Origin of the sequence: Sinorhizobium mexicanum (genome assembly GCF_013488225.1) — a bacterium.
Taxonomy (GTDB): Bacteria; Pseudomonadota; Alphaproteobacteria; order Rhizobiales; family Rhizobiaceae; genus Sinorhizobium; species Sinorhizobium mexicanum.
The window spans coordinates 371,473-426,741 of the sequence record NZ_CP041238.1; the positions used below are offsets into that span (position 1 = coordinate 371,473).

Annotated in this window: 56 protein-coding genes (2 of these 56 cut by a window edge); 25 read left to right on the top strand and 31 right to left on the bottom strand. The window is 62.6% G+C overall.

Annotation, left to right across the window (positions count from 1 at the left end):
- From efp to mbfA, 3 genes are all read left to right on the top strand, one after another.
- On the top strand, positions 1-150 hold the end of the coding sequence (gene efp, locus FKV68_RS01700; protein WP_180939836.1) for an elongation factor P. The gene continues 420 nt to the left of window position 1, outside the view; only the last 150 of its 570 coding nucleotides appear in the window; the start codon falls outside the window, past its left edge; the stop codon is at positions 148-150.
- Between the two features lie 312 nt (positions 151-462).
- Positions 463-1,704 (top strand): SAM-dependent methyltransferase, encoded by a 1,242-nt coding sequence (locus FKV68_RS01705; protein WP_180939837.1) that lies wholly within the window; start codon positions 463-465, stop codon positions 1,702-1,704.
- 224 nt (positions 1,705-1,928) lie between these two features.
- Positions 1,929-2,912, top strand: coding sequence for an iron exporter MbfA (mbfA, locus tag FKV68_RS01710; protein ID WP_180939838.1), 984 nt, complete (start codon positions 1,929-1,931; stop codon positions 2,910-2,912).
- Positions 2,913-3,012: 100 nt separating this feature from the next.
- Here mbfA and FKV68_RS01715 read toward each other — a convergent pair whose 3' ends face one another.
- Entirely contained in the window at positions 3,013-3,633 is a 621-nt protein-coding gene (locus FKV68_RS01715) for a transglutaminase-like cysteine peptidase (RefSeq protein WP_180939839.1), read from the bottom strand.
- 265 nt (positions 3,634-3,898) lie between these two features.
- Complete coding sequence (locus FKV68_RS01720; RefSeq protein WP_180939840.1) at positions 3,899-4,708, bottom strand: alpha/beta hydrolase; 810 nt, start codon at positions 4,706-4,708, stop codon at positions 3,899-3,901.
- A gap of 220 nt (positions 4,709-4,928) precedes the next feature.
- Here FKV68_RS01720 and infC point away from each other — a divergent pair, with 220 nt between their 5' ends.
- From infC to pheT, 9 genes are all read left to right on the top strand, one after another.
- A complete protein-coding gene (infC, locus tag FKV68_RS01725) occupies positions 4,929-5,465 on the top strand; it encodes a translation initiation factor IF-3 (RefSeq protein ID WP_180941375.1) in 537 nt (178 codons plus the stop codon).
- Between the two features lie 173 nt (positions 5,466-5,638).
- The gene (locus FKV68_RS01730; protein WP_245181862.1) at positions 5,639-6,190 is read left to right on the top strand and encodes a hypothetical protein; all 552 of its coding nucleotides are present in this window, start codon (positions 5,639-5,641) and stop codon (positions 6,188-6,190) included.
- Between the two features lie 220 nt (positions 6,191-6,410).
- Positions 6,411-6,941 (top strand): PepSY domain-containing protein, encoded by a 531-nt coding sequence (locus FKV68_RS01735; protein ID WP_180939841.1) that lies wholly within the window; start codon positions 6,411-6,413, stop codon positions 6,939-6,941.
- Positions 6,942-6,948: 7 nt separating this feature from the next.
- Complete coding sequence (locus FKV68_RS01740) at positions 6,949-7,614, top strand: response regulator transcription factor (protein ID WP_180939842.1); 666 nt, start codon at positions 6,949-6,951, stop codon at positions 7,612-7,614.
- Complete coding sequence (locus FKV68_RS01745; RefSeq protein ID WP_180939843.1) at positions 7,611-9,035, top strand: sensor histidine kinase; 1,425 nt, start codon at positions 7,611-7,613, stop codon at positions 9,033-9,035. Before FKV68_RS01740 ends, FKV68_RS01745 begins: the two co-directional genes overlap by 4 nt.
- Before the next feature lie 104 nt (positions 9,036-9,139).
- Complete coding sequence (gene rpmI, locus FKV68_RS01750; protein ID WP_012710090.1) at positions 9,140-9,343, top strand: 50S ribosomal protein L35; 204 nt, start codon at positions 9,140-9,142, stop codon at positions 9,341-9,343.
- Positions 9,344-9,382: 39 nt separating this feature from the next.
- Positions 9,383-9,787, top strand: a complete 405-nt coding sequence (rplT, locus tag FKV68_RS01755; protein WP_012710091.1) for a 50S ribosomal protein L20 — start codon at positions 9,383-9,385, stop codon at positions 9,785-9,787.
- A 302-nt stretch (positions 9,788-10,089) separates the two neighbouring features.
- Positions 10,090-11,172 carry a phenylalanine--tRNA ligase subunit alpha gene (pheS, locus tag FKV68_RS01760; protein ID WP_180939844.1) on the top strand — a complete coding sequence of 361 codons (1,083 nt, stop codon included), beginning with the start codon at positions 10,090-10,092 and terminating at the stop codon, positions 11,170-11,172.
- Between the two features lie 35 nt (positions 11,173-11,207).
- Positions 11,208-13,634, top strand: a complete 2,427-nt coding sequence (gene pheT, locus FKV68_RS01765; RefSeq protein ID WP_180939845.1) for a phenylalanine--tRNA ligase subunit beta — start codon at positions 11,208-11,210, stop codon at positions 13,632-13,634.
- A gap of 70 nt (positions 13,635-13,704) precedes the next feature.
- Here pheT and FKV68_RS01770 read toward each other — a convergent pair whose 3' ends face one another.
- On the bottom strand, positions 13,705-14,064 hold the full coding sequence (locus FKV68_RS01770) for a nuclear transport factor 2 family protein (protein WP_180939846.1): 360 nt from the start codon (positions 14,062-14,064) through the stop codon (positions 13,705-13,707).
- Positions 14,065-14,279: 215 nt separating this feature from the next.
- Positions 14,280-15,275 (bottom strand): aldo/keto reductase, encoded by a 996-nt coding sequence (locus FKV68_RS01775; protein WP_180939847.1) that lies wholly within the window; start codon positions 15,273-15,275, stop codon positions 14,280-14,282.
- A gap of 182 nt (positions 15,276-15,457) precedes the next feature.
- On the opposite strand from FKV68_RS01775, the gene FKV68_RS01780 reads away from it, so the two are divergent.
- Positions 15,458-16,348, top strand: coding sequence for a LysR family transcriptional regulator (locus tag FKV68_RS01780; RefSeq protein WP_180939848.1), 891 nt, complete (start codon positions 15,458-15,460; stop codon positions 16,346-16,348).
- Positions 16,349-16,475: 127 nt separating this feature from the next.
- Here FKV68_RS01780 and FKV68_RS01785 read toward each other — a convergent pair whose 3' ends face one another.
- Entirely contained in the window at positions 16,476-16,967 is a 492-nt protein-coding gene (locus FKV68_RS01785) for a YciE/YciF ferroxidase family protein (RefSeq protein ID WP_180939849.1), read from the bottom strand.
- A 210-nt stretch (positions 16,968-17,177) separates the two neighbouring features.
- Here FKV68_RS01785 and FKV68_RS01790 point away from each other — a divergent pair, with 210 nt between their 5' ends.
- Positions 17,178-17,948 (top strand): SDR family oxidoreductase, encoded by a 771-nt coding sequence (locus tag FKV68_RS01790; RefSeq protein WP_180939850.1) that lies wholly within the window; start codon positions 17,178-17,180, stop codon positions 17,946-17,948.
- A 135-nt stretch (positions 17,949-18,083) separates the two neighbouring features.
- Positions 18,084-18,713, top strand: coding sequence for a hypothetical protein (locus FKV68_RS01795; RefSeq protein ID WP_180939851.1), 630 nt, complete (start codon positions 18,084-18,086; stop codon positions 18,711-18,713).
- 71 nt (positions 18,714-18,784) lie between these two features.
- Here the strand turns inward: FKV68_RS01795 and FKV68_RS01800 are convergent, their stop codons facing one another.
- Positions 18,785-19,735, bottom strand: a complete 951-nt coding sequence (locus FKV68_RS01800; RefSeq protein WP_180939852.1) for an aldo/keto reductase — start codon at positions 19,733-19,735, stop codon at positions 18,785-18,787.
- A 278-nt stretch (positions 19,736-20,013) separates the two neighbouring features.
- Between FKV68_RS01800 and FKV68_RS01805 the strand changes: the two genes are divergently transcribed.
- Positions 20,014-21,000, top strand: coding sequence for a Gfo/Idh/MocA family protein (locus FKV68_RS01805; RefSeq protein WP_180939853.1), 987 nt, complete (start codon positions 20,014-20,016; stop codon positions 20,998-21,000).
- 156 nt (positions 21,001-21,156) lie between these two features.
- On the top strand, positions 21,157-21,936 hold the full coding sequence (locus FKV68_RS01810; RefSeq protein WP_180939854.1) for a helix-turn-helix domain-containing protein: 780 nt from the start codon (positions 21,157-21,159) through the stop codon (positions 21,934-21,936).
- 43 nt (positions 21,937-21,979) lie between these two features.
- Here the strand turns inward: FKV68_RS01810 and FKV68_RS01815 are convergent, their stop codons facing one another.
- From FKV68_RS01815 to FKV68_RS01825, 3 genes are read right to left on the bottom strand one after another with little or no spacing between them, the layout of a single operon-like run.
- Positions 21,980-22,345 (bottom strand): DMT family transporter, encoded by a 366-nt coding sequence (locus FKV68_RS01815; protein WP_245181861.1) that lies wholly within the window; start codon positions 22,343-22,345, stop codon positions 21,980-21,982.
- Positions 22,346-22,355: 10 nt separating this feature from the next.
- Entirely contained in the window at positions 22,356-23,051 is a 696-nt protein-coding gene (locus tag FKV68_RS01820; RefSeq protein ID WP_180939855.1) for a class I SAM-dependent methyltransferase, read from the bottom strand.
- Between the two features lie 56 nt (positions 23,052-23,107).
- The gene (locus FKV68_RS01825; protein WP_180939856.1) at positions 23,108-24,106 is read right to left on the bottom strand and encodes a glycosyltransferase; all 999 of its coding nucleotides are present in this window, start codon (positions 24,104-24,106) and stop codon (positions 23,108-23,110) included.
- Between the two features lie 262 nt (positions 24,107-24,368).
- Here FKV68_RS01825 and FKV68_RS01830 point away from each other — a divergent pair, with 262 nt between their 5' ends.
- Entirely contained in the window at positions 24,369-26,222 is a 1,854-nt protein-coding gene (locus FKV68_RS01830; RefSeq protein ID WP_180939857.1) for a hypothetical protein, read from the top strand.
- 78 nt (positions 26,223-26,300) lie between these two features.
- On the top strand, positions 26,301-27,899 hold the full coding sequence (gene xseA / locus FKV68_RS01835; protein ID WP_180939858.1) for an exodeoxyribonuclease VII large subunit: 1,599 nt from the start codon (positions 26,301-26,303) through the stop codon (positions 27,897-27,899).
- Between the two features lie 70 nt (positions 27,900-27,969).
- On the opposite strand, the gene FKV68_RS01840 is transcribed toward xseA, so the two are convergent.
- Positions 27,970-28,467 carry a MarR family winged helix-turn-helix transcriptional regulator gene (locus FKV68_RS01840; RefSeq protein ID WP_180939859.1) on the bottom strand — a complete coding sequence of 166 codons (498 nt, stop codon included), beginning with the start codon at positions 28,465-28,467 and terminating at the stop codon, positions 27,970-27,972.
- A gap of 135 nt (positions 28,468-28,602) precedes the next feature.
- On the opposite strand from FKV68_RS01840, the gene FKV68_RS01845 reads away from it, so the two are divergent.
- Positions 28,603-29,478, top strand: coding sequence for an EamA family transporter (locus tag FKV68_RS01845; protein ID WP_180939860.1), 876 nt, complete (start codon positions 28,603-28,605; stop codon positions 29,476-29,478).
- A gap of 107 nt (positions 29,479-29,585) precedes the next feature.
- On the opposite strand, the gene FKV68_RS01850 is transcribed toward FKV68_RS01845, so the two are convergent.
- Together FKV68_RS01850 and FKV68_RS01855 are read right to left on the bottom strand one after the other, a co-directional pair.
- A complete protein-coding gene (locus tag FKV68_RS01850) occupies positions 29,586-30,842 on the bottom strand; it encodes an aminopeptidase (RefSeq protein WP_180939861.1) in 1,257 nt (418 codons plus the stop codon).
- A 186-nt stretch (positions 30,843-31,028) separates the two neighbouring features.
- Positions 31,029-31,715 (bottom strand): glutathione S-transferase family protein, encoded by a 687-nt coding sequence (locus tag FKV68_RS01855; RefSeq protein ID WP_180939862.1) that lies wholly within the window; start codon positions 31,713-31,715, stop codon positions 31,029-31,031.
- 87 nt (positions 31,716-31,802) lie between these two features.
- On the opposite strand from FKV68_RS01855, the gene FKV68_RS01860 reads away from it, so the two are divergent.
- Entirely contained in the window at positions 31,803-32,255 is a 453-nt protein-coding gene (locus FKV68_RS01860; RefSeq protein WP_180939863.1) for a MarR family winged helix-turn-helix transcriptional regulator, read from the top strand.
- 10 nt (positions 32,256-32,265) lie between these two features.
- Here FKV68_RS01860 and ybaK read toward each other — a convergent pair whose 3' ends face one another.
- From ybaK to tatA, 4 genes are all read right to left on the bottom strand, one after another.
- A complete protein-coding gene (gene ybaK, locus FKV68_RS01865; RefSeq protein WP_180939864.1) occupies positions 32,266-32,739 on the bottom strand; it encodes a Cys-tRNA(Pro) deacylase in 474 nt (157 codons plus the stop codon).
- Positions 32,740-32,749: 10 nt separating this feature from the next.
- Entirely contained in the window at positions 32,750-33,100 is a 351-nt protein-coding gene (locus FKV68_RS01870; protein ID WP_180939865.1) for an ArsC family reductase, read from the bottom strand.
- Positions 33,101-33,181: 81 nt separating this feature from the next.
- On the bottom strand, positions 33,182-33,817 hold the full coding sequence (locus tag FKV68_RS01875; protein ID WP_180939866.1) for a YitT family protein: 636 nt from the start codon (positions 33,815-33,817) through the stop codon (positions 33,182-33,184).
- 13 nt (positions 33,818-33,830) lie between these two features.
- Positions 33,831-35,000 (bottom strand): tyrosine aminotransferase, encoded by a 1,170-nt coding sequence (gene tatA, locus FKV68_RS01880; protein ID WP_180939867.1) that lies wholly within the window; start codon positions 34,998-35,000, stop codon positions 33,831-33,833.
- A gap of 221 nt (positions 35,001-35,221) precedes the next feature.
- On the opposite strand from tatA, the gene FKV68_RS01885 reads away from it, so the two are divergent.
- The gene (locus FKV68_RS01885; protein ID WP_180939868.1) at positions 35,222-35,692 is read left to right on the top strand and encodes an Lrp/AsnC family transcriptional regulator; all 471 of its coding nucleotides are present in this window, start codon (positions 35,222-35,224) and stop codon (positions 35,690-35,692) included.
- Between the two features lie 138 nt (positions 35,693-35,830).
- Here the strand turns inward: FKV68_RS01885 and FKV68_RS01890 are convergent, their stop codons facing one another.
- The 3 genes from FKV68_RS01890 to FKV68_RS01900 form a co-directional block, all read right to left on the bottom strand.
- The gene (locus tag FKV68_RS01890; RefSeq protein WP_180939869.1) at positions 35,831-36,892 is read right to left on the bottom strand and encodes a M14 family metallopeptidase; all 1,062 of its coding nucleotides are present in this window, start codon (positions 36,890-36,892) and stop codon (positions 35,831-35,833) included.
- Between the two features lie 126 nt (positions 36,893-37,018).
- Positions 37,019-37,588 carry a 2'-5' RNA ligase family protein gene (locus FKV68_RS01895; RefSeq protein WP_180939870.1) on the bottom strand — a complete coding sequence of 190 codons (570 nt, stop codon included), beginning with the start codon at positions 37,586-37,588 and terminating at the stop codon, positions 37,019-37,021.
- 517 nt (positions 37,589-38,105) lie between these two features.
- Positions 38,106-38,999: an NAD(P)/FAD-dependent oxidoreductase gene (locus tag FKV68_RS01900; RefSeq protein WP_180939871.1), complete on the bottom strand. Its 894-nt coding sequence runs from the start codon at positions 38,997-38,999 to the stop codon at positions 38,106-38,108.
- Here FKV68_RS01900 and FKV68_RS01905 point away from each other — a divergent pair.
- On the top strand, positions 38,998-39,195 hold the full coding sequence (locus FKV68_RS01905) for a hypothetical protein (protein WP_180941591.1): 198 nt from the start codon (positions 38,998-39,000) through the stop codon (positions 39,193-39,195). The two genes, FKV68_RS01900 and FKV68_RS01905, sit on opposite strands and share 2 nt — an antisense overlap.
- A gap of 84 nt (positions 39,196-39,279) precedes the next feature.
- Positions 39,280-39,930, top strand: a complete 651-nt coding sequence (locus FKV68_RS01910; RefSeq protein ID WP_180939872.1) for a TetR/AcrR family transcriptional regulator — start codon at positions 39,280-39,282, stop codon at positions 39,928-39,930.
- Between the two features lie 650 nt (positions 39,931-40,580).
- Here the strand turns inward: FKV68_RS01910 and guaA are convergent.
- The 3 genes from guaA to FKV68_RS01925 all read right to left on the bottom strand — a co-directional run bounded on the left by guaA (position 40,581) and on the right by FKV68_RS01925 (position 43,255).
- Positions 40,581-42,143, bottom strand: a complete 1,563-nt coding sequence (guaA, locus tag FKV68_RS01915) for a glutamine-hydrolyzing GMP synthase (RefSeq protein ID WP_180939873.1) — start codon at positions 42,141-42,143, stop codon at positions 40,581-40,583.
- 90 nt (positions 42,144-42,233) lie between these two features.
- A complete protein-coding gene (locus FKV68_RS01920) occupies positions 42,234-42,872 on the bottom strand; it encodes a 5'-methylthioadenosine/S-adenosylhomocysteine nucleosidase (RefSeq protein ID WP_180939874.1) in 639 nt (212 codons plus the stop codon).
- Positions 42,869-43,255 (bottom strand): PaaI family thioesterase, encoded by a 387-nt coding sequence (locus FKV68_RS01925; protein WP_425347634.1) that lies wholly within the window; start codon positions 43,253-43,255, stop codon positions 42,869-42,871. The genes FKV68_RS01920 and FKV68_RS01925 overlap by 4 nt, the downstream gene beginning before the upstream one ends.
- A 284-nt stretch (positions 43,256-43,539) precedes the next feature.
- On the opposite strand from FKV68_RS01925, the gene FKV68_RS01930 reads away from it, so the two are divergent.
- Complete coding sequence (locus tag FKV68_RS01930; protein ID WP_180939875.1) at positions 43,540-44,094, top strand: GNAT family N-acetyltransferase; 555 nt, start codon at positions 43,540-43,542, stop codon at positions 44,092-44,094.
- 13 nt (positions 44,095-44,107) lie between these two features.
- Here the strand turns inward: FKV68_RS01930 and FKV68_RS01935 are convergent, their stop codons facing one another.
- From FKV68_RS01935 to queG, 9 genes are all read right to left on the bottom strand, one after another.
- Positions 44,108-45,190: a DUF1513 domain-containing protein gene (locus tag FKV68_RS01935; RefSeq protein ID WP_180939876.1), complete on the bottom strand. Its 1,083-nt coding sequence runs from the start codon at positions 45,188-45,190 to the stop codon at positions 44,108-44,110.
- 78 nt (positions 45,191-45,268) lie between these two features.
- Positions 45,269-46,258 (bottom strand): magnesium transporter CorA family protein, encoded by a 990-nt coding sequence (locus FKV68_RS01940; RefSeq protein ID WP_180939877.1) that lies wholly within the window; start codon positions 46,256-46,258, stop codon positions 45,269-45,271.
- Between the two features lie 232 nt (positions 46,259-46,490).
- Positions 46,491-47,618 carry an imelysin family protein gene (locus tag FKV68_RS01945; protein WP_180939878.1) on the bottom strand — a complete coding sequence of 376 codons (1,128 nt, stop codon included), beginning with the start codon at positions 47,616-47,618 and terminating at the stop codon, positions 46,491-46,493.
- Positions 47,618-49,174 (bottom strand): di-heme oxidoreductase family protein, encoded by a 1,557-nt coding sequence (locus tag FKV68_RS01950; RefSeq protein ID WP_425347632.1) that lies wholly within the window; start codon positions 49,172-49,174, stop codon positions 47,618-47,620. Before FKV68_RS01950 ends, FKV68_RS01945 begins: the two co-directional genes overlap by 1 nt.
- 176 nt (positions 49,175-49,350) lie before the next feature.
- Positions 49,351-50,631, bottom strand: coding sequence for an imelysin family protein (locus FKV68_RS01955; RefSeq protein WP_180939880.1), 1,281 nt, complete (start codon positions 50,629-50,631; stop codon positions 49,351-49,353).
- A gap of 365 nt (positions 50,632-50,996) precedes the next feature.
- Positions 50,997-52,286: an RsmB/NOP family class I SAM-dependent RNA methyltransferase gene (locus tag FKV68_RS01960; RefSeq protein ID WP_180939881.1), complete on the bottom strand. Its 1,290-nt coding sequence runs from the start codon at positions 52,284-52,286 to the stop codon at positions 50,997-50,999.
- Positions 52,287-52,518: 232 nt separating this feature from the next.
- Entirely contained in the window at positions 52,519-52,893 is a 375-nt protein-coding gene (locus FKV68_RS01965) for a septal ring lytic transglycosylase RlpA family protein (RefSeq protein WP_180939882.1), read from the bottom strand.
- 463 nt (positions 52,894-53,356) lie between these two features.
- Positions 53,357-54,232, bottom strand: a complete 876-nt coding sequence (locus FKV68_RS01970; RefSeq protein WP_180939883.1) for an SDR family oxidoreductase — start codon at positions 54,230-54,232, stop codon at positions 53,357-53,359.
- Positions 54,220-55,269: the 3' portion of a tRNA epoxyqueuosine(34) reductase QueG gene (gene queG / locus FKV68_RS01975; RefSeq protein WP_180939884.1), read on the bottom strand. 123 nt of this gene lie beyond the right edge of the window; 1,050 of the gene's 1,173 nt are visible here — the last part of the coding sequence; its start codon lies beyond the right edge, outside the window; its stop codon occupies positions 54,220-54,222. The genes FKV68_RS01970 and queG overlap by 13 nt, the downstream gene beginning before the upstream one ends.

Consider the following 55,269-nt stretch of genomic DNA (forward strand, 5'->3'; position numbering starts at 1 on the left):
GTGGTCAAGGGCCAGACGGCTTCCTCCTCCTACAAGCCGGCCCTGCTTTCGAACGGCGTTCGCACGTCGGTGCCGCCGCACATCCAGGCCGGCACCCGCGTCGTCATCGCGACGGAAGACGGCTCCTACGTCGAGCGCGCCAAGGACTGAGTTGCGCTCAGGGGCATGCAGCCCGTCCGTGCTTTGCCCCTCTCCTCGGGTTTAACCCGAGGACTATCCGTCTCCCCGTAAAGACGGGGAGAGGCGACTTGAGACGGTGCCGCGAGTCTCCTTCGCCCCGCGTGCGGAGGTGGCCGGCAGGCCGGATGAGGGGGCCGCGAGCAGCAATTCGTGCGATCGCTGGGGTGGCAGGTGAGCACCTGCTGCCCTTTTTATTGCCGACCGGAACCACATACGAAAATCAGGGGAGCAATTTCCGAGCCGGGTGCTAGGATGCCGCCGTTTTCGAGAGAGAGGCATTGCATGTTCCCACTGTCGCATATGATGAAGTCCTTCATTCGCAAGGGTCGCCTGACGGTGATCGATGCCGATGGCAAGCGCCACGTCTTCTCCGGCGAGCCCGGGCCACACGTGACGATGCGGCTGACGGACAAGCGGCTTTATCGCAGCCTCGTCTTCAACGCCGAGCTTGCCGCCGGCGAGGCCTATATGGATGGCACCATGCGCTTCGAGGAAGGCTCGACGCTTCGAGACTTCCTTACGCTGTTCTCGATCAACCGGCTCTCGCTCGGTTCCTATCCGATCCAGAAGGTGTTGCGCGCGATCAAGATGCGCTTCCGCAAGCGCCAGCAGGCAAACCCGAAGGGGAAGGCGCAGCAGAACGTCGCGCATCACTACGACCTAGGCAACGATTTCTACAAGCTCTTCCTCGACCAGAACATGCTCTATTCCTGCGCCTATTTCCGCGCGCCCGACGAGACGCTGGAGGTGGCGCAGCGCAACAAGTTGAGGCTGCTCGCCGCGAAGCTCTGCCTGAAGCCGGGGATGCGGGTGCTCGATATCGGCTGCGGCTGGGGCGACCTGGCGCTCTACCTGGCGGCGCTCGAGAATGTCGAGGTTCTGGGAGTGACGCTTTCGAAGGAGCAGCAGGCGCTCGCTTCCGAGCGGGCCCGCAAGGCAGGCATGGCCGATCGCGTGCGTTTCGAACTGAAGGATTACCGCGATGTCCAGGGCCCCTTCGACCGCATCGTCTCGGTCGGGATGTTCGAGCATGTCGGCGTTCACCACTACGACGAGTTCTTCAAGAAGCTGAATGCTCTAATGCCGGATGACGGGCTCGCCGTGCTGCACTCGATCGGGCACATGAGCCCGCCCGGAATGGCGAGCTCGTGGCTACGCAAGTACATCTTCCCCGGCGCCTATTCGCCGGCACTGTCGGAAGTCTTCTCGGTCGTCGAGCAGAACAGCCTGTGGGTGACCGATCTCGAATTCCTGCGGGTGCACTATGCCACGACGCTGGCGCACTGGGGCAAGCGCTTCGAGGAGAACCGCGACAAGGTGATCGCGATGTATGACGAGCGTTTCGCCAGGATGTGGGAGTTCTACCTGATCAGCGCGGAGATGATGTTCCGCACCGGCAGCCAGCTCGTCTTCCACATGCAGTTGTCGCGCTCGCGCGACGCCGCCCCGATCGTGCGCGACTACATCACCGACCAGCAGCGCGTTTATATCGAGCAGGAAAAGGCGCTCAGCCTCTCGATCTGAGCCATCGCTTTCCCCTCAACTTCCGCTTTACCCTAGCCCTCTCCCCCGCTTGCGGGGAGAGGGATTTGAGTGTGCGCCGCCCGTTTCCTTCTCCCCGCGTGCGGGGAGAAAGTCGCGGCAGAGGGTTGAGGGGCGGCGCGCTGGCTATTGCCGCAAACGCGCAGTCTTGACGCCCGTCGCGACACTCCTTACTTTTAGAATCATTCTAAAGAAGGTTCCTGCCGATGTTTTTTCGCCTTTTCTCCCGTTTCAAGCGCCCGTTTCTTTCTTTAAGCGAGCAGGAAATCCTCGCGCTGGCGATCTCCTCGGAGGAGGACGACGGCCGCATCTATCTCGCCTATGCGGATGCGCTGCGTGAAAAATATCCGCATTCCGCCAGGGTCTTCGAGGATATGGCGGAAGAGGAAAGCCATCATCGCCAGGCGCTGATCGACCTGCATGTCGCGCGTTTCGGCAATCGCATCCCGCTTATCCGGCGCGAGCACGTGCGCGACTTTCCGGAGCGCAAACCCGATTGGCTGATCGCCGAGATGCCGATCGAAAAAGCGCGCGAAGAAGCGGAAGCGATGGAGGAGGCGGCCCACCGCTTCTATGTTGAAGCGGCCGCGCGAACGCAGGATGCGGCGACGCGCAAGTTGCTCGGCGACCTCGCGATTGCCGAAAAGTCGCATGAATCGCTCGCTCGCCGGCTAGGCGAGAAACACACGCCCGAAGATGTGCGCGCCGAGGAAGAGCAGACGTCGCGCCGGCAGTTCATCCTCACTTACGTGCAGCCGGGTCTTGCCGGCCTGATGGACGGATCGGTCTCGACGCTGGCGCCGATCTTTGCCGCCGCCTTCGCAACCCAGGACACGTGGCAGACCTTTCTCGTCGGCCTTTCGGCCTCGGTCGGCGCCGGCATTTCGATGGGTTTCACCGAGGCCGCGCATGATGACGGCAAGCTTTCCGGGCGCGGCTCGCCGATCAAGCGTGGACTTGCCTCCGGCATCATGACAGCGCTCGGGGGGCTCGGCCACGCGCTGCCCTATCTGATCCCGCACTTCTGGACAGCGACGGTGACGGCGGCCGCAATCGTCTTCTTCGAACTTTGGGCGATCGCCTTCATCCAGAACCGCTATATGGAAACGCCATTCCTCAGGGCAGCCTTCCAGGTCGTGCTCGGTGGCAGTCTGGTGCTCGCCGCGGGAGTCCTGATCGGCAACGCCTGACGCATGTCGCCCAAAAGTGCGCAGCGGTTCTGGGACAACGACATGGAAAAAAAAGGGCCGTGCAAGCCGGCCCTTTTTGATTGGATTTTTTCTGGCTTGGTCAGTTGCCGACTGAACCGACGACGATCTCCCCGCCGTTATCGATGGTCACCCAGCGTCCGCTGTTATAGGACGCCTGGCGCTTGAGATAGCGATAGGGCGTTTGGGTCCAGAGCCTCACCCTGTTTTCGAGGTTGTCGAGGATAAAGTCGCCCTGGGCGGTGCGGACGGTCAGGACCGCATGGCCCTCGCCATCGGGCTTGCGCACGACGGTCATCAGCAACTGGCTGGCGGAAAAGCCTCTCTGCATCAGCCGGCGGCGCTTTTCGAGCGCGAAGTCTTCACAATCTCCGGTAGTGGTCGGGTAAGACCAGACTTCGTCCCTGCCGAAAACCTGCTGGTCGGTCACGGGCGTGATCTCGCGGTTGACCTGCGCATTGACCTGCCGGATGACGGCCCAGCCTCTGTCGGTGACACGTGGCGCGACGGTGGTCTTGGACCGCGCACCGCATTCACCGCGATGCTTCTGGCAAAACTCGTAATGTCCGATCGGCTGGGACGTTACCGAGCCGGTCTGCATCCATGGAGAAGGTCCCGCCTGGGCGGGAATTGCCGTGTTTGCTGAAATGAAAACTGCACAGAAAGCCGCAATGCTAGCCTTAACCCCTGTCCAAGACGCCATACAGATCCCCTGCAACGCGGCGTACCGGCTCTTCCTGTCCGGACCTGTCCGCGCAATCCTGAGTTGACGACAGCTTTTTTAGGATTTCCCCGAATGCTGTTCTAAATCGTTAACAAAGAGTTAATATTGTTAGATCGTTGGAGTCAATCTTCTGATTCGCGGATCGGACTTTATGGTTAAAAACGCCAAGAAACGGCGCCAATAATCCTTGCGCCGCAACGACGTTGCGCGGGGTCAGTCGAAAAGAGGGTTGGCTGTGCGACCGTCAGGCTTGCGTCAGCATCGCGCCGATCGCCTGTTTCAATTTGGCAATATCCTCGTCGCGCGAGAGCCGATGGTCGCCGTCGCGAATGAGGGTCATCACGACATCGTCCGCCGGCATATGCTCCATCAGCTTCAGTGCATGGGTATAGGGCACATCGGGATCGCGCATGCCCTGGAGGATGTGGACCGGGCAGCCCGTTTCGACCGGGCCCGAAAGCACGCGATTGGCGCGACCGTCATCGATCAGGGCGCGGGTGAAGATGTTGGGCTCGGGACTGTATTGCGACGGCTCCTCGAAATAGCCGCGTTCGGCGAGCGAGGTTTTCTCGGCTCTCGTGAGATTGGGTTCGATCAGTTCCGCCGTGAAGTCCGGAGCGGGGGCAATCAGCACGAGTCCTGCGACACGGTGTGTCTCGCCGCGCCGTCTGAGTTCCTGAATAAGCCGCAGGGCGACCCAGCCGCCCATCGAGGAGCCGATGAGGATCAGGCGCGAGGCCGGAGCGGCGTGATCGACGACGGCAAGGCTTTCCTCGATCCAGCGTGAGATCGTGCCGTCCCGGAAGTCGCCGCCGGAGGCGCCGTGGCCGGAATAGTCGAAACGGATGCAGTCGGTTCCGGCCGCGCGGGCATAGTGCTCGACCTCGACGGCCTTGGTGCCGGTCATGTCGGAGCGATAGCCGCCGAGCCACACGAGCGTGGGGCGCCCCGGGCCCGATTCCGTGCGAAAGATCCGCATGGCGATCGAGCGCGCGGCCGCACCGCTGCCCACCTCGATCCGCGTGATTTCAGTTTCGGCTGATGCTGTTGACATCGGATATCCTCTTGAAAGACGACGGCACGCGGCAAGGTCCTTCTAAAACAGATTCGCCTATGCTTCGACAGAGGGTGATTTTCCTTGCGAGCCATGCTATTGACTCTGGCGCCGCAATTCACACATTGCCGTCAGTGACAGTTTCAAGCGCTTCGTTTGAGATCGCGCTGACCGTTCAAGCAGACCAAATATACGCAAATAGCTCGAGGAGAGTACGACCATTCGCAGACCGTTCAAAGCGGACGCCCCGGTTAAAGAGGGGCCGCGCTCAAACAAGGAGATCCGGGTCCCCCGGGTTCAGCTTATCGATGCCGAAGGCCAGAATATCGGCGTCGTTCCGATCGACCAGGCGCTCCGCATGGCGGACGAGGCCGGTCTTGATCTGGTAGAGATCGCACCGAACTCAGAACCGCCGGTGTGCAAGATTCTCGATCTGGGCAAGCTGAAATACGCCAACCAGAAGAAGGCCGCCGAAGCGCGCAAGAAGCAGAAGATCGTCGAGATCAAAGAAATCAAGATGCGTCCGAACATCGACACCCACGATTACGAGGTGAAGATGAAGGCCATGAACCGCTTCTTCGAGGAAGGTGACAAGGTCAAGGTGACGCTGAAGTTCCGCGGTCGCGAAATGGCTCACCAGGAACTCGGCATGAAGCTTCTCTTGCAGGTGAAGGACGACACCCAGGCGATCGCCAAGGTGGAAGCCGAGCCGAAGCTCGAAGGCCGCCAGATGATGATGGTGCTGGCGCCGAAGTGACCGGGACGAGCGCCTGGAACCCAGGTGCTTGCGAAGTACTATCTGAGAAAGCCGCCTTTGGGCGGCTTTTTTTGTGGCCCGCTCGCCTGACAGGATGCTGACAGGACGGCTCAGCAAGCCGTCAGCAGTGGCATGGCATTCTTCCTGCGTCGGTGACGCAAGGAGGATGAGAGATGCAGCTTACGTTCAGGAAATTGTTGATGGCGGCTACGGTCGGTATCGTAGGTGCCGCAGTGGGACCCGTGGTCGCGTCGTTGATTGGTGCAGATCCCGCTCATCGTTTTTCAACTGATGCGGTTGCGAGTGGCAGCGGTTCAGGCCATTCGGGCGGCGGTGGCAGTGGATCCGGCAATAGCGGGTCCGGCAGAAGCGGATCCAGCAACAGCGGTGATGACAGCCGTGGGCGCGGGGGAGGGGACGATGCGCGTGGCCATGGCCAGGACGACGGCAACAACGACCGCCGCGCCGGCAATGATGACGATGATGATCGCAGAAGGAACAGACCGGATCGCCCGGAAGTCGCCTTGAACGTCTCGGAGGACAGGCTTCGCGGTCTCCTCAACGGCTCGCTGGTCGCCGTCGATAATCTAGGACGGGTGCTGGAGGTCGAGGTGGAATTCGAGCACGGCGCTCGTTTCGTGACCGTCAAGCCGCATGGATCCGATGCTCGGCGCAATCCGGGGGCCATCAGTTCCATTTCGATCAGAGCCGCGCGTACGCCGTGATCCCGGTGCCGTCGCCATTCCGGCGCACAAAGGTCCAGGTAGGAGCGATGAGGCGAGTTTCTGTGAACGCGACAGGAGACGGACGGCATGGCGCCGACCGTCACCACGTTCTCCGCCGCTGGCCGCACAGGCCAGGCCAGCGGGCGGGGCTTGACGACGCGCGATCACTGCGAAGTATTGAGCTTCCGCTCTGCGATCCGCGTAGCGGCAACCTTGTCGAGTGGTCGATGTCATGCGGGTGATCCGTCACCTCCTCGTTGCGTCTCTTTGCTGCTGCGTTTTCCTCCGGCTGGCGCCGCACCCGGCGGATTTTGCCGCCCATGCTGCGAGCGGCAGTGGTAGCGGTGGCTCGGGCAGCAGCGGCAGCAACAGCGGCTCAGGCGGCAGTGGCAGTAACAGCGGCTCGGGCAGCAGCGGGTCCAGTAACAGTGGCAGCGGATCCAGCAATAGCGGTTCAGGCAGTAGTGGTCACGGCGGCCATAACGACGACGATGACGATGATGATTCCGACGGCCGCCGCAGTGATCAGGAGCGCGTGCGCGATGCAGTGGCCCGCGGGCGGATCCTGCCGCTCAAGGAGGTGCTGCGCCTGGTCGACGAGGACAAGTACGGCACGGTTATCGGCATCGATTTGCGGCGGTACGGCACGAACGATGTCTACCGCCTGACGACCCGCAACGGAAAGGGAGTTATCCGTGATCTCAGGATCAACGCCCGTACTGGTAAATTGATGAATTTTCTGGGATTTTGAGGGACGCATGCGCATTCTTCTGGCCGAGGACGACCACAACATAGCTGCGCATGTGTCTGCCAGGCTCAGCGCTCACGGCTATGACGTCGAGACACTCGACTCTGGTCCCGAAGTCTGGGAGCGGGGTGAACAGGAGGCCTATGCTGCCATTGTTCTCGACCTTGGCCTCCCGGGAATGGACGGTCTGTCGATCCTCAAGCGCTGGCGCGAGGCAGGCGTGGAGACACCCGTTCTGATCCTGACCGCGCGTGGCTCGTGGATGGAGCGTGTAGACGGTTTTGATGCCGGCGCCGACGACTATTTGCCGAAACCGTTCCGGGCTGAGGAGTTGCTCGCGAGGCTGAAAGCACTTTTGAGGCGTGCAGGACCGCGTCTCAGCGGTATCAAGTCCGCTGGGCGCTTTACGCTTGACGAAGAAAAGCGACGCGTAACCTTCGACGGACGAGTGCTTGAACTCAGTCCGTTCGAATATCGCATGATTGCGCTCTTCATCGAGCGGAAAGGCCAGGTTGTGACGCAACTCGAACTCGCGAGCCATGTTCAAGGACGCGAAGACGACGCCGCCAAGAACGCGGTCGAGGCGATGATCGCCCGGCTTCGCAAGAAGACGGAGAGCGGCGCGATCGAGACGCGTCGCGGTTTCGGCTACATCTTGCCGGATGACCTTCCATGATGCGGTCGTTGCGGCTGCGACTGGCGATCGGGGCGATGATCGCGATCGCGTTCGTACTGCTGATGGCATGGCTTTCTTTGAGCCGGCTCTTCACCGACTACGTGGTTAAGCAGTATCGGGCGGAAATGGCCGCGATCATCGACACGATTGCTGCAGAGGTGGTCGTGTCGGGCGACCGGCTGGTTCTGGAGCGCGACCCGGCGGATCCGCGGTTTCAACTTCCGGCAGGCGGGCGCTACTGGCAGATCTCTCCAACATCGGGCGAACCGCAGCGGTCTCGTTCGCTTTGGGACGTCGTGATCGACACACAGTCCCCGTCGGCGCAACTTTACCAGGGATTCCATGACATCGAGGCGCCTGATGGCTCGCCGATGCTCGTCCATAGCCAAAGTCTCTCGCTCGGTGACGGTCCGGGTGCCGTGCGCTTTACCGTCCATGCCGGCTTTTCCCGAAGGGAGCTCGATGATGCGCTCGGCGCCTTTCATGGCCGCATGCGCTTGATGCTTCTGGCCATGGCTGCCGTGCTGACCGGCGCCGCCTTCCTGCAGGGTGCGATTGGATTGATGCCATTGCGGCGCCTGCGGGAACGGGCAGCTGCTGTGCGTGCAGGCAGGGAACGTGATTTTGGCACCGCCGGCCCGAGCGAAGTGCAGCCGCTGGTCAGTGAGATCAACATGTTGCTTGCCGAGCGTGAGACTGCGCTCGCCCGCGCCCGGGCGCGGGCGAGCGACCTCGCCCACGGCCTGAAGACGCCGTTGACGTTGCTGGCGCAACTCGCGGAGAGTCTTCCGCCGGAAGAGCGCGCTGTCGCGCTGCAGCAGGTGGACGCCGTGCGGCAGCGCGCCGACCGGCAATTGCAGGCCGCCCGCATGGGTGTCGAACGCATGGCAGCGACAACGGTGGCCGATCTCGGCGCGAAAGTCGTCGGTGTACTCCGACCGGTCACGGCCGAAAGAGGCATTGCCTGGGAGATCGATATCGAGCCGACGTTGTCGCTCGATATCGATCCCGCTGATTTTGCCGAGTGCATCGGAAACCTGCTCGACAATGCGAGCAAGTGGGCCCGCTCGCGCGTCCGTCTTGGGGCTCGGCAGGCAAAGGACTGTGTGTCGATCACCGTCGACGACGACGGCCCCGGCATCGCCGGAAAAGACCGTGAACGGGTGCTGAGGCGCGGAGCCAGCCTCCACGGTTCCGGCGTCGACGACCGGTCGGGAACAGGACTGGGTCTTGCGATCAGTGCGGACATTGCCGATGCTTACGGCGCGACGCTCAGTCTCAGCCAGTCTCCACTGGGGGGATTGCGGGCCGCACTGACGTTTCCTCAAAAGTCGCGTCGTCCGAGATCGCTGTCCGCTGCGCCAATGGGCCTGCGTATTTCGCGCCTGCCGGCTTGCGTTTTTCGGGACGTGTGGGTATAAGCCCCCGTCCGAACGGTCCGGCAGGGCATGCCGTGGCCGTTCTTAACGCTGGAAATGGGCCTCGTCTGCCTGTTTCGCACTATTAAGAACAATGGAGTAGCAAAATGCCCAAGATGAAGACGAAATCGTCTGCCAAGAAGCGGTTCAAAGTCACCGCCACCGGCAAGGTTCGTGCTGCCGCCGCTGGCAAGCGTCACGGCATGATCAAACGTACCAATAAGTTCATTCGCGACGCGCGTGGAACCATGGTTCTCGCCGAGCCCGATGGCAAGAAGGTCGTCAAGAACTACCTGCCGAACGGTCTCTAAGACTTTCAGGCATATTGGACACGTTAAGGAGATCATGACATGGCACGTGTAAAACGCGGTGTGACCGCCCACGCCAAGCACAAGAAGACGCTCAAGGCCGCCAAGGGTTTCTACGGCCGCCGCAAGAACACCATTCGCGCCGCCAAGGCAGCGGTGGACCGTTCCAAGCAGTACGCCTACCGCGACCGCAAGGTTAACAAGCGCAACTTCCGCGCTCTCTGGATTCAGCGCATCAACGCTGCTGTCCGTGAATTCGGCCTGACCTACGGCCGCTTCATCGATGGCCTGAACAAAGCTGGTATCGAAGTCGACCGCAAGGTTCTGTCCGACATGGCGATCCATGAGCCGGCAGCATTCGGCGCTCTCGTCGAAGCTTCCAAGAAGGCGCTCGCCTATCTCAAGGAAGCCGGCACGGCAAACGAGTTTGAAAGCGCTGTCCGTTAAGCCAGCGTTTTCCCAAAGCCGTTCTTGAAATTTGTTGGGAAACCCGCGCTGGCAGGGCTGGCGCGGGTTTTTCTATTCGGTGCGTCACTGCATGGTTCCTCAAATCGGAATCGATTTAAGGACAAAATCATGCAGAAACTCAAAGTGCTACAGCGACCTTTGCGCGTCCGATCGGACGCGCGGCGCTGTAGAAGCGCGCCGACGGCAGTGACAGATCTCGTCCACCTCTCGGGCGCGACGCGATCACATTCTTGAAGATTTGAATCGGTAAGAACCGACATTCCCGCATCGAGGCTGCACGGATGAGTGAACTGGAAACATTGGAACGAACATTGCTGGCGGATATCGATGCCGCCGGCGACGAGGGGGCGATCGAGGCGGTGCGCGTCGGTGCACTCGGCAAGAAGGGCTCCATTTCCGAACTCTTGAAGACGCTCGGCACGATGTCGCCGGAGGAGCGTCAGACGCGCGGCGCCCAGATCAATGCGCTGAAGAACACAGTGACGGATGCGATCTCCGCCCGGAAGCTGGCGCTCAAGGATGCCGCAATCGCCGAGCGGCTGGCGCGCGAAACGGTGGACATCAGCCTGCCGGTCCGCTCCTCGCCGGCCGAGCGCGGCCGTATCCATCCGATCAGCCAGATCGTCGACGAGATCACCGCGATCTTCGGCGACATGGGCTTCTCGATTGCCGAAGGGCCGGATATCGAGACGGACTACTACAACTTCACGGCGCTCAACTTCCCCGAAGGTCATCCGGCCCGCGAGATGCACGACACCTTCTTCTTCCAGCCGGACGAGAAGGGCGAGCGCAAGGTGCTGCGCACGCACACCTCGCCGGTGCAAATTCGCACGATGGAAGCGCAGAAGCCGCCGATCCGCATCATCATCCCGGGCAAGACCTACCGGCAGGACTCGGATGCCACCCACTCGCCGATGTTCCACCAGGTCGAGGGCCTGGTGATCGACAGGACGGCGAATGTCGCCAACATGCGCTGGGTGCTCGAAGAATTCTGCAAGACGTTCTTCGAGGTGGATCAGGTGACGATGCGTTTCCGCCCGTCCTTCTTCCCCTTCACCGAGCCGTCCTTCGAGGTCGATATTCAGTGCGACCGTTCCGGGCCGATCGTCAAGTTCGGCGAAGGCACGGACTGGATGGAAATCCTCGGTTGCGGCATGGTCCATCCGAACGTGCTGCGCGCCGGCGGTCTCGATCCGGACGAGTACCAGGGCTTTGCCTGGGGCATGGGCCTCGACCGAATCGCCATGCTGAAATACGGCATGCCGGACCTGCGCGACTTCTTCAACGCCGACGTCCGCTGGATGACGCATTACGGCTTCCGCCCGCTCGACATGCCGACGCTCTTCGGCGGTCTTTCCGCTTGATTACGCGCTGATATTTTTGGGACACAGGTGAAAACATGAAATTCACGCTTTCCTGGCTGAAGGACCATCTGGAAACCGACGCCGCGCTCGAGGAAATCTGCGCCCGCCTGACGATGATCGGGCTGGAAGTGGAGGATGTCGACGACAAGGCGGCGTTCAAGCCCTTCGTCATCGCCAAGGTCGTCTCGGCCGAGCAGCACCCGAATGCCGACAAGCTGAAGGTGCTGATGGTCGACACCGGCAACGGCCAGCCGGTGCAGGTCGTCTGCGGTGCGCCGAACGCACGCAAGGGTCTTGTCGGCGCCTTCGCGGCTCCCGGGACCTATGTGCCCGGCATCGATGTCACGCTCTCGGTCGGCAATATCCGCGGTGTCGAAAGCCGCGGCATGATGTGCTCGGAAAAGGAATTGGAAATCTCCGACGACCACACCGGCATCATCGATCTGCCGGAGGATGCGCCGCTCGGCACGAGCTACGCGGCCTACGCCGGTCTCGACGATCCGGTCATCGAGATCAACCTGACGCCGAACCGGCCGGATTGCACGAGCGTTCACGGCATCGCCCGCGACCTCGCCGCCTCCGGCCTCGGCACGCTGAAGACGCGAGCGGCGCCGTCGTTCGCGGTCGAAGGGGAAACACCGGTCAAGGTGAGACTCGACCTCGGTGAGGACAAGCACCTCTGCCCCGGCTTCGCGCTCCGCCTCGTGTGCGGCGTCAAGAATGGCCCGAGCCCGGCCTGGATGCGCCAGCGGCTGAACGCGATCGGTCTGCAGCCGATCAACGCGCTGGTCGACATCACCAACTACCTGACCTTCGACCAGGGCCGTCCACTGCACGTCTTCGACGCAGCCAAGGTCACCGGCAACCTCACGGTTCGCCGGGCGAAGGAGGGCGAGAGGGTGCTCGCGCTCGATACGCGCGAATACGCTCTGTCGCCCGCCAATGTGGTGATTGCGGACGAGGAAGGCATCGAGTCGATCGGCGGCGTTATGGGCGGCGAGCACTCCGGCTGCGACGAGGCGACCACCGACGTGCTGATCGAATCGGCGCTCTGGGATCCGATGAACATCGCCAAGACAGGCCGCACCCTCGGCATCATCACCGATGCGCGTTATCGTTTTGAGCGCGGCGTCGATCCGGAATACATGGTACCGGGCCTGGAGCGCGCGACCGAACTGGTGCTGGAACTGTGCGGCGGTACGCCTGCCAAGCTGGATGTCGTCGGCTATGAGGGGCATACGCCCAAGGTGGTCGACTTCCCGGTCTCGGAGGTGAAGCGGCTGACGGGGCTCGAGGTCTCGACCGAAGAAAGCGTCTCGATCCTGACCAAGCTCGGCTTCGGCGTCGAAGGCTCCGGCGAGCGCTTCCGCGTCACCGTGCCCTCCTGGCGCCCGGACGTGGATGGCAAGGCGGATCTCGTCGAGGAAGTCATGCGCATTCACGGCGTCGACAACATCGTTGCGGCTCCGCTCGAAAGCCACAATGTCGTCAACGGCAAGATCCTGACGACGCTGCAGATCCGCACGCGCCAGGCCAAGCGCGCGCTCGCAAGTCGCGGCATGCTCGAGGCCGTCACCTGGTCCTTCATCTCGGAGGAGCAGGCGAAGCTCTTCGGTGGCGGCCAACCGGCGCTGAAACTCGCTAACCCGATCGCCGCCGACATGTCGGACATGCGCCCTTCGCTGCTGCCGGGACTACTCACCGCCGCGCAGCGCAATGCCGACAAGGGCTATGGCGACGTCGCGATCTTCGAGGTCTCCGGGACCTATGAGGGGGATGCACCGGAAAACCAGCGCCGTGTCGCCGGTGGCGTCCGCCGCGGTACGGCATCGCTGAACGGCGCCGGCCGGCTCTGGTCGAATGCGGCGAAAGGCGGCGGCAAGCCGGTCGATGTCTTCGACGCCAAGGCCGATGCCATCGCCGTACTCGAGGCTTGCGGTGTGCCGATGGGCAATGTCCAGTTCGAGGCCGGCGGCCCGGGCTGGTATCACCCCGGCCGGTCCGGCACGATCAAGCTCGGTCCGAAGATCGTTCTCGGCAGCTTCGGCGAGTTCCACCCGAAGACGCTCGATGCACTCGACGTGTCGGGCGCGCTTTGCGGTTTCGAGATCTATATCGACGCCATGCCCGAGCCGAAGAAGAAGGCGACGCGCACCAAGCCGGCGCTGGAGCTTTCGCCCTTCCAGGCGGTCAAGCGCGACTTCGCCTTCGTCGTCGACAAGACGGTCGAGGCGGCAGCGATTCTGCGGGCCGCATCCGGCGCGGACCGCAAGCTGGTCACCGGTGTCAACGTCTTCGACGTGTTCGAGGGGGCATCGCTCGGCGAAGGCAAGAAGTCGGTGGCGATCGAGGTGACGATCCAGCCGGTGGAACGCACGCTGACCGACGAGGATTTCGAGGCGCTGACGTCGAAGATCATCGCCAATGTGGCGAAGAGCACCGGCGGCGTGCTTCGCGCCTGATGAAAAGTGAGGGCCGCTGCTGGGCAGCGGCCTTCTCCGTACCGAATGGACCGCTTGTTTGTGAATAGGTCTACGAGTGCACGTGCCAGACCTTGTTGACGATCAGCCACCGTCCGTCGACTTTCAGCAGCGACAGGTAATCCGTATAGCGTGAGCCCGCGAATTCATCGACGACCTTCACGCTCGCCGCGTCGCCGGTGATGTGGATCATCTCCACGTCCATGAGAGGCTGTGTTTCCGGCGGTGCCGAGCCTTCCTTCAGGATCGTCGCGATGAAGGCGTCGCGGGTCAGCCATTCGACGGCGTCGTCATAATTGCCGACGATCGAGGCGTTCGGGTGGAAGGCCTTGCGTAGCGCCGCCTCGTTGGCGAAGGCCATGCCGTCGACGTAGAGGTGGACCACTGCGCTGATCGCCTGCTCTTCGGACATTCCTCATTCCTCCTCTTCGGGGCCGACTGCGCTGGATCACGATGATTTTAGGTCGATTCGAGCTAAAATCATGAACGTGATCGATTCTAATAAGTTAGAGCGGAATGCGGGCGGAAAACCGCACACACTTCTCCTCATCCCGCTCTATAACTAGGGCATCGCAGCCGAATTGCGATGCCCTCCCGCATGCCGGAATGTCCGGAGACGAATGCGTCTTACCGGTTCGTCAGCGCCAGCGACGCCTCGGCGTAGCGCTTGCCGGCAACAAGCGCCGGCGACAGGATCTCGGCGAGTTTGCCGAGTTCGGCGTCGGAAAGCACGATGTCCGCGGCGGCAACATTCTCTTCCAGGTGCCGGATCCTGCGAGCGCCCGGAATCGGCACGATGAAATCGCCCTGGTTGATGACCCAGGCGAGCGCGAGTTGGGCGGTGGTGATGCCTTTTTGCGCCGCCAGCGTTTCGAGCGTCGAGACCAGGGCCGCGTTGGCGCTCAGGTTTTCTGCCTGGAAGCGCGGCAGCGATCGGCGGAAATCGTCGGCGGCGAGATCATCCATCTTGGCGATCGTGCCGGTCAGCATGCCGCGCCCCAGCGGACTGTAGGGAACGAAGCCGATGCCGAGTTCGCGGCAGGTGGAGAGCACCTCCTCTTCCGGGTCGCGCGACCACAGCGAATATTCGCTCTGGACCGCCGCGATCGGGTGGACCGCATGGGCGCGGCGAATGGTGGCGGCACTCGCCTCCGAAAGGCCAAGCGCGCGTACCTTGCCCTCCTTCACGAGCTCCGCCATGGCGCCGACCGTCTCCTCGATCGGCACACTCGGGTCGACGCGGTGCTGGTAATAGAGGTCGATGACATCGGTCCCAAGCCGCTTCAACGAGGCTTCGGCGACGGCTCTAGCGTTTTCCGGCCGCCCGTCGACACCCTTGATCGCCTCGGCCGCCGGTTTGCCGGGCTCGATGCGGAAGCCGAACTTCGTCGCGATCGTCACCCGGTCGCGCCGGTCCTTGAATGCCTTGCCGAGCAGTTTTTCGTTTTCATAGGGGCCATAAACTTCGGCCGTATCGAAGAAGGTTACGCCGAGTTCGACGGCGCGATGGAGCGTGCGGATCGATTCTTGCTCGTCCGCCTCGCCATAGGCGAAGCTCATGCCCATGCAGCCGAGGCCGATGGTCGAGACGGTCAGTTGATTTCCGAGCTTGCGGGTTTTCATGGGAGGTCCTTTCAGGCTGGAACTTGGGGCACCCGGCGGCGCGGGCGACGCGCGCCCAAGAATGGGTTCGCCGGGTAATCTCTTTGTCGATGCCGACGCCCGATGCCGAGGGGAAGATAGGGCGGTCGTTCAAAGCTGAAAATCTCTGTCAATTCTCACGGGTTGTTCTATTATTTCGATCAATGAATCGCACCCAGCTTTCCCAACTCGCCGTCCTGTCCGCCGTCGCTGCGCACGGCAGCTTTCGCGGCGCTGCAAAGGAACTCGGTGTCGCGCCATCCGCCGTCAGCCATGCCGTTGGCAGCCTCGAGGCAAGCCTCGGCGTGCGGCTGCTCGCGCGTACCACGCGCAGCGTCGCGCCGACGGAAGAGGGGCGGCGGCTCCTGGAGCGGTTGCGCCCGGCACTCGACGAAATCGCCCATGCGCTGGAGGCCGCGGCCGAGGCGCGCGAGCGACCCGCCGGGAACCTGCGCATCACCGCCCCCCGCTTTGCCGCCGACCTCATCCTCGCGCCTCGTCTCGGCGCCTTTCTGGATCGCTTTCCCGATATCGTTCTGGAGCTCGCCAACGAAGACGGCTTCACCGACATTGTCGAACAGGGTTACGACGCCGGGATCAGGCTTGGCGAAAGCCTGGAAGCCGACATGATCGCGGTGAAAGTCGGTCCGGACCTGACAAGCGCCGTGGTCGCGGCACCAGCCTATTTCGAACGCCACGGAAGGCCCTCCCACCCGCGCGATCTCGCCGGGCACCGCTGCATCCGCCGGCGCTTTTCGAACGGCACGCTCTATCGTTGGGAATTCGAGAAGGAGGGGGAGGAGATAACGGTCTCGGTGGCCGGTCCTTTGATACTCGGCGAGGACCGGCCGATCATCAAGGCGGCGCTTGGCGGGGCGGGCCTCGCCTACCTCTTCGAAACGCGGGTGGCCGAATACGTCGCGGCGGGCAGACTGGAGCGTGTGCTCGAAGATTGGTGCGCGCCCTATGCCGGCCCCTATCTCTATTATCCCAGCCGTCGCCAGATGCGCCCGGCGCTCAGGGCCTTCATCGATTTCTTCCGGCATGTGGCGTGACGGCGACCGACGCCTACAGAGCCGCGCGTCTTATCAAAGGACGCTGTACACTGTGAATTGCGGCATGTTTTTATCCTAAATCGGCTAGATTTAGGAAACATGCAGTGGCGCCGGCCGCCGCCAACGGTCATGCGGCCTTCTTGTTCGCTTGTGCCAAGGCGAGTTTGGTCAGGTCCTCGTCGGTGACGATCTCTTCCTTGAGCGTGGCATCGAAAAGCGAGACCGCATCCTTCAACCCCATCGTCTTGGCCCAGGACTTCAGGGTGCCGTAGCGCGATATCTCATAATGCTCGACAGCTTGCGCTGCGGAGATGAGGCCGGCGTCAAGCGCCGGTGTGCCCTTGAACTCATCCATGATCTCTTCGCCCTCGGCAATGATACCCTCGATCGCCTCGCAGGTCTTGCCCTGTGCGCGTTTTCCGATCATGTCGAAGACCTGCTGCAGCCGCTCGACATGGGCTTCCGTCTGCTCCCTGTGTTTCTCGAAAGCGGCCTTGAGTTCCGGTGCTTGTGCGCCGCGTGCCATCTTCGGCAAGGCCCTGAGGATCTTTCGCTCGGCGTAGTAGATGTCTTTCAGGGTATCATGGAAGAGGTCGTTCATTGTCTTTTCCTTGGCCATATTCGGCTTCCTTTCGGGTGGGTGGTTTGCGGTAGCGCTCAACGAAACACAGCGGAACCGCATTTGTTCCTGAACCGGCGAATTCGTGGTGTAGATGCGTTTTCCGCGTCGAAATCCGGAAAGACCGGCCTTCTCGCGGCCTCGGGAATCGGGTGGCCGTCCCGCGCCGCATCTGGGATTCCTTTGCCGCTATCGAGAAAGGAACCAGTGATGCCAAGACTTGAAGGAAAAATCGCGATCATAACCGGGGCAAGTTCGGGTATCGGTCGCGCGGCCGCCGTGCTTTTTGCCCGCGAGGGTGCAAAGCTTGTGATCACTGCGCGGCGCGAGCGCGAACTCATCCAGCTTGCGCAGGAAATCGAAGACGAGGGCGGTGAGGCCGCGATGCTCGCCGGGGACATCCGTGACGAAGCCCTGAACGAGGCGCTTGTCGATCTGGCGGTGCGCCGCTTCGGCGGACTGGATATCGCCTTCAACAATGCGGGGACGGTGGGCGCGATGGGCGAACTCCCATCGCTCTCCATCGAGGACTGGCGGAAAACGCTCGACACGAACCTTACGAGCGCTTTCCTTGCAGCCAAGCATCAGATACCTGCGATGGTGGCCCGTGGCGGCGGCTCGCTCGTCTTCACGTCGAGTTTCGTCGGACATACGGCTGGCTTTCCCGGCACCACCGCCTATGCGGCGAGCAAGGCCGGTCTTGTCGGTCTAACGCAGTCGCTGGCGGTCGAATTCGGGGTGCGGGGCGTGCGCGTCAACGCGCTGCTGCCGGGCGGGACCGATACGCCGTCCAACCACGCGAACCTGCCGGGCGCGGCGCCGGAAACGCGGGGTTTCATCGAGGGCCTGCATGCGCTGAAACGGATGGGCCGGCCAGAGGAGATCGCAGAAGCGGCGCTCTATCTCGCGTCCGATTCCGCGAGCTTTGTCACCGCAGCGGCGCTGCTCGTCGATGGCGGCGTCTCGATCAACCGAACCTGATCTTGCAATGATCGAGCGTACTGCATGTTTCCTTAAATCGAATTCGATTTGAGGATAAAAACACAAAGAATTCAAATGGTTACAGCGTCCTTTGCGCATCTCAAAAGACGCGCGGCGCTGCAGGGAGGTCACAGCATGAAGAAACCCGGATCGATGAAATCGCTCGAGGACCTCGGTCGCGTCAGACTCTCGCAAAACTTCTTCCTGCGGGACTTCCTGCACTCCGAGATTGCCGATTTCTATCGCATTCCGAACATTCCGGACGATCCGGATCTCGCCATCGAGGCGGGGAGGAAGCTGTGCGAGGAACTGCTTGAACCGTTGCAGGCGACCTTCGGCCGCCTCCACATCCGCTCCGCCTATCGGAACCGGGCGGTCAACGCCTTCGGCAATGCCAACAAGCTCAATTGCTCCACCAATGCGGCGACAGCGGCGGACCACATATGGGACATGCGCGACGCCGACGGATGCATGGGCGCAACCACCTGCATCGTCATTCCCTGGGTCTGGGATCGGGAGCGTGAGGGCGGCGGCTGGCAGAGCCTTGCCTGGTGGATCCACGACCACCTTCCTTATGCCTCCCTCTGCTTCTTTCCAAAACTGTGGGCCTTCAACATCCAGTGGCACGAGAGGCCGCGCCGCGCCATCCGAAGCTATGCCGAGCCGCGCGGGCTTTTGACGAAGCCGGGCATGGCCAACCACGAGGGCAGCCACGCACAGCACTATGCCGGCTTTCCGCCGCCTGCGAAGACAGCGGATTTGTAACTCGCCCCTCCCGAATCCTGTTCAGTGAGAGCCGGTGGGGAGGGCTTGCGTCGCGCGTCGCCCGCTTCCCGCTATTCGCTCACGTCGTTCAGTCTGCCGATTGCTTCGTCGGAAAGCTTCAGTTCGGCAGACTTCACCAGACTCGCCAGTTGATCGAGATTGGTCGCGCTGGCGATCGGCGCGATCACGCCTTTGCGGGCGATGATCCAGGCAAGTGCGATTTCCGCCTGTTTCGCCCCGGTTTCCTCGGTAATTTCATCCAGGACGCCGAGTATGCGCATGCCGCGCCCGTCGAGGTATTTTTCGACGCCGCCGCCGCGCGCCGAGCCTTCGAGGTCCATGTGCGAGCGGTATTTGCCGGAGAGGAACCCCCTCGCCAGGCTGAAATAGGTGATGACGCCGATTCCCTCGGCGATGCAGAGGTCGCGCAGGGGGCCGTCATAGGACGCCCGGTCGTAGAGATTGTATTCCGGCTGCAGCACGGTGTAGCGTGGCAGTCCCTCCGTCGCCGAGACGTCGAGGGCGTTGCGCAGCTGTGTCGCATCGAGGTTCGATGCGCCGATGGCGCGGATCTTGCCTTGAGCGAGAAGCGCATCATAGGCGGCAAGCGTTTCCTCATAAGGCGTCTCTGGGTCCGGCCAATGCGACAGGTAGAGGTCGATATGGTCGGTCTGCAGACGGCGCAGCGAATCCTCGACCGCCTGCATGATCCAGCGCCGCGAAAGGCCCTTTCGGTCCGGCCCCAGCTCCGACCCGACCTTGGTGACGATGACCGCCTCGTCTCTCGCACGGCCTGACTGCTTCAGCCACTTGCCGATGATCGTTTCGGATTCTCCACCCTTGTTTCCGGGCACCCATGACGAGTAGACGTCTGCTGTATCGACGGCGTTGAAGCCGGCGTCGAAGAAGGCGTCGAGCAAGGCGAAGGATGTCTTATCGTCCGCTGTCCAGCCGAAGACGTTGCCGCCAAAAACGAGCGGCGCAATCGAGAGGCCGCTGCGGCCAAGTCTGCGCTTTTCCATGGTTTCGCTCCACAAGGTTGGATGAAAACAAGTCTGCGATCGGGAGGATTGCGGGCTGAAGATAGGCCACCATTGCGCAGAATGACACCTGCCGACAGACGTTTTTCTGCGCGTCGCAAGTTGCTAGGTACGTACCTCGGAGCTAGAGCGCCGCGCGTTCAAGTGAACGCGCAAAGGAGGCTCTAGAACTTTGAGTCTAGAGCCCCTCTTCTGCTTTCGGTAATTCCACTCGACAGCAGGATGCTCTAGTGTCGGCGCAGCCAAGAAGGAGACTAGCCATGCTGCGTTTCGGAATTCTGTCGACGGCCAAGATCGGCCGCGAACTCGTCGTGCCTGCCATTCAGGATGCGGAAAACTGCGTGGTCTCGGCGATCGCCAGCCGCGATTTCGCCAAGGCGAGAGAGATGGCCGATCGTTTCTCCGTGCCGCATGCGTTTGGATCCTACGAGGAAATGCTGGCATCCGACGCGATCGATGCCGTCTACATTCCGCTGCCGACCTCGCAGCACGTGGATTGGACGATCAAGGCCGCCGATGCCGGCAAGCACGTGCTCTGCGAGAAGCCGATCGCGCTCAAGGCGGAGGAGATCGACGCGCTGATTGCGGCGCGCGACCGCAACAAGGTACTGGTTTCGGAAGCCTTCATGGTGACCTACAGCCCGGTGTGGCGGAAGGTGCGCTCGCTGCTTGCAGAAGGAGCGATCGGCAAGCTCAGGCATGTGCAAGGGGCGTTTACGTATTACAATCGGGATCCCGGTAACATGCGCAACGTCCCCCAACTCGGCGGCGGGGGCCTGCCCGATATCGGCGTCTATCCGACGATCACGACCCGTTTCGTGACCGGCAAGGAGCCGGTTCGCGTTCAGGCCAATACCGATCGCGACCCGGAATTCGGCACGGACATCTATTCGAGCGTGCGGGCCGACTTCGGTGATTTCGAGCTGAGCTTCTACATCTCGACCCAGCTTGCCGCCCGCCAGGTCATGGTCTTCCACGGCGACAAGGGCTACATCGAGGTGAAGTCGCCCTTCAACGCGGACCGCTACGGCCGCGAGGAAGTGGAACTCACCAACCAGAACCACGGTCAGTCGCAGCTCTTCCGCTTCCAGGATGCGCGCCAGTACAAGCTCGAAGCGGAGGCATTCTCGCGTGCGGCAACCGGGCAGCCGGAGGAAGTGGTGACACTCGAGAACTCACGCCTCAATCAGAAGCTCATCGATGCCATCTACCGGGCGAGCGAAAAGGACGGCTGGGAGACGGTCTGAATCCATAGCGTTAGCCGGCGAATGATGGCCCGCCTCGCGCGGGCCATTTGTTGGAAGCGTCTCCTGCAGCGGGTGAACATCAGGCCAGCTACCTCCGAGGTAATGGATTTTGCGCTTCGATCGGACCAAGCTGCCGGCGCAACGGAGGAAAGGCTAATGGAGTTCGGCCGTCACCTGAAGGAATGGCGCGGGCATCGCCGCATGAGCCAGCTCGATCTCGCCGTTGCCGCAGGAATTTCCGCGCGCCATCTTTCGTTCCTGGAAACCGGTCGCTCGAAACCGTCCGAAGGGATGATCCTGCGGCTGGCGTCGGTGCTCGATATTCCGGCCCGGGATCAGGGCTCGCTGTTTACCGCCGCAGGCTACCGGCCGCGGATGACGACGCGTCCCGCTCGTGGGCTCGATGCCATGCCTCCAGCCGTCGCAAGCGCGATCCGGCTGATGCTCGACCGCCATGCTCCCTATCCCGGTCTCGTCTTTGACCATGAATACACCGTGCTGCTTACGACTCCCGCCTTTGCCGCCCTTGCGGAAGCCACGAAGGTTCCCGTCAACCCCGGCCAGAACTTCCTCGACGCCTTCCTCGGATCGGAGAACATCCGCGCGCTCGTCATCAACTGGGAGGCGGCCGCCGCGGACCTGGTCCAACGCGTGCGCATGGAGGCATGGCTGCAGGGGCCACGCAGCCCGCTGCAAAGGCGGTTGGAACGTCTGGTCCTCGATCCGGCGGTCGCCCGGGCAATCGACAACTGTCCCGACACCGACCGGCTGCCGGTGCTGCCCATCGAACTGCGCGTCGGCGCGGCTGAACTGCGCTTCATCACCACGCTTTCGACCTTCGGCTCGACTCAGGACGCGCTCGTCGAAGGCGTGCTGATCGAATCCTTCTTTCCGGCGGACGACGCGACGCGCCGCTTCTTCGAACATCCGGATTGATGTTTGGCCGAAGCGAGGACGGATTTGTCGAGCGCGACGGGATTCAGGAATTTATGACGATCATACCGCCGATGATAAGCGCTGCGCCGGCGGCATAGCGAATGGTGAGCGCTTCGCCGAGAAAAAGGGCCGCGAACAGCGGGACGAAGCAGAACGTCAGCGCCATGAAGGAATAGGCAAGCGTCAGCGGCACGGATCTCAAGGTGAAGATCCAGATGATCGTACCGAGGCCATAGAGCGCGAGCGCGGCAAGAAGCGTTGGATTTGCGACCAGCGCGGTCAGGCCCTGGAAATCGAATCCGCCCGTTCTGGCGCTGGTCAGCTTGAACAGGATCTGCCCGGTCGAAATCAGGATCGGCGTGAAAATCAGTCCGAACCAGACGGCGGGCGCGAGGTTGAAAGCCATCATCCGCGCGGCCTCACGACTTGTCTTCACGATAGAAAATATCGCGCCCGATATCGATGCACTCATGGCGCTCCGGCACCGGATGCATCGCCCGCAGGAAAGAATGCGTGTAGGGGAAGAAATTGAAATGCGGGTTGAAGGTGTAGCGGTATTCCCGTTCGCGCGGCACGACGATGATCACCCGCTGGCGCGCGATACGCCGGAGCTCCGAGATCGCCCGGCGATAGTCGAGAATATGTTCGATCACATGGGTGCAGACGACCGTATCGAACTCCCCATCAGAAAACGGCAGTTCCTCGATCTTGGCGGCGACATACTCGACGCCGTCGATCGCAGCGGCATCGTCAATGGCGAAATCGACGCCGGCGAGCCGCTCAAGGGCCGGATTGGCGCTTCTGATCCGCTTCAAAAGCGCGCCGGTGCCGCAGCCGACGTCGCAGACGCTGCTGCCGCGAATCTCGGCCGTGATCTTGCGGATGCAGGCCTCGGAATTGTCGGTTCCCTCGTGCACGCGCGGATGCTGCCGGTAAAGCTGTTCATACTCCGCGGCCGAGAGGAACGGCGCCCGCTCGCGAAAGCGAGCAAGATGCGAGATATGATCGCCCCAGGCAAGACTCGCCACCCGCTTAAAGAGGCGCGAGTCGCGCAGGATGGGTGGGACAACGTCCTCGATGACGAAGCGTATGCGGTTTGTCGTTTCCCGATTCATCGGCAATGTCCCTCGAGCAATCCGTCCGGAATTGCGTAAGTTCAAAGAGTTAGGTCTCAGGTGGTAGCCTTCCTGCCCTGCCGCTTCGGCAGGGAGACAGGAATTGCCGACGATTTTTCAGCGTCGTGCGGTCTTTGCCGGGCGATCGTCATGTAGTGGATCCGCAACTGCTCCGTTCGGGCGCGCGAGACAGAATCGAGAATGAGGCCGGCGGTGAAAAGCATGATCGCCACCAGCATGAGCGCCATCGAAAAGACCCAGGTCGGCAGGCGCGGTACGAGTCCCGTTGCGAAATATTCGGTGAGAACCGGCACCATGAAGGCGAGGCTTGTGGTGAGGAAGGCGGCGCCGATCAGGCTAAAAAACGCGAATGGCCGCGTCTCCTTCATCAGCATGGCAAACATCCAGAGGATCTTGGTCCCATCCCTGAAGGTCGAGAGCTTAGAATGGGAACCCTCGGGTCGCCGGCCATAGTCGAGCTCAAGTTCGGTGACGGGCAACTTGAGCCGGGATGCATGCACGGACATTTCCGTTTCGATTTCGAATCCGTTGGAGACGGCGGGAAAGCTCTTCACGAAGCGGCGCGAAAACGCCCGGTAGCCGGAGAAGATATCACTGAAATCGGTACCGAAGATCGAACGATAAAGGAGATTGAAGATGCGGTTGCCGAAGGCGTGACCCTGGCGCCCCGCTTCAAACCGGATATGCCTGCGGGTTCCGACGACCATGTCCGCCTGCTCGGTCAGAAGTGTGCGAATGAGGTCTTCGGCGTCCGCAGGAGAGTATGTGCCGTCCCCGTCCGCCATGACATAGATGTCCGCGTCGATGTCGGCGAACATGCGCCGGACGACGTGGCCCTTGCCCTGGCGGCGCTCGCGTACGACCGCGGCGCCGGCGAGCATCGCCTGCAGCGGCGTGCCGTCGATCGAATTGTTGTCGTAGACATAGATGCGCGCGGATGGCAGCGCCGCCCTGAAGTCGCGCACGAGCTGACCGATCGTCGATGCCTCGTTGTAGCAAGGCAGGAGAACGGCGATGTCTAGCTGCTCGGACATGGATGCTGCTCCGGTGGCGGGAACCGGTGCGATCCTACACGCGAGGCGGTTAACAACACGCTATGGCTGTCTGGGGCATCGAGCGCGCGATCGAGAAAACGCCTCAGCCACGGCTTTACGCTTTCTTGATTGGCGCTCGCTAGGATTGCGGCACACTTCAAGCGAAGCCGTACCGTTCTTCGCATCAGGTTGATTGATCACGCAGCGCTTGGATTGCGTCAATCCAAGCGCGGCAATGGTTCCGGCGGCGGTGGACAGTCCGATGGCAGAGACGGTTGGAACATTGATGGCGCCGGATGAGCACGCGGGGGCAAGGCACCTTCCGCTGTGGTCGCGATTGTGGTGGATGGTGTTCGCCTACGGTCTGCCGGTCATTGCCTTTTTCGCCGTCCGGATGCTGCGCGCCGAGGACTATGTCGGCCGCGACAACGACGATACGATGCGACTCGTTCAGGTCCGCGACCTGTTGGCCGGGCAAAGCTGGTTCGACCTGACCCAGATGCGGCTCGGCCTTGACGGCGGCACGTTGATGCACTGGTCGCGTCTCATCGACCTGCCGCTTGCCGCACTCATCTCCCTCTTCGAGCCGATCGCCGGTGCCGAGCGAGCCGAAATGATCGCCTTGGCGACCTGGCCGTTTCTGCTGGTCTTGCCGCTGCTTTCGGTCATGGGGCTGGCGGGCAGGCGGATCGGCGGTCCGCAATGCATGCATTTCTGCCTCGGATTGACTGCGATCTTCGCCGCGACCAGCAACCGCTTTCTCGCGGGCGCGATCGATCACCACAATGTCCAGCTCGTCCTGGTGGCGACAATGGCGGCGATGGTGGTCGACCCGCGATATCGGGCGATCAACTTCGCGATCGCCGGTGCCGCCGCGGCCCTGGCGATCGCCATCGGCGTCGAGACGACACCCTTCGTGGCGGCGATATGCCTCGTCGTCGCTGTCATCTGGGCCTGGGAGGGGCAGGTGTTCGCCCCTGCCGCCGTCGCCTTCGGCGCGGCCCTGGCGACCGCCGTGAGCGCCGCTTTTTTCCTGACTGTATCCCCGCATCTCTATCGCGCAGTTACCTGCGATAGTCTCTCGATCGCATTCTATGCCTTGTCGGCGACGGGCGGCGTCTTGCTTGCCGGTGCGGCGGTCGTCGCAAGCCGCCTTGGCCGCCTCGCGCGGTTTGCGGTTCTCGCCGTCAACGGCGTCGTGATCGCCGGCGTGCTTCTCGCCACCGCCCCGGAGTGCCTGCGAAATCCGCTCTCAGATCTTGATCCGCTCCTGCGCGAGCTGTGGCTGGACCGGGTTATCGAGGCGCGATCTTTCCTGGTCATCGCGGGGCAGGATCCGGGCAGCCTCGGCGGCTTCTATGCCGCAGGCCTCTTTGCCGTCGGGCTTTGCCTTTGGCGTATCTGGCGGGGCGAGCGCACGGGCTTGTTCCTCATCCTGCTGGCCATGATTCTCGTCAATTGGGCCATTGCACTGATGCAGGTTCGCGCGGCTGTGTTCTCCAATCTCTTGTCCGTACTGCCGATCGCACTTCTGCTCGTCGAGCTGAGATCAAAGACGATGCAGGAGAACGGCGGTCCGTTCGCATCCGTCACCTACGTCTTGGCCGTGCTCGTTTCCGTCCCGGCTGTCTGGGCGCTGGCGGGGGAACTGGCGGTTAACGGCGTCAAGGAAGTGGCAGGCGGGGCGGTCAACGGGCAGCAGAGCGCGGATCGCTGCTATACGGCGGCGGCAATGGCGGATCTGCAGAAGATCGAGCCCACCCTTGTTGTCGATCCGTCGAACATGGGCGCTTCGATCCTGCGCTTCACAGCGCATCGCGCCTTGAGCGCCCCTTATCACAGGAATCCGCAAGGCATGCTGGCTGAACTGCGGATCGGATTGGCGGCACCGGATAAGGCGGCGCCGATGCTGAAGGCTCTGGGCGACCCGGTGTTGGCCTTCTGTGCGGACGACCCGCAGACACGAACGATCGCCAGGAGGGAGCCCAAGGGGTTTTATGGCCGTCTCGCCGCCGGAGAAATACCGGATTTCCTCGAACCCTTGCCGGTTACCGCGGGGACGGGCGTGAAACTCTTTCGGCTCAAGGCAAATATTCTACCGCAGGTCGCGGAATGAGCCGCGATTGGCAGAAAAACGGTAGAAAGGCAGCGTGCGGCTGCTGATCTTCGCGGCGCTGTCGGTTACAAAGGGCGCATGAACTCGTTCTTCGATTCTCCTGCGCCGTCCAATCTCGCCGAATATTCGGTCTCGGAGCTTTCCGGCTCGATCAAGCGCACGGTCGAGCAGGCGTTCGACCAGGTTCGCGTGCGCGGCGAGATCTCCGGTTATCGTGGTCCGCACTCGTCGGGCCACGCCTATTTTTCGCTGAAGGATGATCGCGCCCGCATCGACGCGGTGATCTGGAAAAGCGCGTTCTCGCGGCTGAAGTTCCGCCCGGAAGAGGGGATGGAGGTTATCGCGACTGGCAAGGTCACGACCTTCCCCGGCTCGTCCAAATACCAGATCGTCATCGAATCCTTGGAGCCGGCCGGCGCCGGCGCGTTGATGGCGCTGCTTGAGGAACGCAAGCGCAAGCTCGCGGCCGAAGGCCTGTTCGAGGCAGGGCGCAAGCGGCCGCTGCCCTTCATGCCCAAGGTGATCGGCGTGGTGACCTCGCCGACCGGCGCCGTCATCCGCGATATTCTCCACCGGATTGCCGATCGTTTCCCGGTTCATGTCGTCGTCTGGCCGGTGCGTGTGCAGGGCGACGGATCTGGCGAGGAAGTGGCAGCCGCCATTCAAGGCTTCAATGCGTTCGAAATCGGCGGGCCCATTCCGCGGCCGGACGTGCTGATCGTCGCCCGCGGCGGCGGCAGCCTTGAAGACCTCTGGAGCTTCAACGACGAGGCCGTCGTGCGCGCGGCCGCCGCATCCGCTATTCCGCTGATCTCGGCGGTCGGCCACGAGACCGACTGGACCCTGATCGACTATGCCGCCGACCAGCGGGCGCCGACGCCGACTGGTGCGGCCGAAATGGCCGTACCGGTAAAGGCCGACCTCGAGGCGGAGGTGTCGGCGCTGTCGGCGCGGCTGAAGGCGGCCGCCGGGCGACAGATGGAGAACCGCCGGCAGGCGGTGCGCTCGCTTTCGCGGGCTCTGCCTTCGCTCGATCAGCTGCTGGCTCTGCCCCGACGCCGTTTCGATGAGGCGTCGGCCGGCCTTGGCCGCGGCTTGCAAATGAACACCGCCAATAAGCGCCGTGCCTTCGAGCGGATAGGTGCGCATCTCCGCTCGGATCTGCTGACGACGCGGATCAGCGATCGCCGGCGGCGTCTCTCGGAGGCGATGAACCGTGCCGAGTGGATCGTCGAGCGCCAGGTCCATCGCGGCCAGTCGCGCGTCTCCGCCGCCGACGCCTCGCTTCGCGCCCTGCCGTCGCGCCTCATCGGACAGATCCACCGCGCCTCCGATCGCGTCGCGGGCCTTCGCGCCCGGTCTGATGCTGCAATCGCCGGCGAAATGCGCAGGCTCAAGGGTGTGCTCACCGCGCAGGACCGGGTGCTGCAATCGCTGTCTTATCGCAATGTGCTCAAGCGCGGCTTCGCGCTGGTGCGCGATGCGGCGGGCCAGCCGGTGAAACAGGCGGCGACGGTCGCGCCCGGCATGGCGCTTTCGCTGGAGTTTGCGGATGGCAGCGTGTCGGCGGTCGCAGGCGAGGGCGGCGCGCCCCCGTCGCCGCAAGAGCCGAAAAAGCGTCCGTCACGATCGCCGGAGCCTGCCTCCGGGCCGCCCAAGCAGGGCAGCCTGTTTTAAGCAAAGCGTGATGCGACAGCGGATGAGGAAAGCGTGCGCGGCTTTCCGCCCGCCCGCTCCAGAGGTGATTTCACTCGAACGTCGCCAGGAATTTACGGAGCAGCGCGTTGAGCGCATTCCGCTCCTCGGATTCCAGGCCGGCAACCAGGCGCTGCTGGTTGGCGACATGGGCCGTCACCGCCGCGTCGATGCGTTGTCTCCCCTCCGGCGTCAGGGCGATGATCACCCCGCGCCGGTCTTCGGGATTATCGAGACGCTTGACGAGACCGGCCTTCTCGAGCTGGTCGATACGGTTGGTCATCGTGCCGGAGGTGACCATGGTCGCCGCAAGTAATTCGCCGGGCGAAAGCTGAAAAGGGGAACCGGAGCGCCGGAGCGTCGCCAGCACGTCGAAGCTCGCCGATGTGAGCTCATATTTGGCGAAGACCGTTTCCTGTTCGCGGGCGATATGGGCCCTCAGCCGTCCGAGGCGCCCGAGAAGGCCCATCGCCGCAACGTCGAGCTCCGGTCGCTCCCGGCGCCACTGCGCCAGGATCTTGTCCACATGATCCTTGTCTGGCTCTTCCATGTCGATCCGCAACAGCAAGGCAGCGCCGAACCGTTCCGCGCCGTCAAGTCCGCTCTAATCCTCATATATCTTGACGTCAAGATAATTGCCGCTAGAATGTAGATATCTTGACGTAAAGATACTTGAGATGAAGACATGAACACGCGCAACTTCGACATTGGCCTCACGGCCGTAGCACCGGCGATCTGGGGCAGCACCTATCTCGTTACGACGGAATTCCTACCCCCCGGCTATCCGCTCACCGTCGCCATGTTGAGAGCCCTGCCGGCGGGGCTTCTTCTGCTGCTCCTCGTCCGACAGATGCCGAAGGGGATCTGGTGGCTGCGCAGCTTTCTCTTGGGTGCGCTTAACTTCTCGTTCTTCTGGGCGATGCTCTTCGTCTCCGCCTATCGCCTCCCCGGCGGCGTCGCCGCGACCGTCGGCGCCATTCAGCCGCTGATTGTCATCGTCCTGTCGCGGATTGTTCTCGGCTCGCCGATCCGGGCGCTCAGCGTCGGGGCAGGCGTGGCCGGCATCGCAGGCGTGGCGCTGCTCGTGCTGACGCCAAACGCAGCGCTCGATCCGGTAGGCGTTTTCGCCGGTATGGCAGGGGCCGTTTCCATGGCGTTCGGCACGGTGCTCAGCCGTCACTGGGCGCCGCCGGTCTCGCCGCTCACCTTCACCGCCTGGCAATTGACCGCCGGCGGCCTGCTGCTGGTGCCGGTCGCGCTCCTGCTGGAGCCCTCCTTGCCGCCGCTCACCATGGCGAATATCACGGGTTTCGCCTATCTCGGTCTCATCGGTGCCGCCTTCACCTACGTTCTCTGGCTTCGCGGGCTCTCACGTCTGGAGCCGGCGCAGGTCTCGCCGCTCGGTTTCTTAAGCCCCGTCACAGCGATCCTGCTCGGCTGGGGCGTGCTCGATCAGCAGCTCACGCCGGTGCAACTGATCGGCATCGCCGTCGTCTTCGCGAGCGTCTGGATGAGTCAGCAGGCACAAATGCCGCGCCGTGCCGCTCCCATCCGAGCGTAGCAGGCGGGGAGAGGAGACTGGCGCGACGCCGCGAGTCACCTTCGCCCCGCTTGCGGGGAGAAGGTGGCCGGCAGACCGGATGAGGGGCCGCTATCGCGCGGGACCGATCAGGCCCATTCGCCCTTGCGCATGACGGGCACGCGGCTGCCGTCGGCTCGTACGCCGACGATATCGACCTTGTCCGAGCCGATCATCCAGTCGATGTGAATCAGGCTCGAATTGCCGCCCTGCGCCCGGATCTGCTCCTGGCTGAGGTTGGCGCCGTCGAGGAAGCACTTCGAGTAGCATTGGCCGAGCGCGATGTGGCAGGAGGCGTTTTCGTCGAAGAGGGTGTTGTAGAAGAGGATGCCGCTTGCCGAGATCGGCGAGGAATGCGGCACCAGCGCCACTTCGCCGAGCCGGCGCGCGCCCTCGTCGGTATCGAGAACTTTCTTCAGCACTTCCTCGCCGCGCGAGGCCTTGGCCTCGACGATCCGGCCGCCCTCGAAGCGCACCTGAATATCGTCGATCAACGTGCCCTGATGCGACAGCGGCTTCGTACTCGAGACGTGTCCCTCGACGCGCAGCGCATGCGGCGTCGTGAACACTTCTTCGGTCGGGATATTCGGATTGCAGGTAATGCCGTTTTTGGCGGTCGAGGCGCCGCCGTGCCATTCGTGGCCGTCGGCAAGCCCGACAGTCAGGTCGGTGCCCGGGCCGGTGAAATGTAGTGCGGCGAAGCGCTCGCCGTTCAGCCATGCCGAGCGCCTGCCGAGATTGGTGTTGTGCTCCTTCCAGGCGGCGATCGGGTCGTCGACGTCGACGCGGGAGGCTGAGAAAATGGCATTCGCCAGCTTCTCGACGGCGACCGCCTCGGGATCGTCCGGAAACATCTGCTTCGCCCAGGATGGGTTCGGATAGGAGACGATGTTCCAGTTGATGTCAAAATTGGAGATCTTTTCGAGCGCCGGCTTGTAGGCGATTGAGTTGGCCTTGTTGGCGCGCGCGACCTTCGCCGGGTCCTGGGCCGAAAGCATCATCGGGTTGTCGCCGGCAATGGCGAGCCGCGCGGCGCCGCCCGCATAGGCTTTCGCCATGCCATCGTAGAGCCAGTCGCTTGCGCGGTCGAAACTCTCGTCCGGCGCATGGGCGTAGCGGGCGAGCGTTGTCTCCTCATCCGAGTAGAACGTCGTCACCAGACCCGCGCCGGCAATGTAGGCATGCTTTGTGATGAGGCGCACGAGCGGCAGCGCTGCGATCGGTGCGGTCACGACCAGGTCCTGACCCCTCTGCAACTGCAGGCCGACCTTGACTGCGACCTCCGCGAGCTTTTCGAGTTTTACGGGATCGACGGGGTTCCTTGCGGATTGAAGGGGGGCGTTCATAGCGGCTCCTGCTGTCCTCTCGCGCCGTTTCCTGAGGCCAACAGCCGTTGCCGGTGGAAGCGAGCGCATGCCTGACCTACGGTGCCGTCGCCGCTTCGCCCGTCTGGGCGCGCGCGGTCTGGCGGCGCGTCCGTTTTAGCCCGGTTCAGCCGAAAACAGAAGGCTTTTGCGATGTAGCCCCCCGTGTCATGCGGCGGCGCGCCGGGAGCGAAGAAGCGCCGCGTCGTGTTTCGAGAGAAACGCCATCAACCGCTCAGGATAGTCTGCGGTCACCGCGGCTTTCACGCTCGCCCGTGCCGCAAGTGCCTTCCGCCAGACTTTGACGCGCGGCAGGCCGTCGAAGATGCCCATGTCCGAGATCGTGTCGAATAGGTCGAAATAGCGGAAGATCGGCGCGAAGACGGCATCGACCAGGCTGAAATCCGCGCCCGCGAAATAGGGGCCATCGCCGAGCTCTGCTTCGACGGTCGCGAATTTCGTCTTGAGCACGCCGCGCTTGGCTTCGAGCACTTCGGCATCCTGGGTGGTTTCATAGACCCAGAGATCGGAAAGAATCGCCGAGCCGAACTCCATCCAGCCACGATGGCGCGCCCGCGTCAGCGGGTCGGAGGGGTGCAGTTTCGCTCCCGGCTGGGTCTCTTCCAGATATTCGCAGATCACCGTGCTTTCGAAGAGGATCGCTTCGTCGCCGTCCTGAGGAATGCGGAGTAGGGGCACCTTGCCGAGCGGCGAGATTTTCAGGAACCAGTCCGGTTTGTTGGCGAGATCGATATAGACGCGTTCGTACGGCACGCCTTTTTCGGCGAGCGTGATCGCGGCGCGCTGGACGTATGGGCAGAGATGGTGGCTGATCAGGGTCAGTGGCGCGGTCATCGATATTTCTCCCTGCTTTGGGCAATGTAGATGCAAATGCATATATATCGGCTTGCCAAATCCGTCAAGATAGATGTAATTGCATCTATGAAGAATGAAAAATCAGTGGCCTGCGAGCCGACATTGGCGACCACGCGAGCGTGGGTCGCGCTCATGCGAGCGCAACGGCGCGTGCTCGCGGCGATCGAGAAGGATTTCAAGGAGGCAGGCCTGCCTCCGCTTGGCTGGTACGACGTGCTTTGGGAACTGGTGCGCGCCGAAGCTGGCAGGCTTCGGCCGTTCGAGATTGAGGCCCGCACGCTGCTTGCCCAATACAATCTTTCGCGCCTGATCGATCGGCTGGAAAAGGAAGGCCTGGTGCGCCGGGAAGCCTTCGACGAGGACGCTCGAGGCTGCTGGGTCGTCGTGACCGAAGCGGGCCGTCAGATGCGGGCCCGCATGTGGCAAACCTATGCGGGCTCGATCGAAAGGCATGTCGGTGCAAAGCTTGGCGAGGCTGAGGCAGGCAAGCTCGCCGAATTGCTTTCGCGGCTGACCTGAGACGGCCGGATCAGGCTATCAGCGGAGCGGCGATCGCCTTCAGCGCCGCCTGCGCATCCTTCGGCGCGAGCCGCACCTGCAGTCCGCGCTGTCCGCCATTGATATAGACGAGTGTTTCGGCAAGCGCTGCTTCCTCGATCGCGGCCGGAACGATCTTCTTCTGGCCGAAGGGGCTGATGCCGCCGACATGGTAGCCGGTCAGGCGCTCGGCGTCGGCGGGTTTCATCATGCTGGCCGACTTGCCGCCGAAAGCTGCTGCCAGTTTCTTCATGCTGACTTCGCGGTCGGAAGGCACGATGCAGCAGACCGGCTTGCCATCCACCTCGGCCATCAGCGTCTTCAGCACGCGGGAAGGATCCTCTCCAAGCGCCTCGGCCGCCTGCAGGCCGACGCGCTCGGCGCCGGGATCGTAGTCATAGCTGTGCACCGTGAAGGAAACGCCGGCCTTTGCGAGCGTCTGCGTGGCCCGGGTCGTCTTGGACATGGCTCGCCTCTTACGCGCCGAACCGGGCTTCGTAGAGCTCCGGCTTGAAGCCGATCATGAGCTTGCCGTCCGCATCGAGTACCGGGCGCTTGATCATCGACGGCTGCTTGAGCATGAGTTCGATCGCCTTGTCGGCCGTCATGTCCTGCTTGTCCGCCTCCGGCAGATTGCGGAAGGTCGTGCCCGAGCGATTGAGCACGGTTTCCCAGCCGAATTCGTCGCACCAGCGCTGAAGATGCGCGCGGTCAATTCCTTCTGCCTTGTAGTCATGGAACTGGTAGGCAACGCCGCGGCCTTCGAGCCAGCTGCGTGCCTTCTTCATCGTGTCGCAGTTCCTGATGCCGTAGATCGTAACCGTCATGCCGAATCTCTTCCCGTCTCCGCCAATGCGTGCAACACATAGCGGCGCACTGCCCCGGAGAAAAGCCCGGAAGCGGGCGCCTCAGGTTATGCCGACGTAACGCCCGGGCTTGTGGTTGATCGCGAGGATCATGTTGACGACGCAAGCGCCAACGATCGAGAGCAGGAGGTTTGCCGGCGGCAGCACGAAGGAGGCGGCGGCGAGGATCGCCAGATCGACGGCGAGCTGGAAATAGCCGGCGCGGATTGCCCATTTCTCCTGCAGATGGATCGCCAGGATGTTAATGCCGCCGAGGCCGGTGCGGTGCCGGAAGAGAACGAGCAGGCCCATCCCCATCAGCCCGCCGCCGACAACTGCGGCGTAGACCGGATCAATCCGCGTGAACTCCACCCATTGCGCCGTCAGGCGGGAAAACAGCGAGACCAGGCTGACGGCGAGGAAGGTGCGCAACGCGAACGGCCAGCCGAGCCGTCGGACGCCAAGAACGTAAAAGGGCAGGTTCACGAGCGAGAAGACCAGCCAGAAATCCGCGCCGGTTGCGTATTGCAGAAGCAACGCGAGGCCGGCGGTGCTGCCGGTCAAAAGCATCGCCTTGCTATAGATCACTACGCCCAGCGAGACGACGAGCGTGCCGGTGAGGACGGCAAGCGCATCCTCATAGAGCCTGTGGCGCTCGGCGGGCGCCGCGGCAATGCGGGCCTCTCCGTCGACCTTCATCCAGCTGTCTCCGTCAGAGGCCCGTGAAATTGCCGACGACGCCGGCGACTTCCGCCGTCTTCAGCCCGGCGATGTTGATGCGGCCCGATGTCGGCATGTAGATGCCGTGCTCGCTTCTGAGCCGCAGCACCTCTGCTTCCGAGAACGGCAGCATCGAGAACATGCCCTCTTGGCCGGCGATCGCGCCGAGCGCCTGCCAGCGGGTCCTGAGCCCTTCCGCAAGCGCCCGGCGGATGCCGGTCATGCGTAGGCGCATCGCCTCGAGCTCCTCCGCCCAGTCGCGAGCGAGCTCCTTGTCGGCGAGGATCGTGCGCACGACGGCGGCGCCATGATCCGGCGGCATGGAATAGCTGGTGCGGGCGAGCCCGGCGAGGTTGGACCGCACGGTGTCGGCGGAGGTCGGCGACGCGGTGAGCGCGTAGATGGCGCCGGTGCGCTCGCGGTAGAGACCGAAGGATTTCGAGCAGGAAACGGCGACGAGTGCTTCGGGAACGACCCCGATGAGATGCCTCAGGCCTGCAACGTCCTCGTTGAGGCCGCGGCCGAAGCCTTGATAGGCGAGATCGACCAGCGGCAGGAGGCCCCGCTCCGCGACGAGCGCGGCGATTTCCAGCCATTGCGCTTCTGTCAGCGCGCCGCCCGTCGGGTTATGGCAGCTTGCGTGCAGCAGCACCGCGTCACCGGCGGCCGCACCCTCAAGCGCGCTGACGACATTGTCGAAGAGCACCGCCTGCGATGGGATGTCGAAGAAGTCGTAGCTTGCCGTTTCGAGGCCCGCCGCCTTGAAGATGGCCGCATGGTTCGGCCAGCTCGGCAGGCCGAGCCAGATCCGCCGGCCACCGACGCGGTGGATAAGGTCGGCTGCGAGCCTGAGCGCGCCCGAGCCGCCCGGCGTCTGCACGCTCGCGATACGGCTCCGCTCGACGGTGTCGCCGCCGACGAGCGTCCAGAGATGGTCGAGGAACACATGGTCCCCTTCAGGTCCGACATAGGCCTTGGTGTCCTGCGTTTCGAGCAGCCGCTTCTCCGCCGCCTTCACGGCCCGGAAGATCGGCGTATGGCCGGTTTCGTCGCGATAGACGCCGACGCCAAGGTCGACCTTGCCGGGGCGCTCGTCCTTTCGGTAGAGGCCAATCAGGGCCAGCAACGGGTCGTCGGGTTGACGGGCGAGAGCATCGAACATGCCAGGTTCCCTTTGGTGCTAACAATCGAGGAATAGTCGTTTTGGGCAGGCGGAAAGGCAAGCCGCATCCCGCGACTTGTTTGTTCTTTTTGTAAAATAAACCGGACGCAAATTCGACGCTCCATTTGCGAGATGAGCAGATGTGGCTTGCGTATTTTTGCGTGACTTGGTGAAATCCAATCCAAGATTTGCGCATTTTCTGGATCGGGGACGAATTCGCGATGGAGCGCGGAAGAACGGAACTGGATGCGATCGACCGCAGGATCATCCGCCTGCTCGTCGAGGACGCGTCGAGAAGCAACAACGAACTGGCGGAAAAGGTCGGCCTCTCGCCAGCGCCACTGTCGCGGCGGCTGGCGCGACTCTATTCGGCAGGCGTCATCCGCCAGACGGTCGTTGTGGATCCGAGGGCTACCTGCATCGGCTTCCAGGCCTTTGTCGAGGTGACGCTGGAGCGCACTGCCAGCAAGGTTGGGCAGCGTTTCATCGAGCTGGTCTCGCGCATGCCGGAAGTGATCGAATGCCATACGGTTGCCGGCGATTTCGATTTCCTGCTGAAGATCGCCGTGCGCGATGTTGCGGACTACAAGCGCCTGCTCTGGAGCGAGTTCGAGCAGATCGCCGAAATCAAGACGCTCCGCTCGACCATCCTTCTCGACAGTCCGAAGATGCAGGGGGGTGTCGCGCTGTAGGCGGTAAAAGTAGCTCAACGGCCCCTCATCCGCCTGCCGGCACCTTCTCCCCGCAAGCGGGGCGAAGGGACTTGCGGCGCCCGCTTTAGTCCCCTCTCCCCGCCTGCGGGGAGAGGGTTAGGGTGAGGCGCGTTGCCGCTACGCCTCCAGCGTGCCCGGCTTGCGCGCCGCGCTCGAGGGTTCCGCGCAGGCGATCTTCATCAGGTCCGACCGGCGGCGTGCGAAACGCGTCGAGACGCGCGTGACGATCAGCCCGTCCTGCGGCGCCCGGACCTCCACCGAACCGTCCGGCATGCCGGGCTTGGTGAGGATCGTCGCGAGCAGGTCTCCCGCTTTCACGCTTTCGCCGATATCGCGATGGAACAGGACCGCGCCGGCTGCGGGCGCGCGGATCATCTCGACGTTGTCGAGCGGCACGGCTTTGCCGGCGAAGGCCGGAAGGTCGGCGCGCGACCCGGCCACCACGCCGCGGCCGAGCAGAAACTGCCAGACGCCGTCGGCATCCCTCCTTGCGGTTTCCGGGTAGACGTTGCGCGTGCCGCGCAGTTCCACGGTCACGGAGAGCCTGCCGGGCAGGGTCGTCCTCTTCCGGTCCTCGGCCTCGTTTTTCCAGGCGTGGCCAACCGCTTCCTCGAAAGCGGAGCTTGCGCCGTCGGAGAGAAGCACGGCCTTCATATAGAGCGCCGCGGCGAGATCGGCAGCTTCCGGCCAGAAAGCCTCGTCGATATAGGCGTATTGCAGCCCTTCGTCATCGCAATGGAGGTCGAGCACCAGCTCAGCGCCAAGGGCCATATGGAGCAACTGCCGCTTCAGTCGGTCGACCGCCGAGTATCGGTCGAAGTCTTCGAGCAAATCGTCGCGCTCGCCAAGGGAAATCAGCGGGAAATCACGGTTGAAATTGGTGCGCGAGCCGAGATCGAAGCGACCTTGCAATTCGCCGAAGTACGACTGCGCCGAACCGATCGGGTTCGCTTGCGGAACGACGGTGATATCGCCGAGGATCGCGGCGTCGGCATCCGCCCGGCGCAGCTTCTCCAAAAGGAAATGCAGGAGCGCCGTGCCCGGCAGCTCGTTCGCGTGAAGCGCGGCCTGGATATAGGTCCGGGGTGCTTCCGGCTTCGTCCCCTTGAACCGGAAGACCGGCAGTCGCCATTCGACGCCCTGCGTGTCGCCGGCGATGATGATGTCCGAAATTTCCACTTTCTCTCCCCGTCATTTATTCATGAGCGCTTATCGGTGCTCCTGTCTCATTCTGCAAGTCTGTAAGAATGGCTGCGACGCTCAGCGCGCTCGTGACCCGGCATCAGCCTCTCCACGCTCCTCGCGTCAGAGCGAAAGCGGCCAGCGATCGACAATCCTGAATTCTCCCCGCCCTTTGCGCGTGTGGACAAGTGCGAAGCCCCGAACTGTCCATGCGATTGGCCTCGCGAGATCGACATGCGGAGCTTTGCGGTCGCTGTAGAAAAGCGTCATATGCGGAATGACCTCACCCGATATATCCCGCAGGCCCGTGATTTCCCGGATTAACGCGTCGAAGCCCGGAACCGAGCTACCGCAGGTCAATATTCGCGGATACTGGCGAACATGGCCGACGCTGACAATGCGATCGAAACATAGGTGAAACCCGGCGGCTTTCGCGCGTGAACCGAGTTTGGCGGCAAACTCGTCGACTGCTTCCGATAACCCGCGGCCTTCGCGAACCTTGGCAAGCGACACATGCAGCCGGTCACGGTCATAGATCTTTCCGGAAAGTCCATGTTCCTGCTGATCGCCGTGCGCAAGTTCCAACGCCTGTTCGGCTGCCTGCTTCTCCGGAAGAACAGCGAAGTAAAAGACATCGCCAGCTCGTGGCGGGGAGAAAGAGCCCAAGTTCAGAGAAAGCTGGTCCGAAGTCATGCGACGCTCCCGGGTTCAGCATATCTAGAGCGATTTCAGAATGCGTGTAACGGTTTTCCGTCCGGAATTGCGTGGTTTCAAAATGTTAGATCGCTTTGCCGTCCCAATGAAGCAACGACGTGATCTAGTGGCGCTAACCAAATATATGGGAACGCAAAAAGGGCGCGCCAAGACGTGCCCTTCACATATTCGCTTCATGGAAGACAGTGCGAATTCTTACTCCCACTCGATTGTTCTAAATCTAGTTAGACCATTGATATAGCTAGGTTTTTTATGCGTTGCCGCGCAAAAAGCCGACCCATGGGCCGTCAAAATGTACGGTTTTGATTTCAAAGGGAAAAACAGCACGAAAATTTTTTGTGCGGTTTCGGCATCTATCGAAGTCGATCGCCTTTCCGGACCCACTGACCGGCCAAAGACGCCCCTCAGGGGAGAGGGGGGCCCGCGTTCCGTGGCACCGGCCCGCAACCTTCAGAATATGATAGCCCGCGGCAGCCGGAGAAGGGAATCTGTGCTCTCAAACCAGCATCGACTGCTGGGCGAAGATACCCGCCATCGCACCTTGCGATGACGCCGTGGTGACCGAGGGCATGAGGGGATTCGCGAGGTCGCCGGCGGCATAGATGCCGGGCATGCTGGTTTCGCGGCGCTCGTCGACCTTGAGGGCGATGCCGAGCGGCGTATCGACCGTGGCGAGGCCCAGTGATTCATGCAGGCTTGCGGATGGCTTGTTGCGCGGATGCGCGAACAGGATGTCGACCGCGACGTTGGGGCCGGTATCGAGATTGACGGTGGCGCTATGGCCCCCGTGATGGGCGATCTCGGTGATCCGGCCATCGACGACAGGTATGTTGCGGCGCGCCAGATCGGCCCGGATATCGGGCGGAATGTCGTGACCATCTGCGAAGAGCGTCAACGTGTCGGTCCAATCGTGGAACAGCCTTACAGACTGGTGCGACTGCCGGCCGGACCAGACGAGGCCCCAATGCTGGCCGGCGACTTCAAAGCCGTCGCAATAGGGGCAGGGCACGATGGAGGTGCCCCAGCCTTCGGCAAAGCCCGGAACCTCAGGCATCTGGTCGGCTACGCCATAGCTCAGGATCAGGCGGCGCGCCCCAAGGCTTTCGCCATCGGCAGTGAGGACGGAGAAATCGTCGATGGCGCCGGAGATGCTGTCGGCCCGCGTACTGACCAGCCTGATCGTGGGATAGCGCGCTAGCTGCTGCCGCGCCTCAGCCAGGATTTCCAGCGGCGGCTTGTGGTCGTGGCCGAGCAGGCCATGCGAATGGCCAGCGAAGCGGTTGCGCGGCAGGCCGGTATCGAGAACGGTGACCTTGCGGCGGGCACGGCCGAGTTGCAGGGCGCCGGCGAGACCGGCAAAGCTGCCGCCGATGATTATGGCGTCATCCATGGTGATAAGCTCCGTGTTGTGGATGGAGGGGGTCGGGCTGGGCCTGGCACGCAATATCGTCCAGCGATACGCACTCGGGACGGGCAGCGAGCAGGGCTTCGGCATCGACGAGAAAGTCGCCCATCACTGTTTTGGCCGGCCGGACAATGCCGCATTCGATATCGCCGGGCGGCCCGGATTTGGAGGACATGGTTGAAACCTACCCAATGGCTTGTACATTTTAGATACTACGTGGTATCGTAATTCAAGAATTAGGATACTGTCAAGGACTGGAATTGTCGTGAGCGAAAATAGCCAGGGCCGGCGCGGCCGGCCCGCCAACGAGGCGCTTGGCCAAACGATCGTCGACGCCGCGCGCGAACTCTTTGTGGAATTGGGTTTTCAAGCGACGACATTGGACAAGGTCGCCCAGCGAGCGAAGATATCCAAGCTCAGCATCTATCGGCACTTCGAGAACAAGGAGGCGCTGTTCAGCGCGGCCATCGCGGCCGGCTGCCATCAGTTGTTTGCACCACAGACCCTTCTTGAAGGCGTCGACGGTTCGGTCGAAGATCAGCTCACGGCGGTGGGATCATTACTGCTTCGCACGCTGTTGAGCCCGGACGTCCGCAGTGTCGAAGCCATGGTCATGGCCGACAGGACGAATCAAAAGTCGTTAAGCAAGCTCCATTACGAAGCCGGCCCCGCCCATGTCATCGTCCAAATCGAGGCCCTGTTGCGTCAGTTGCACGCGAAGGCGGTTCTGAACGTGCCCGATCCTCTCCGGTCCGCCCGCTTGTTTGCCGCGCTTTTCAAAGGATCCGATCTCCTGATTATCGCACGCTTCGATCAGGCGAGAGCAGAGGACGACAAAGAAATCGAATCCTATTGCCGATCGGCCGTCGCCATGTTCATCGCCGCGCACGGTGGCAACGACCACGCGGGCGGATAAGCATTTGATTGCTCCCGGCAGCTTGGCCGGGACCGTCGTCCAGGCGCTTCGTCATATTGGGCCGGCGCGCGCGGCCGAGCTTGCACAGATCGCGGCACCTCATCTTTCTCCCAACGATAAAAAGACGCTCGCATCTACCGCGATCCAAGCTCCCGCCTGGATGCGGTCGACGCTTCTCTCCATCGCAGATCCGGCAGCAGTCGGGACAACATTTGATCGGTGATGCGACGGTGCCATCCGACGATATGCGATCGGGTCCGGAACATCGATCGGTACCGCAGCCAAAGCTGAAACTATGTATGTCGATAACTAAAGTACCGTCAGCGCGGAAATGTCATGCTACGCGGCGTTTTCGTTATATATTTCAAAGCGTTGAAACACAGAAAAGTACCGTCAAACCCAAAAAACGAATGACGGTACTTTTTAGAATGCTCTGTCGGATACGAAAAACACCGTCAAAAGTACCGTCAGAGTGATCTGCTACAAGCTGCGAGCCGCGCCAGGCGCTCCGATAAACTTAACGATTTCAATGGCTTGATAGATTTGTCAATTCCATTGATAATGTGCCCTGGCTAGCAGTCTGCCCTGCCCGCAAATCATTATATTTTCTGCGAAATACTACGCTAGAGCCGCCTTGATCGCCGTTTCCCTCACTCCCACTCGATCGTGCCCGGCGGCTTCGAGGTCACGTCGTAGACGACGCGGTTGATGCCGCGGACCTCGTTGATGATCCGCGTTGCGGCGCGGCCGAGGAATTCCATGTCGTAGTGGTAGAAGTCGGCGGTCATGCCGTCGACCGAGGTGACGGCGCGGAGCGCGCAGACGAATTCGTAGGTGCGCCCGTCGCCCATGACGCCGACCGTCTGTACCGGCAGGAGCACGGCGAAGGCCTGCCAGATGGCGTCGTAGAGACCCGCCTTGCGGATCTCGTCGAGATAGATTGCGTCGGCCTCGCGCAGGATTTCAAGCTTCTCGCGGGTGATGCCACCGGGGCAGCGGATCGCAAGGCCGGGTCCGGGGAAGGGATGGCGGCCGATGAAGCTGTCGGGTAGGCCGAGCTCGCGGCCGAGCACGCGCACCTCGTCCTTGAAGAGTTCGCGCAGCGGCTCGACCAGTTGCATGTTCATGCGCTCCGGCAGGCCGCCGACATTGTGGTGCGACTTGATCGTCACCGACGGGCCGCCAGTGAAGGAAACGCTTTCGATTACGTCCGGATAGAGTGTGCCCTGGGCGAGGAAATCGGCGCCGCCGAGCTTCTTTGCTTCTTCCTCGAAGACCTCGATGAAGAGGCGGCCGATGATCTTGCGCTTGGTCTCCGGATCGCTGACGCCCTCCAGTTCGCCGATGAAGCGGTCGGAGGCATCGACGTGGAGAAGGTGGAGGTTGTAGTGCTCCTGGAACATGGCGACGACGTTCACCGCCTCGTCCTTGCGCATCAGGCCGTGGTCGACAAGGATGCAGGTGAGTTGATCGCCGACGGCTTCGTGGATGAGAAGGGCCGCGACGGAGGAATCGACGCCTCCGGAAAGCGCACAGATCACCTTCTTGTCGCCGACCTGTTCACGGATCGCCTCGACCGCCTTGGCGCGATAGGCGGACATCGTCCAGTCGCTCTCGATGCCGGCGATCTTGTGCACGAAGTTTGCGATCAGCTTGGCACCGTCCGGCGTGTGGACCACCTCCGGATGGAACTGCACCGCATAATATTTGCGCTTCTCGTCGGCGATGAAGGCGAAGGGCGCGTTCGACGAGGTCGCGACCACCTCGAAACCTTCCGGGATCGCCGTGACGCGGTCGCCGTGCGACATCCAGACCTGATGGCGCGAGCCGACCGACCAGAGACCATCGAAAAGCGCGCATTCCTTCTCGACTTCCAGGAAAGCGCGGCCGAATTCGCGGTGATGGCCGCCTTCCACCTTGCCGCCGAGCTGGGCGCATATGGTTTGCTGGCCATAGCAGATGCCGAAGACCGGCAGACCGCTGTCGAAGATGACCGAAGGCGCACGGGGCGAACCGATCTCAAGCGTCGAGGCCGGGCTGCCGGACAGGATCACCGCCTTCGGCTTCAGGCGGTTGAAGCCTTCCTCGGCCGACTGGAACGGCACGATTTCGCAATAGACGCCGGATTCGCGCACGCGCCGGGCGATGAGCTGGGTCACCTGGCTGCCAAAGTCGATGATGAGGACGGTGTCGGGATGGGCTGTCTCAGTCATGGCGGGCCTTCAAGCTTGATCATGGCGAGCCTTTAATGAAAGCCCGCCTTTGGCGCAACGATTACATTGCACCCCGACAATTTAGGACTTTCAGAGCCTGATTTCACCGTTTCCTATCGCTGCTTCGAGCAGGTCGACCGTCGTCGCCAGCTTCTCGTCGATGACGTGCAGATACTCCGTCCAGTCGTCGACGTGCTTCAACTCCGCCTTGCCGTCCGAAATGCCGCGCAGGCCGATCAGCGGCAGGCCGAAGGACTGGCAAGCGCGCAGGTCCGCGAAGGTTTCCATCTCGACCATGTCGGCGTCGATGCCGTCATAGGCCTTGCCGGAGACGATGTTGGCGCCGGTCGAAAGCCGCGCTTCCTTCACGCCCGGGATGCGCAGCGGCAGTTTGACCACCGCGGGAAGATCGAGGAACGGTGTCGCGCCCTTCTCGAAACCGAGCGCCGACGCGTCCATGTCGCGATAGCCGACCGACGTCGCCTGGTAGACTTCGGTCTGTTCGAGTGTGGCGGATCCCGCCGAGCCGAGCGAAACGACGAGATTGGGCAGGGTGCTGCTGGCGTCGAGCCTGGCGAGCGCCCTCGTCAGTGTAACAGCGGCTTCGATCGGGCCGACGCCGGTCATCAGCGGCGCAATCCGGGCACGCAGGCTCGGCCCGTATTCCGCATCGACGGCCATCACGTAGAGAATTGTCTTGCCCGCCACGGGCTTCAGCTCAAAGCTCATCCCTCGATCCCCTCGCGTCCGCGCACCACCATCATCGTCCCCGTCATCGAGGCGATCAGCTTTGCCGGCCCGTCTGGCCGGATAGCATAGGCACGCCCGTCCGAAACGATGATGGTCGTGCCGGGCTTCGTCACCTCGCCGCGAAACAGGAAGCGGTCACCGCGGCCGGGTGAAAGCAGGTTCACCTTGAACTCGATGGTCAGCAACGACGCGTCGGGGTCGATGACGGAATAGGCGGCATAGGTGCCGGCGGCATCGAGCGCGGCGGAAATGACGCCGGCATGCAGCAGGCCGTGCTGTTGCGTCAGCTTGGGATCGAAGGGCAGTTCGATCTCGACCGTTCCCTGTTCGATGCGCGTCAGTTCCGCGCCGATCGTGTGCATCGCCGCCTGGCGGTCGAAGCTCTCCCGGATACGGGTGCGAAAATCCTGCAGCTCGCTGTCGTCAATCAATGGAAAAAGCCTTTCCGAGGCGGGACCGTCCGCCCGCGTCGGGCCGACAGTGGCATGCGCGCAGAATGAGGACAAGCGCGGGCGGGGCGGAAAATCGACGCGCTGGGAGGCCATCGGCCCGACAGGCGGCATACCAATCACATCGGGGCGAAATATGCGCCAATTGCAGTGCGCGCTTGCTTTCGCGAAACCCGGCTGATCCTTATATGTCTACGATGAGGAACATCAGACGCATTGAAATCCGGCCGGCCGACCCCGACGATGTCCTGATGATGGCATCTGTGCTCGTGGAAACCTGGCGGTCGACGTTTCGGGGCATCATCTCCGACGCGTATCTCGATGCGATGACGGTTGAGGATCAGGCGATCCGGCACGCGCGCCGAATGCGCGCCGCGGGCGTTTTCCATATGGTCGCGGCCGATATGGCCACGAAGACGGTGATCGGCCTGGCGAGCTACGGGCGAGCACGAGGGATGCCGCCGGCCTTCGACCGCGAACTCTATACGCTCTACCTGCTGGAAGAGTTCCAAGGCGCCGGCATCGGCTCCGCGCTCGTACGCTCGGTTGCAAGACATTGCCAGGATGCCGGCGCTTCGTCACTTTTCGCCTGGGTACTGGCGGGCAATCCAAATCGGGTTTTCTATGAACGGCTCGGGGCGCGTGTCGTCGGGCGAGGGCGTGTCAGCGTCGGTCGCGAAAGCTATGATCAGGTCGCCTACCGCTGGGACGATCTCGCAATGCTTTCAGGCGCCGGAAATGCCGCGATGTGACGTGGTGGCTCCTTTACCCTAACCTGACGATATGCTGGTCCCAGGCAACGGCGCTTTTGCGCTTCCCGAAGCGCCCGTCGTAGGAGGAGACGGTGAAGCCTCGCGTGGCGGCAGCGACGCCTGCGGCCTCCGCGACGAACTCTTCATTCAAGACGGCGCCCGTCCGGGCATCCAGCGTGACGGCGACATTGCCCTTAGGCGATGTCAGTCCGACGAGCCCTTCGCGACGATTGACGGCGATCGCGCCGACATAGTTGGCGAGCGCCTCGGTCGTTCGCTCGGGAAGAGTGACGAAGGCAAGGTCCTCGCCGCGCGAGAAGTGGCCGACGAGCGGCGGCAGGTCGTTGCGCGGCCCTTCATATTGGCAGGCGAACCAGATCTTCCCGTCGTTCCCGATGTCCACGTGGCGTATCGATAGCCGGCTAAGATCATTGGGTAGCACATGCTTTTCGATGAGCGCACCCGTGACGGTGTCGACCAGCGTCAGACTCGGCTCCATATGGTCGAGATTGAGCTTGGTGCGGCCGAAGTCCGGATGGGTCTCGATGCCGCCATTGGCGATCGCGAGCGTCCGCCGGTCGGCCGCAAGCGTCATGTCGTGCGGGCCGATGCCGTAGGTCGGAAATTCGCCGATCCGGGCAAATCCCCTCGTGCCGTCGTAAATGCCGATCATGCCGCGATTGTCGGAAAAGTCGTTCTCGGTCGCATAGAGCAGGCGCCCGTCGGCGGAAAAGCAGCCGTGGCCGAAGAAGTGGCGGCCTTCGGCGGCTGTAATCACGACGGGTTCGGCGGCACCATCGGCCGAAAGGATCATCGCGTAGGTGCCCGGCCGGCGGGCAAACGCGACGGCCCGGCGGCTTTTCGGTGAGAAGGCCATGCCGTGCGCCCGCGCCGGCAGCAGCGTCCGGTCGATGATTTCGCCCTCGTCCGTGAGGGTCGCGACGCCATAGCCACCGTCCGGCGCCATGAAGGCCGAGGCGAAGACGGCATCCGCTCTTTCAAGCGCGAAAGCGCCACGCGGAGTAAGCGTCGCCATCCAGCCAGCGCCCGCCATTTTGACGAAGCTGCGTCGATCGATCAGTGTTTTCGCGGTCATGCGCGTCTTGCCATAAACAGAACGATGACGGAGGCGATGCCCGCCGCCGATCTCGATTTGGTTTAGCAGATTATCGTCTCAGAGCCAGCCACGGCGCTTGAAGTAGAGAAAGGGCAACAGCGCCGACAGCACCATCATCGATAGCGCGTAGGGGTAGCCGAGCTGCCATTTCAACTCCGGCATGACGTCGAAATTCATGCCGTAGACCGAGGCGACCAGCGTCGGCGGCAGGAACACGACCGCTGCGACCGAGAAGATCTTGATGATCTGGTTCTGTTCGAGATTGATGAGGCCGAGCGTCGCGTCGAGCAGGAAATTGATCTTGTTCGACAGGAACAGCGCGTGATCGCCGAGCGAGGCTGCGTCGCGCTGGATCAGCTTGATCCGCTGCCGGCTCTCCTTGGCTGCCTTGCGCTGAGTGTTTCCCTCGGTCGCAACGTGGTAGGCGACGAGCCTGCCGACGCTGACCAGACTTTCACGGATGACCGTCAAGAGGTCGCCTTTTTGGCCGATCTGCTCGATCAGCGATTGCAGGTCGCGCGTTTTCTTGGTGGCGCTGGCGTTCGACTTGCGGAAGACCTCGCGCGAGATCGCGTCGACCTCGTTGCCGGCGCGTTCCAGAGCATCCGCCGTGCGGTCGATCATCGCCTCGAGCAACCCGAGCATCACCAGTTCGCCGGTGTCGCACGCAGCTCCGTTCGGCTTCTGGATCCGGTTGACATAGACCTGGAACGGCTTCGGATCGGCATGACGCACCGTGACGAGACATGTTCCCTTGAGAATGAACGTCACCGGCACTTTTGCCGGATAGTCACTGTCGAGTTTGGCCGCGGCCGTCATCGTCATGAACTCCGCGCCGTCCTCCTGATAGAGGCGGTCGGAAAGCTCGATTTCCTGCATCTCGTCGCGTGTCGGGATGGCGATCGCCAACTTGTCTTCGACCAGCCGCGTTTCCTCGGCGGAAGGATTGAAGAGGTCGAACCAGATCACCGGCTCGGGCGAAGCCAGGCTGTTGAGAATATCGAAAAGCGCGAGATGGTTGTTCTGGCTTTTGTAGATGCGCAGCATTTGGGGCTCCATGGGGCGAGTCATCCGACCGCCTGAAGCCCTGATCAATCAGGACCGGACGGCCGTGAGCGTGGAGGCTCGACTTCGACTGTCGGGGTTCATTCCGGTTGATCCTTGGTAGGTGAAACATGCCCGCGAAAGGGGGACACAAATTGCGCTTTGCGCCCAAAAGAGCGCCTTGTCAACCGCCGGGCGGCGGCGCCCCTTCACGTTGCCGTGTCAATGTGCCATGTCAATCGCCGTCGGCAAAGGAAAAGCCGGCGCCAAGGCCGATGGCGCCGCCGAATTCGCGGTTGAACCGATCGAGGAGGTCGGCAGTGTTGAGCGTGATGAAGTCGAGTGTGGCGCGCTGGTTCTCGTCCGCAAGCGCCGCATCGATCGGTCCCTCGATGCGGTCGGCCGCGCGGATCAGCGCCTTGAAAAGGAAATTGATCGAGCCGGCGATCGAGCGGCTGTCGGCTGGCAGCAGGCTTTCCATGCCGGCCGTATTGAAGAGCTTCTGCAGAGCCCGCAGATTCGCGGAAACGGATGGCATCGTATTGACCGAGCGCCAGTAGATGGCGAGCCGTGGATGTCCCTTGTCGGACTTTCCGTCGTCCGTGCCGGCGTAGAACGGCCGCAGCCGCTGGTCCTTAATCATCTCGACGCTATGGACGAGGATGCCGAGGAGTTCGGTTGCGGCCTCCTTGCTGTCGCGGAAGAACGGATTGTCGGGACCCGGCTTCCTCCAGGCGGCCTGGATTCCGTCCGGCCTTTCCCATTCGGCGAGGATCTCGCCGGCGATCGCCTTCAGGTTCTCCGATATCGCGACGCCGTAGCGGCAGCGAAAGGCACCGTCCTTCCCCGCAAGCGCTTCTGCCCCGGTGCCGTAGAGTACGTATTCGAGCGCACCGAGGCCCTGGACAGCGACGCTTTTCGTCTTCAGGCTCTCCGCGTGTGTCGCGCGTTCGTCTTCCTTGGCGAGAATCGCCTGCACCTGCTTCAAACCGGTGCTCTTGCGGTCGGGATAAAAGAGGAAGCGCTCGAAGCGGTTCTGTTCGAGGGCCGGGCCGAGACGGATGATCTCGATCGCCGACCAGCTCTGCACGACGCCGGAAAAGGCCGAGCGGGCGGCTTCGAGCGCCGCTGCCGAAGGCGCCTCGCAAAGCGCGGCGCTCGTTTCCGCAAGGCCGACCGTCGCCTCCGCGAGGCCCCGATAGCCGGGAATAATGAAGCCGTCCACGGCTTTTGCCATGACGCCCGGCACGGCGGCCTCGTCGACGACACGCGGCGAGAGTGCTCCACCTTCTTGCGCGGCCATCGGGGTGGCGATGGCGGCGAAGAGGATGGCGGCCAGGGTAAGGGGAAGGCTCGGGCGCATCAGAGTGACTCCAGGAATGTGATCAGTGCTTTTCGGTCGTCCTTTGGCAAGCCGGCGAAGGCGTTGCGCGCCTTTTCCGCTTCGCCGCCGTGCCAAAGGATGGCCTCGGTAAGATTACGGGCGCGGCCGTCGTGAAGGAAGAAGGTGTGGCCGCTTACGGTTTGTGTCAGTCCGATCCCCCAGAGCGGTGGCGTGCGCCACTCGCGGCCATCGGCGACGCCGACTTGCTGGCTGTCGGCAAGACCCTCGCCCATATCGTGCAGCAGGAAATCCGAATAGGGCCAGATCAACTGGAACGCCTGCTCCTTGTGCGGCGCATCGCGCCGGGTCACGAATTTCGGCGCATGGCACGCGGCGCAGCCGGATTCGTAGAAGAGCTGTTTGCCCCGCAAGGTTTCGGGGAAGCTCGCCTTGCGGCGGGCCGGCACGGCGAGGTTGGAGGCGTAGAAGGTCACGAGGCCAAGCACCGGATCGGGTGCTTCGACAGGGCCGAGCCGTTCCTGAACGCCGGTCGGAAGCGCCAGGCATTCCGTCTGCGCCTCGGTGCAATCACCGTGACTGCGGTCGTTGCCCGGACTGGATAGGCCGATGTCGATGGCGAAAGCATCGGCGGCCTGTCGGCCGAGCGTCGGGCTTTGCGCCTTCCAGCCGAAACGGCCGAGCATCACGGCTCCGGTTTTGGCATCGTGGATCAGTGCAGGCCGCCCGCTGATACCGTCCCCGTCGCGGTCCTCAGGATCTGCGCGCGCGAAAATGTCGGCGTCGTGGATCGCCTCGATCAGTCCGAGACCGATCATCGGCGAAGCGACGCGCGGCGAGAGCGTCGTTCTCGGATCGAGCGGGCCATAGCCGAGGTCCGCGACCGTATAATGCGGCTTCCGCAGGGAAACCGTCTCGCCGTCCGCAAGGCTCACCGGCTCTTCCCTGTAGGCAATCGTTACGCGCCCTTCGGCTGCAAGCCCCGGCACGGCACTGTCCTGAAGCTGCACACCATAGACGGGATCGGGAAAATTGAGAACGGCATGGGAGGCGAGCATTTCCCGTTCGGTGCCGTCATGCGGCGTACGCGCAAGGCGATAGAACATCGATGTTGTGTCCGACGCCCCTTCCGGGGGACGCCCCCGCCCGTCGCGCGGATGACAGCTCTCGCAGGAACGGGCGTTGTAGAGCGGGCCGAGCCCGTCGGAGGCTTGCGTGGAGGAGGGCGACGAGACCCAGAGCTTCTCGAAGAGCGCCTTGCCGAGCTTGAAGTTCTGCTCGGCCTCGAAGGGCAAGTTCGCCGAAAACTGCGAGAAGATTTGCCGGTCGATCGGCGCAATCGTCGTTGCGGCGCCGGCGGAAAGCGCCTCGAACTGTTCCGCCTTGGAGAAATCCGTCGTCGGCCGAGTGACGGTCAGCACGCGCTTGCGGTCCTGCTCGGAGAGGTCTTCGCGTTCGGATTGGCACCCCCCTCTGCCCTGCCGGGCATCTCCCCCACACGGAGGGAGATCGGCAAGGGGCGATGCCCCGCTCAACCCATCATTTTGCGTGTGTGCCGTTGAATTCGACCCCTGCATCTGCGCGCTTACTGGGGGGGTATCAACAGTCGCTTTCCCGTCGGAATCGCCGCCCGTCGCCGCTGCTGTTGCGGTGACGCTGATGAGCGCGGCGAGTGGCAGCGCTAGGAGGCGAGGGATCACATGCATTGGACTTGGGCCGGGCCGCACCCTTTCGGGGCGGCCCGCCTTTCGGCTTATTGGAAGACGGCGCTAGGATTATCCAGGCTGTCGGAACCTTCAAGCTCGATCGTGCCGAGTTCGAGCGACGCGATGGCGCGTTCGACGGTCTTCGCCTGCGCGACCAGGCCGTCGATCGCGGCCTGAACGGTGGCGTTACCCTCGGCATTGCCTTCGCCGATCATCTGGTCGTAAGCCTCGACCGTTTCGGCGCGCTTCGCCATCGCCTGCATCTTTTCGACGGTGGAGGCGAGGTTGCCCTTCAGTTCCTTGTCCAGCGCCGCGTCCTTTGCGGCAACGAGTTCCGAAAGAGAGGGGCCGGTGAGCTTCGTGCCGTCGACGCGGGTATATTCGCCGGTATAGGCGGACTGGATGCCGAGTGCGTCATGGAGATGCGAGTTGTGCGTATTGTCCGAGAAGCAATCGTGCTCTTCTTCCGGGTCATGCAGGAGCAGTCCGAGCTTCATGCGCTCGCCGGCGAGTTCGCCGTAGGAGAGCGAGCCCATGCCGGTGAGGATGGTGGCGAGGCCCGCCTTGGGATCGGCTTCGACGGACTTGGTGGCGGCGCCGTCCGGCGTCCAATTGGCGACCATCTCTTTGAGATCGGAAACGAGCAGGCTGGAGGCTGCCTTCAGATAGGCGGCGCGGCGGTCGCAGTTGCCGTTGGTGCAGGCCTTGGTGTCGAAGTCGGTATGGGAGCGGTTGCCGGCGCCCGCGCCGGTGCCGTTCAGGTCCTGTCCCCAGAGCAGGAATTCGATCGCATGGTAACCGGTCGCGACGTTCGCCTCGATGCCGCCGGCTTCCTGCAGTGTGCCGGAAAGGAACTCCGGCGTGATGTTCGTTGCGTCGACGTCCTTGCCGTCGATCTTGATCGTCTTGTTGGCGATCACGTTGGCAACGAAAAGAGCGTTCTCATCGCTTTCGGTGCCGTAGCTCGTATCGACATAGTCGATCAGGCCCTCGTCGAGCGGCCAGGCATTCACCTTGCCTTCCCATTCGTCGACAATCGTATTGCCGAAACGATAGACCTCGGTCTCCTGATAGGGGTTTCGCGCCTTGAGCCAAGCTTCGCGGGCGGCCTTCAAGGTCTCTTCGCTCGGGCTTGCAATCAGCGCGTCGACCGCCTTCTCGAGTGCTTCGGCCGTCGTCAGCGCGTCTTCGTATTTGGCGTGTGCAACGGCAGCGTAGTGCTTGACGACCTGAGCGGCGTCGGTGGCGGCATTCGCCGGTTGCAAGGCCAGCGCCGACGTTGCGGCCATGAGCGCCAGCGCGGCGGCGCGGATGAAATTCTTGGTCACGACCCTCTCCTTTGCTTCTCCTCCAGCGCCGTGCGTCTTTACGTGACGCACAAAGGTCGCTGCAGCACTTTGCGTTGCTGCATGTTTCTGCCCTTCGATCGGGTCCGTTCGGAAACCTGCAGTGGGCGGCGAGCAAACGTCTCGGAGCCCGCTAAAGCCCACTTCTCATGGACCAAAAGTAAACTTGTGTCAAAGTGTATAGTTTAGAATGTTTTCAAACTTTCCCGGGGCGGCACGCGGACACGTCGGCCGCGATCCGGAACCAAGGCGCATCGCGTTCAAACGGCCTCATGCGGCGCGTTTAGGTCTTCGTTTTCGTGCATGTCGTTGTCCCAAAACCCGTCCACACTTCTGGGCGACATGCGTTAGCTCTTTCGGCCCATAAGGCAGAAAAAGAAGCCGTCGGTTCCGGTCGAAGCTGGCGTCAGAGTGACCGTCTTCATGTCGGCGGACCACGGCTGCGGCTTGTCGGTGCCGAAGAGCGTCGCCCATATGTCGGCGGCCGAGAGAATCTCGAATTCCGGATTGTCCTCGCAGAAACCGTAGACCTGCGACTCGTTCTCCTCGGGAAGCACCGAGCAGGTCACGTAGATCAGATGTCCGCCCGGCCGCACGAACTGGGCGGCGCTAGCAAGTGCCTCTTCCTGCTGCGCCAGCCTTTCCTCCAGGTTCTTCTGCGTGAGCCGCCATTTCGTGTCCGGGCGGCGCCGCCACGTGCCGGTCCCGGTGCAGGGCGCATCCACGAGCACGCGGTCGAAGCGCCCGGTAAGCGGCGCGAGCGATTCCGCCGATTCATGCACCTGCACATTGCGGGTGCCGGCTCGCTTCAGCCGCTCGATGATCGGCGCCAGCCGCTTGCGATCGGTGTCGTAGGCGTGGACCTGGCCCTTGTTGTTCATCGCGGCCGACATGGCGAGCGTCTTGCCGCCGCCGCCGGCGCAGTAGTCGAGAACCTGCTCGCCTTCCTGCGGGAAAACGAGATCGGCGACGATCTGCGAACCTTCGTCCTGAACTTCGAACCAGCCCTTCTGGAACGAGATCTCCGCCGTGACGTTCGGGAGGCGCGAGGCGCCTTCGCCGGCCGGGATGCGCACGCCGTGGCGCGCGATTGTTGCGGGTTCCGCGCCGCTTCGGTCGAGCGCCTTCAAGACCTTGTCACGGCTCGCCTTTAGCGTGTTGGCGCGCAGGTCCAGTGTCGGCCGCCCGGCAAGCGCCTGAGCCTCCTCGAGCCAGTGGTCGGAGAAGTTCTCCTCGAAAGAGGCCTGCGTCCATTCCGGAATATCCGCCTGCACATGCTTGGGCGCGCCTTCGAGCCGATGCTCGGCAAAGGCTTTCATCATTTCCGCCGAGGGAGCCTCGGGCGCGAACTTGTCGTCGGCAAGCTCCGCTGCAAGTGCCGCGGGGGTGAAGCCCCATTGCCGATACATGACCGCGTGGCCAAGCGCGGTCGCGCTGTCGCTGTCCATCAGATAGGCGTGAGAGAGCTTCATCCGCAGCGCGTCGTAGACGATATTGCCGATGGCGGCGCGGTCGCCCGATCCGGCGAAGCGGTGGGAAAGGCCCCAGTCCTTGAGCGCGTCGGCGACGGGCCGCTTCCGTTTTTCTATGTCGTCAAGAACCTCGATGGCCCCTGCGAGCCTTCCGCCCAATCGCATCTTCGATGAACTCCTTTTTCGCCGTGGTAACGGCGAAGACACCGAAGAGCAAGACGGAAGCGGTAGAAATGGCGGAGACCGCCTACTGCACGTTTCCTTAAATCGGAGCCGATCAAGGATAAAAACACGCAGCAACTAAAAGTACTGCAGCGCCCTCTGGTAAAACGTGCGGCGCCGCTGTCTCCATAAGCAAATCCGCCCGGTGCGAAAATCGGGCGGAAGTATCGGCGGATCAGGAATTGATGACCTGGTAACAGATGCTGGCGGTTCCCGAGCGGATCATCCCGATTTGCGAGGCGGCCGCCTTCGAGAGATCGAGCACGCGACCACGAATGAACGGACCGCGATCGTTGATGCGGACGACGACCGTCTTGCCATTGCGCTTGTTGGTAACCGCGACCTTCGTGCCGAATTTGAGGTTGCGGTGGGCAGCGGTGAGGCGTGCGGCGTTCATTCGTTCGCCGGACGCGGTCTTGGAGGTCAGTGCGTACCAGGATGCACCGCCGCAAGCGGATCCTGCTGCCTGACTATCGGATGCCGAGACCAACCCCATCCCGACGGTGAATAGCACTGCTGCGGCAGCAGTTTTAATGTTCGCTGGTTTCAAGCGACGGCCCCCACGGTTTGAAAGTTTAGTTAATTTTCCCTGCTGACTGACCTAATTGAGGCGAAAAATGGCAAAACCGTGCTTCAACCGTTAACTGTCTATTAGGTATTGTTGAAAAGCGGCGGAAATTAAAAATAGAATTTTGTTTGAATTATTTTGAATCGCCGCGTGAAGTTCTTTGGAATCAGGGGTTAGACGTCGGACGGGGCCTCGGTCCGAGGGCGGACTCCGTGTGCTCGAAAAAAATCATTTAAAAATTTCGATTCGCATGAATTTCCATGAATCCCGTTCGTGAAAATCCTCTAACTAGCGCATGGGTTGTGCAATTGGGCGAAGTATAGACCAAATATGGGCAGGCGTTAGGCAGTCAAACGAAAGTCGAGCTCACCGTTACTATCGGATGATCTGAGGACATGCTTTCATCCGAACGGAGGTATTCTGGCTACACGAATTGTGGTGGAGTCTACTTCCCGCGCCAGGTACCTGTTTCCCACAACTGTGCAAGCGACACGCGATAGTTCGGGAAGGCGAATTGGAAGCCGGTCCCGCGAAGGCGGGCGTTCGAGACGCGCTTGTTCTCGCCGTAGAACGAGCGCGCCATTGGCGACAGTTCGGCGGTCTCGAAGGGAATTTCCGGTGGCGGCTCGACGCCCATCAGCCGGGCGGCTTCCGCTACCACATCTTGCGGCGGGGCCGGTTCATCGTCGGTGACGTTGAAGATCCCACCCATGCCGCGGTCGGCAAGGAAGGCGGCAGCCGATCCGATATCTTCGACGCGAATGCGGTTGAAGACCTGGTTGGGCTTTACCAGCCTGCGTGCCGTGCCTTCGGCGAGGTTGCGAAAGGCATTGCGGCCCGGGCCATAGATGCCGGCCAGGCGCAGGATAGCGACGGGAATGCCGCGCTGGGCTCCGTGGGCAAGCCAGGCATTCTCAGCCTCGACCCTTTCGACAGAGCGCTGGGAAACAGGCTTGTAGGGCGTGTCCTCCGCCACCCAGGCACCCTTGTGGTCGCCATAGACGCCGACGGTGGAAAGATAGCCGATCCAGCGAAGATTCGGCAAAAGCTCGGGCAAGGGCGCGACGCCGGGGCGAAACATCGGGTCGCCGTCTCGGCCCGGGGCAATCGACTGGACGAGATGGGTCGCCTGGTGCATCGCGTCCGCGAGCTCGGCGGATATCGCCGTTCCATCGAAAAGGAGCGGACGAATCCCGGCCTGCGCGAGATCGGCGAGCCTTTCGGGCGAACGGGTGGTGCCGGCCACGGACTGGGCCGCAGGCGCCAGTGCCCTTGCAATCGCCGTACCGGAATAGCCGGCGCCAAGAATCAGGACATGCATCGGCTTACTCCTGCCATTTCCCATTCCGAAAGAACCTCGTTGTCGCTTTCCGGCTCACACTGCCTGGCGAAGGCGGCAAGTTCGTCGCGCGGCAATAGCCGCGAGAGTGCCCAGACGGCCATCGCCCTCACCGTTGGTGAAGCGTCGAGCGCCAAGGCCTTGCAATGCGGTATCAGGTGCTTTTCACCGGAATTGCCGGCCGCGATCAAGGCGTTTCTGACGAAACGATCGCGACCGATCCGTTTGACCGGAGAACCGGAGAAGAAGGCGCGGAACGCCGCATCGTCCAAGGTCAGCAGGAAATTCAGCTCCGGCTCTTTCAGGTCGTCGCGCGGCCGGAGCTTCATTTCGGAGGCCGAACGCGCGAACTTGTTCCACGGACAGGCCGCAAGACAGTCGTCGCAGCCATAGATCCGGTTACCGATCAGAGGGCGGAGCTCGGGCTCGATCGGGCCTTTGTGCTCGATCGTCAGGTAGGAAATGCAGCGCCGCGCATCGATCTGATAGGGCGCCGGAAAGGCGTCGGTCGGACAGGCGTCGAGACAGGCGCGGCAGGAGCCGCAATGGTCGCGCTCGGGCTCGTCGAGATCGAGGTCGGCGGTCGTGAACAGGCTGCCGAGAAACAGCCACGAACCATATTCGCGGCTGACGAGATTGGTGTGCTTGCCCTGCCAGCCGATACCGGCCTTCTCGGAGAGCGGCTTTTCCATGACCGGGGCCGTGTCCACGAAGACTTTCACGTCCTCGCCGGCGCGGGCGGCAAAGCGCGTCGCGACCTCCTTGAGCCGCCCCTTGACGACATCGTGATAGTCGCGGTTCTGGGCGTAAGCAGAAATCGCCCCGCGGTCCCGCTTGGTGAGGATCGCGCGCGGATCGTTCTCGGGGCCGTAGTTCATGCCGAACATGACGATCGAGCGGACGTCGCTCCAGAGTACCCGCGGATCGGACCGGCGTTCCGCGGTTTCGGCGAGCCACTCCATCGTGCCGTGGGCGCCTTCGGCCAGAAACTGTCTCAGCCGCGCCGGCGCCTCGGGAAT

Excerpts from the sequence above, each read along its gene's own strand:
- FKV68_RS01705 (WP_180939837.1), top strand. The coding sequence starts at position 463 with ATGTTCCCACTGTCGCATATGATGAAGTCCTTCATTCGCAAGGGTCGC.
- mbfA (WP_180939838.1), top strand. The coding sequence starts at position 1,929 with ATGTTTTTTCGCCTTTTCTCCCGTTTCAAGCGCCCGTTTCTTTCTTTA.
- FKV68_RS01715 (WP_180939839.1), bottom strand. The coding sequence starts at position 3,633 with ATGGCGTCTTGGACAGGGGTTAAGGCTAGCATTGCGGCTTTCTGTGCA.
- FKV68_RS01720 (WP_180939840.1), bottom strand. The coding sequence starts at position 4,708 with ATGTCAACAGCATCAGCCGAAACTGAAATCACGCGGATCGAGGTGGGC.
- FKV68_RS01730 (WP_245181862.1), top strand. The coding sequence starts at position 5,639 with ATGCAGCTTACGTTCAGGAAATTGTTGATGGCGGCTACGGTCGGTATC.
- FKV68_RS01740 (WP_180939842.1), top strand. The coding sequence starts at position 6,949 with ATGCGCATTCTTCTGGCCGAGGACGACCACAACATAGCTGCGCATGTG.
- FKV68_RS01745 (WP_180939843.1), top strand. The coding sequence starts at position 7,611 with ATGATGCGGTCGTTGCGGCTGCGACTGGCGATCGGGGCGATGATCGCG.
- rpmI (WP_012710090.1), top strand. The coding sequence starts at position 9,140 with ATGCCCAAGATGAAGACGAAATCGTCTGCCAAGAAGCGGTTCAAAGTC.
- rplT (WP_012710091.1), top strand. The coding sequence starts at position 9,383 with ATGGCACGTGTAAAACGCGGTGTGACCGCCCACGCCAAGCACAAGAAG.
- pheS (WP_180939844.1), top strand. The coding sequence starts at position 10,090 with ATGAGTGAACTGGAAACATTGGAACGAACATTGCTGGCGGATATCGAT.
- pheT (WP_180939845.1), top strand. The coding sequence starts at position 11,208 with ATGAAATTCACGCTTTCCTGGCTGAAGGACCATCTGGAAACCGACGCC.
- FKV68_RS01770 (WP_180939846.1), bottom strand. The coding sequence starts at position 14,064 with ATGTCCGAAGAGCAGGCGATCAGCGCAGTGGTCCACCTCTACGTCGAC.
- FKV68_RS01775 (WP_180939847.1), bottom strand. The coding sequence starts at position 15,275 with ATGAAAACCCGCAAGCTCGGAAATCAACTGACCGTCTCGACCATCGGC.
- FKV68_RS01780 (WP_180939848.1), top strand. The coding sequence starts at position 15,458 with ATGAATCGCACCCAGCTTTCCCAACTCGCCGTCCTGTCCGCCGTCGCT.
- FKV68_RS01785 (WP_180939849.1), bottom strand. The coding sequence starts at position 16,967 with ATGGCCAAGGAAAAGACAATGAACGACCTCTTCCATGATACCCTGAAA.
- FKV68_RS01790 (WP_180939850.1), top strand. The coding sequence starts at position 17,178 with ATGCCAAGACTTGAAGGAAAAATCGCGATCATAACCGGGGCAAGTTCG.
- FKV68_RS01795 (WP_180939851.1), top strand. The coding sequence starts at position 18,084 with ATGAAGAAACCCGGATCGATGAAATCGCTCGAGGACCTCGGTCGCGTC.
- FKV68_RS01800 (WP_180939852.1), bottom strand. The coding sequence starts at position 19,735 with ATGGAAAAGCGCAGACTTGGCCGCAGCGGCCTCTCGATTGCGCCGCTC.
- FKV68_RS01805 (WP_180939853.1), top strand. The coding sequence starts at position 20,014 with ATGCTGCGTTTCGGAATTCTGTCGACGGCCAAGATCGGCCGCGAACTC.
- FKV68_RS01810 (WP_180939854.1), top strand. The coding sequence starts at position 21,157 with ATGGAGTTCGGCCGTCACCTGAAGGAATGGCGCGGGCATCGCCGCATG.
- FKV68_RS01815 (WP_245181861.1), bottom strand. The coding sequence starts at position 22,345 with ATGATGGCTTTCAACCTCGCGCCCGCCGTCTGGTTCGGACTGATTTTC.
- FKV68_RS01820 (WP_180939855.1), bottom strand. The coding sequence starts at position 23,051 with ATGAATCGGGAAACGACAAACCGCATACGCTTCGTCATCGAGGACGTT.
- FKV68_RS01825 (WP_180939856.1), bottom strand. The coding sequence starts at position 24,106 with ATGTCCGAGCAGCTAGACATCGCCGTTCTCCTGCCTTGCTACAACGAG.
- FKV68_RS01830 (WP_180939857.1), top strand. The coding sequence starts at position 24,369 with ATGGCAGAGACGGTTGGAACATTGATGGCGCCGGATGAGCACGCGGGG.
- xseA (WP_180939858.1), top strand. The coding sequence starts at position 26,301 with ATGAACTCGTTCTTCGATTCTCCTGCGCCGTCCAATCTCGCCGAATAT.
- FKV68_RS01840 (WP_180939859.1), bottom strand. The coding sequence starts at position 28,467 with ATGGAAGAGCCAGACAAGGATCATGTGGACAAGATCCTGGCGCAGTGG.
- FKV68_RS01845 (WP_180939860.1), top strand. The coding sequence starts at position 28,603 with ATGAACACGCGCAACTTCGACATTGGCCTCACGGCCGTAGCACCGGCG.
- FKV68_RS01850 (WP_180939861.1), bottom strand. The coding sequence starts at position 30,842 with ATGAACGCCCCCCTTCAATCCGCAAGGAACCCCGTCGATCCCGTAAAA.
- FKV68_RS01855 (WP_180939862.1), bottom strand. The coding sequence starts at position 31,715 with ATGACCGCGCCACTGACCCTGATCAGCCACCATCTCTGCCCATACGTC.
- FKV68_RS01860 (WP_180939863.1), top strand. The coding sequence starts at position 31,803 with ATGAAGAATGAAAAATCAGTGGCCTGCGAGCCGACATTGGCGACCACG.
- ybaK (WP_180939864.1), bottom strand. The coding sequence starts at position 32,739 with ATGTCCAAGACGACCCGGGCCACGCAGACGCTCGCAAAGGCCGGCGTT.
- FKV68_RS01870 (WP_180939865.1), bottom strand. The coding sequence starts at position 33,100 with ATGACGGTTACGATCTACGGCATCAGGAACTGCGACACGATGAAGAAG.
- FKV68_RS01875 (WP_180939866.1), bottom strand. The coding sequence starts at position 33,817 with ATGAAGGTCGACGGAGAGGCCCGCATTGCCGCGGCGCCCGCCGAGCGC.
- tatA (WP_180939867.1), bottom strand. The coding sequence starts at position 35,000 with ATGTTCGATGCTCTCGCCCGTCAACCCGACGACCCGTTGCTGGCCCTG.
- FKV68_RS01885 (WP_180939868.1), top strand. The coding sequence starts at position 35,222 with ATGGAGCGCGGAAGAACGGAACTGGATGCGATCGACCGCAGGATCATC.
- FKV68_RS01895 (WP_180939870.1), bottom strand. The coding sequence starts at position 37,588 with ATGACTTCGGACCAGCTTTCTCTGAACTTGGGCTCTTTCTCCCCGCCA.
- FKV68_RS01905 (WP_180941591.1), top strand. The coding sequence starts at position 38,998 with ATGGTGATAAGCTCCGTGTTGTGGATGGAGGGGGTCGGGCTGGGCCTG.
- FKV68_RS01900 (WP_180939871.1), bottom strand. The coding sequence starts at position 38,999 with ATGGATGACGCCATAATCATCGGCGGCAGCTTTGCCGGTCTCGCCGGC.
- guaA (WP_180939873.1), bottom strand. The coding sequence starts at position 42,143 with ATGACTGAGACAGCCCATCCCGACACCGTCCTCATCATCGACTTTGGC.
- FKV68_RS01920 (WP_180939874.1), bottom strand. The coding sequence starts at position 42,872 with ATGAGCTTTGAGCTGAAGCCCGTGGCGGGCAAGACAATTCTCTACGTG.
- FKV68_RS01925 (WP_425347634.1), bottom strand. The coding sequence starts at position 43,255 with ATGCACACGATCGGCGCGGAACTGACGCGCATCGAACAGGGAACGGTC.
- FKV68_RS01930 (WP_180939875.1), top strand. The coding sequence starts at position 43,540 with ATGAGGAACATCAGACGCATTGAAATCCGGCCGGCCGACCCCGACGAT.
- FKV68_RS01935 (WP_180939876.1), bottom strand. The coding sequence starts at position 45,190 with ATGACCGCGAAAACACTGATCGATCGACGCAGCTTCGTCAAAATGGCG.
- FKV68_RS01940 (WP_180939877.1), bottom strand. The coding sequence starts at position 46,258 with ATGCTGCGCATCTACAAAAGCCAGAACAACCATCTCGCGCTTTTCGAT.
- FKV68_RS01945 (WP_180939878.1), bottom strand. The coding sequence starts at position 47,618 with ATGCGCCCGAGCCTTCCCCTTACCCTGGCCGCCATCCTCTTCGCCGCC.
- FKV68_RS01950 (WP_425347632.1), bottom strand. The coding sequence starts at position 49,174 with ATGCAGGGGTCGAATTCAACGGCACACACGCAAAATGATGGGTTGAGC.
- FKV68_RS01960 (WP_180939881.1), bottom strand. The coding sequence starts at position 52,286 with ATGCGATTGGGCGGAAGGCTCGCAGGGGCCATCGAGGTTCTTGACGAC.
- FKV68_RS01970 (WP_180939883.1), bottom strand. The coding sequence starts at position 54,232 with ATGCATGTCCTGATTCTTGGCGCCGGCTATTCCGGTACGGCGATTGCA.